Source organism: Acidipila rosea (assembly GCF_004339725.1).
Taxonomy (GTDB): Bacteria; Acidobacteriota; Terriglobia; order Terriglobales; family Acidobacteriaceae; genus Acidipila; species Acidipila rosea.
The window spans coordinates 1-57,671 of the sequence record NZ_SMGK01000009.1 but is presented as its reverse complement, the minus strand read 5'-3'; the positions used below and the strand labels follow the sequence as shown (position 1 = coordinate 57,671).

General features: G+C 55.7%; 48 protein-coding genes and 1 pseudogene (1 of these 49 running past the window's edge). 16 read left to right on the top strand and 33 right to left on the bottom strand.

Features of this window, described 5'->3' with window-relative positions:
* Positions 1-47, bottom strand: the 5' end (the start) of a protein-coding gene (locus C7378_RS17530; protein WP_131999577.1) for an ArdC-like ssDNA-binding domain-containing protein. Its footprint begins 856 nt before the window's first position; the window shows 47 of its 903 coding nt (coding positions 1-47); the start codon lies at positions 45-47; its stop codon lies off the left edge, out of view.
* A gap of 388 nt (positions 48-435) precedes the next feature.
* On the bottom strand, positions 436-654 hold the full coding sequence (locus C7378_RS17525) for a hypothetical protein (protein ID WP_131999575.1): 219 nt from the start codon (positions 652-654) through the stop codon (positions 436-438).
* A gap of 786 nt (positions 655-1,440) precedes the next feature.
* Here C7378_RS17525 and dinB point away from each other — a divergent pair.
* Positions 1,441-2,601, top strand: coding sequence for a DNA polymerase IV (dinB, locus tag C7378_RS17520; protein WP_341539165.1), 1,161 nt, complete (start codon positions 1,441-1,443; stop codon positions 2,599-2,601).
* Between the two features lie 105 nt (positions 2,602-2,706).
* Here dinB and C7378_RS17515 read toward each other — a convergent pair whose 3' ends face one another.
* The gene (locus tag C7378_RS17515) at positions 2,707-4,344 is read right to left on the bottom strand and encodes a tetratricopeptide repeat protein (RefSeq protein WP_165876877.1); all 1,638 of its coding nucleotides are present in this window, start codon (positions 4,342-4,344) and stop codon (positions 2,707-2,709) included.
* A 236-nt stretch (positions 4,345-4,580) separates the two neighbouring features.
* On the bottom strand, positions 4,581-5,297 hold the full coding sequence (locus tag C7378_RS17510) for a hypothetical protein (RefSeq protein WP_131999571.1): 717 nt from the start codon (positions 5,295-5,297) through the stop codon (positions 4,581-4,583).
* A 190-nt stretch (positions 5,298-5,487) separates the two neighbouring features.
* On the opposite strand from C7378_RS17510, the gene C7378_RS17505 reads away from it, so the two are divergent.
* The 8 genes from C7378_RS17505 to C7378_RS17470 all read left to right on the top strand — a co-directional run bounded on the left by C7378_RS17505 (position 5,488) and on the right by C7378_RS17470 (position 17,422).
* On the top strand, positions 5,488-6,510 hold the full coding sequence (locus C7378_RS17505; RefSeq protein ID WP_131999569.1) for a hypothetical protein: 1,023 nt from the start codon (positions 5,488-5,490) through the stop codon (positions 6,508-6,510).
* A 333-nt stretch (positions 6,511-6,843) separates the two neighbouring features.
* The gene (locus tag C7378_RS17500) at positions 6,844-8,847 is read left to right on the top strand and encodes a hypothetical protein (protein WP_131999567.1); all 2,004 of its coding nucleotides are present in this window, start codon (positions 6,844-6,846) and stop codon (positions 8,845-8,847) included.
* Between the two features lie 467 nt (positions 8,848-9,314).
* Positions 9,315-10,322: a P-loop NTPase family protein gene (locus C7378_RS17495; RefSeq protein WP_131999565.1), complete on the top strand. Its 1,008-nt coding sequence runs from the start codon at positions 9,315-9,317 to the stop codon at positions 10,320-10,322.
* A complete protein-coding gene (locus C7378_RS17490; RefSeq protein ID WP_243648345.1) occupies positions 10,286-11,830 on the top strand; it encodes a Y-family DNA polymerase in 1,545 nt (514 codons plus the stop codon). Before C7378_RS17495 ends, C7378_RS17490 begins: the two co-directional genes overlap by 37 nt.
* A complete protein-coding gene (locus tag C7378_RS17485) occupies positions 11,823-15,038 on the top strand; it encodes a DNA polymerase III subunit alpha (RefSeq protein WP_131999563.1) in 3,216 nt (1,071 codons plus the stop codon). Before C7378_RS17490 ends, C7378_RS17485 begins: the two co-directional genes overlap by 8 nt.
* Positions 15,025-15,315 carry a hypothetical protein gene (locus C7378_RS17480; protein ID WP_131999561.1) on the top strand — a complete coding sequence of 97 codons (291 nt, stop codon included), beginning with the start codon at positions 15,025-15,027 and terminating at the stop codon, positions 15,313-15,315. Before C7378_RS17485 ends, C7378_RS17480 begins: the two co-directional genes overlap by 14 nt.
* Before the next feature lie 237 nt (positions 15,316-15,552).
* Positions 15,553-16,935 carry an AAA family ATPase gene (locus C7378_RS17475; protein ID WP_165876876.1) on the top strand — a complete coding sequence of 461 codons (1,383 nt, stop codon included), beginning with the start codon at positions 15,553-15,555 and terminating at the stop codon, positions 16,933-16,935.
* A 4-nt stretch (positions 16,936-16,939) separates the two neighbouring features.
* Positions 16,940-17,422 (top strand): hypothetical protein, encoded by a 483-nt coding sequence (locus tag C7378_RS17470; protein WP_131999557.1) that lies wholly within the window; start codon positions 16,940-16,942, stop codon positions 17,420-17,422.
* Between the two features lie 7 nt (positions 17,423-17,429).
* Here C7378_RS17470 and mobF read toward each other — a convergent pair whose 3' ends face one another.
* The 19 genes and pseudogenes from mobF to C7378_RS18105 form a co-directional block, all read right to left on the bottom strand.
* Positions 17,430-20,180 carry a MobF family relaxase gene (gene mobF / locus C7378_RS17465; RefSeq protein ID WP_131999555.1) on the bottom strand — a complete coding sequence of 917 codons (2,751 nt, stop codon included), beginning with the start codon at positions 20,178-20,180 and terminating at the stop codon, positions 17,430-17,432.
* A 9-nt stretch (positions 20,181-20,189) separates the two neighbouring features.
* Positions 20,190-22,190, bottom strand: coding sequence for a type IV secretion system DNA-binding domain-containing protein (locus C7378_RS17460; protein ID WP_131999553.1), 2,001 nt, complete (start codon positions 22,188-22,190; stop codon positions 20,190-20,192).
* A gap of 4 nt (positions 22,191-22,194) precedes the next feature.
* Positions 22,195-22,572: a hypothetical protein gene (locus C7378_RS17455; RefSeq protein WP_131999551.1), complete on the bottom strand. Its 378-nt coding sequence runs from the start codon at positions 22,570-22,572 to the stop codon at positions 22,195-22,197.
* Between the two features lie 189 nt (positions 22,573-22,761).
* Positions 22,762-23,088: a hypothetical protein gene (locus C7378_RS17450; protein WP_131999549.1), complete on the bottom strand. Its 327-nt coding sequence runs from the start codon at positions 23,086-23,088 to the stop codon at positions 22,762-22,764.
* Between the two features lie 24 nt (positions 23,089-23,112).
* Complete coding sequence (locus tag C7378_RS17445; protein WP_131999547.1) at positions 23,113-24,063, bottom strand: RepB family DNA primase; 951 nt, start codon at positions 24,061-24,063, stop codon at positions 23,113-23,115.
* Between the two features lie 88 nt (positions 24,064-24,151).
* Positions 24,152-24,520 carry a single-stranded DNA-binding protein gene (locus C7378_RS17440; protein ID WP_131999545.1) on the bottom strand — a complete coding sequence of 123 codons (369 nt, stop codon included), beginning with the start codon at positions 24,518-24,520 and terminating at the stop codon, positions 24,152-24,154.
* A gap of 483 nt (positions 24,521-25,003) precedes the next feature.
* A complete protein-coding gene (locus C7378_RS17435) occupies positions 25,004-25,978 on the bottom strand; it encodes a TadA family conjugal transfer-associated ATPase (protein ID WP_131999543.1) in 975 nt (324 codons plus the stop codon).
* Positions 25,975-26,784, bottom strand: coding sequence for a VirB8/TrbF family protein (locus tag C7378_RS17430; protein ID WP_131999541.1), 810 nt, complete (start codon positions 26,782-26,784; stop codon positions 25,975-25,977). Before C7378_RS17430 ends, C7378_RS17435 begins: the two co-directional genes overlap by 4 nt.
* 162 nt (positions 26,785-26,946) lie before the next feature.
* On the bottom strand, positions 26,947-27,864 hold the full coding sequence (locus C7378_RS17425; protein WP_131999539.1) for a type IV secretion system protein: 918 nt from the start codon (positions 27,862-27,864) through the stop codon (positions 26,947-26,949).
* Positions 27,865-27,887: 23 nt separating this feature from the next.
* Complete coding sequence (locus C7378_RS17420; RefSeq protein ID WP_131999537.1) at positions 27,888-28,157, bottom strand: hypothetical protein; 270 nt, start codon at positions 28,155-28,157, stop codon at positions 27,888-27,890.
* 11 nt (positions 28,158-28,168) lie between these two features.
* Complete coding sequence (locus tag C7378_RS17415) at positions 28,169-28,957, bottom strand: hypothetical protein (RefSeq protein WP_131999535.1); 789 nt, start codon at positions 28,955-28,957, stop codon at positions 28,169-28,171.
* A 236-nt stretch (positions 28,958-29,193) separates the two neighbouring features.
* On the bottom strand, positions 29,194-29,427 hold the full coding sequence (locus C7378_RS17410; protein WP_131999533.1) for a hypothetical protein: 234 nt from the start codon (positions 29,425-29,427) through the stop codon (positions 29,194-29,196).
* Positions 29,428-29,442: 15 nt separating this feature from the next.
* The gene (locus C7378_RS17405) at positions 29,443-30,711 is read right to left on the bottom strand and encodes a TrbI/VirB10 family protein (RefSeq protein ID WP_131999531.1); all 1,269 of its coding nucleotides are present in this window, start codon (positions 30,709-30,711) and stop codon (positions 29,443-29,445) included.
* 2 nt (positions 30,712-30,713) lie between these two features.
* Complete coding sequence (locus C7378_RS17400) at positions 30,714-31,559, bottom strand: TrbG/VirB9 family P-type conjugative transfer protein (protein ID WP_131999529.1); 846 nt, start codon at positions 31,557-31,559, stop codon at positions 30,714-30,716.
* Between the two features lie 19 nt (positions 31,560-31,578).
* Positions 31,579-33,948 (bottom strand): VirB4 family type IV secretion system protein, encoded by a 2,370-nt coding sequence (locus C7378_RS17395; protein WP_131999527.1) that lies wholly within the window; start codon positions 33,946-33,948, stop codon positions 31,579-31,581.
* Complete coding sequence (locus C7378_RS17390) at positions 33,929-34,192, bottom strand: VirB3 family type IV secretion system protein (protein WP_131999525.1); 264 nt, start codon at positions 34,190-34,192, stop codon at positions 33,929-33,931. The genes C7378_RS17395 and C7378_RS17390 overlap by 20 nt, the downstream gene beginning before the upstream one ends.
* A gap of 15 nt (positions 34,193-34,207) precedes the next feature.
* Positions 34,208-34,498 (bottom strand): hypothetical protein, encoded by a 291-nt coding sequence (locus C7378_RS17385; RefSeq protein WP_243648347.1) that lies wholly within the window; start codon positions 34,496-34,498, stop codon positions 34,208-34,210.
* A gap of 734 nt (positions 34,499-35,232) precedes the next feature.
* Positions 35,233-35,517 carry a hypothetical protein gene (locus C7378_RS17380; RefSeq protein ID WP_131999521.1) on the bottom strand — a complete coding sequence of 95 codons (285 nt, stop codon included), beginning with the start codon at positions 35,515-35,517 and terminating at the stop codon, positions 35,233-35,235.
* A 5-nt stretch (positions 35,518-35,522) separates the two neighbouring features.
* Positions 35,523-36,524 (bottom strand): annotated as a pseudogene (locus tag C7378_RS18105) (DUF3644 domain-containing protein).
* A 176-nt stretch (positions 36,525-36,700) separates the two neighbouring features.
* On the opposite strand from C7378_RS18105, the gene C7378_RS17365 reads away from it, so the two are divergent.
* Together C7378_RS17365 and C7378_RS17360 are read left to right on the top strand one after the other, a co-directional pair.
* Positions 36,701-38,053: an ATP-binding protein gene (locus C7378_RS17365; protein WP_131999515.1), complete on the top strand. Its 1,353-nt coding sequence runs from the start codon at positions 36,701-36,703 to the stop codon at positions 38,051-38,053.
* A gap of 16 nt (positions 38,054-38,069) precedes the next feature.
* Complete coding sequence (locus C7378_RS17360) at positions 38,070-39,035, top strand: O-methyltransferase (protein WP_131999513.1); 966 nt, start codon at positions 38,070-38,072, stop codon at positions 39,033-39,035.
* A gap of 8 nt (positions 39,036-39,043) precedes the next feature.
* Here C7378_RS17360 and C7378_RS17355 read toward each other — a convergent pair whose 3' ends face one another.
* The 5 genes from C7378_RS17355 to C7378_RS18260 all read right to left on the bottom strand — a co-directional run bounded on the left by C7378_RS17355 (position 39,044) and on the right by C7378_RS18260 (position 43,406).
* Positions 39,044-39,838, bottom strand: a complete 795-nt coding sequence (locus tag C7378_RS17355; protein ID WP_131999511.1) for an endonuclease — start codon at positions 39,836-39,838, stop codon at positions 39,044-39,046.
* Entirely contained in the window at positions 39,835-41,139 is a 1,305-nt protein-coding gene (locus C7378_RS17350) for a DNA cytosine methyltransferase (RefSeq protein WP_131999509.1), read from the bottom strand. The genes C7378_RS17355 and C7378_RS17350 overlap by 4 nt, the downstream gene beginning before the upstream one ends.
* On the bottom strand, positions 41,111-41,572 hold the full coding sequence (locus tag C7378_RS17345) for a very short patch repair endonuclease (RefSeq protein ID WP_131999507.1): 462 nt from the start codon (positions 41,570-41,572) through the stop codon (positions 41,111-41,113). Before C7378_RS17345 ends, C7378_RS17350 begins: the two co-directional genes overlap by 29 nt.
* Positions 41,573-41,988: 416 nt before the next feature.
* The gene (locus tag C7378_RS17335) at positions 41,989-43,170 is read right to left on the bottom strand and encodes a tyrosine-type recombinase/integrase (RefSeq protein WP_131999503.1); all 1,182 of its coding nucleotides are present in this window, start codon (positions 43,168-43,170) and stop codon (positions 41,989-41,991) included.
* Positions 43,167-43,406, bottom strand: coding sequence for a helix-turn-helix domain-containing protein (locus C7378_RS18260; protein ID WP_131999501.1), 240 nt, complete (start codon positions 43,404-43,406; stop codon positions 43,167-43,169). Before C7378_RS18260 ends, C7378_RS17335 begins: the two co-directional genes overlap by 4 nt.
* Before the next feature lie 695 nt (positions 43,407-44,101).
* Here C7378_RS18260 and C7378_RS17325 point away from each other — a divergent pair.
* The 3 genes from C7378_RS17325 (at position 44,102) to C7378_RS17315 (ending at position 48,392) form a co-directional block, all read left to right on the top strand.
* Entirely contained in the window at positions 44,102-45,154 is a 1,053-nt protein-coding gene (locus tag C7378_RS17325; protein WP_131999499.1) for a PIN domain-containing protein, read from the top strand.
* 110 nt (positions 45,155-45,264) lie between these two features.
* The gene (locus C7378_RS17320) at positions 45,265-47,085 is read left to right on the top strand and encodes a tetratricopeptide repeat protein (RefSeq protein WP_131999497.1); all 1,821 of its coding nucleotides are present in this window, start codon (positions 45,265-45,267) and stop codon (positions 47,083-47,085) included.
* On the top strand, positions 47,082-48,392 hold the full coding sequence (locus C7378_RS17315) for a DUF5677 domain-containing protein (RefSeq protein ID WP_131999495.1): 1,311 nt from the start codon (positions 47,082-47,084) through the stop codon (positions 48,390-48,392). Before C7378_RS17320 ends, C7378_RS17315 begins: the two co-directional genes overlap by 4 nt.
* 17 nt (positions 48,393-48,409) lie before the next feature.
* Here C7378_RS17315 and C7378_RS17310 read toward each other — a convergent pair whose 3' ends face one another.
* From C7378_RS17310 to C7378_RS17290, 5 genes are all read right to left on the bottom strand, one after another.
* The gene (locus C7378_RS17310) at positions 48,410-49,411 is read right to left on the bottom strand and encodes a restriction endonuclease (protein WP_131999493.1); all 1,002 of its coding nucleotides are present in this window, start codon (positions 49,409-49,411) and stop codon (positions 48,410-48,412) included.
* Between the two features lie 44 nt (positions 49,412-49,455).
* Positions 49,456-51,975 carry a DEAD/DEAH box helicase family protein gene (locus C7378_RS17305; protein ID WP_131999491.1) on the bottom strand — a complete coding sequence of 840 codons (2,520 nt, stop codon included), beginning with the start codon at positions 51,973-51,975 and terminating at the stop codon, positions 49,456-49,458.
* A 248-nt stretch (positions 51,976-52,223) separates the two neighbouring features.
* The gene (locus C7378_RS17300) at positions 52,224-54,119 is read right to left on the bottom strand and encodes a coiled-coil domain-containing protein (protein ID WP_131999489.1); all 1,896 of its coding nucleotides are present in this window, start codon (positions 54,117-54,119) and stop codon (positions 52,224-52,226) included.
* A complete protein-coding gene (locus C7378_RS17295) occupies positions 54,119-54,610 on the bottom strand; it encodes an ABC-three component system middle component 2 (RefSeq protein WP_131999487.1) in 492 nt (163 codons plus the stop codon). Before C7378_RS17295 ends, C7378_RS17300 begins: the two co-directional genes overlap by 1 nt.
* Positions 54,603-55,700 (bottom strand): ABC-three component system protein, encoded by a 1,098-nt coding sequence (locus tag C7378_RS17290; RefSeq protein WP_131999485.1) that lies wholly within the window; start codon positions 55,698-55,700, stop codon positions 54,603-54,605. Before C7378_RS17290 ends, C7378_RS17295 begins: the two co-directional genes overlap by 8 nt.
* Before the next feature lie 607 nt (positions 55,701-56,307).
* Between C7378_RS17290 and C7378_RS17285 the strand changes: the two genes are divergently transcribed.
* Both C7378_RS17285 and C7378_RS17280 read left to right on the top strand, forming a co-directional pair.
* Complete coding sequence (locus tag C7378_RS17285; RefSeq protein WP_243648343.1) at positions 56,308-57,336, top strand: ArdC family protein; 1,029 nt, start codon at positions 56,308-56,310, stop codon at positions 57,334-57,336.
* A 95-nt stretch (positions 57,337-57,431) separates the two neighbouring features.
* Positions 57,432-57,629 carry a hypothetical protein gene (locus C7378_RS17280; RefSeq protein WP_131999483.1) on the top strand — a complete coding sequence of 66 codons (198 nt, stop codon included), beginning with the start codon at positions 57,432-57,434 and terminating at the stop codon, positions 57,627-57,629.
* Positions 57,630-57,671 lie beyond the last annotated feature (42 nt).

The window sequence follows — 57,671 nt, the reverse complement described above, 5'->3', positions numbered from 1 at the left end:
TTAGGCTGCTGCTGGTCGGTGCTGCGGGTGGTGGCTGCGCTGCTCATGGTGTTCTCTCCTTGGCTGTTGCCGTTGCTTTTCATGCCATGCGTGGCATGTACCTACATGCCGAACGCCTCCTGGCGAAGGCGGGGCGGCAAGGCGCAAGGGGAGGGGTATCTCCCACTCTTGGAGCGGAAGCGAAGCTGGAGAGGAAAGAGCGAAGCGTAGCGGAGGTCTGCACAAGCGCAGCGCGGAAGACTGCGGGAAACCCCTTGCGCCGCGCCAGGGCAGAGCCCTCAGCGAGGCTTGGTTTCCTTATGCGTGCGCATCAAGCGCACAGGGATTTTCAGGGTGGGCGTTGCGGGCGGGAACGGCCCGCTGCGGTGGGAAGCGAAGAATGCGGAGCAGTCGCAGCGCGGGAGGAGACCCCCTCCCGCAACTCAGTGCGACGTTTTAGCGAGATACAGGGGACGTGGAGTAGTCCTTAAGAAGGCGAGGATGCCCACCTTCATTGCGCATCACTTTGGCTTCCAGCGCACTCGCTATCTTTAAGCACGAAGAGAACACAGTGCCATCGGTGAACTCGATAGAGATTTCCGGGCCGTCGATGGAGTCTTCGTAGAGTTTGAAGCTGCTGACGATCTTTCCAACAAATTCCTGACATTCGACCATGCAAGATCCTTTCCTCGTACACACGCGGATTAGGGCTTCGACAAGAAGGAACGGGCGATACGCCGCCGTGAAACGCGCACGTTGGAATATGAGTGCGAACTTATGCTGACGAGGCTCCGGCAATCATAGCGGAGGAGGCCGCTCTGAGAATAGCGGACAGTTCGGCTGCCGATATGAGGCAGGCATGATGCTGGAAATGGCGGCGTAACCATATCTATCCCCTCAATCGGATTCAGGGAAAAACATTTGCGGTGCGCCCCCGCAAACAGCCCTATAAACCCGTGATCGGGGAGGTGGAAAGCCGAACAAAGCACGGCTCCTGCGACCTTTAGCTTTGGGGCCTGGACATACGTCACAGGTTCCCCGACCGCAAAGTCGTAGGGTCTTCCGCACGCCATAGGCGTGCGACTAGCTTTGTTTGGGGTTTCCACACCCCAGGGCGGTGCGTGACCGCCCCACTCGAATCATTCAGGAATGAGCCAAAAATTGCAACATCTCCTGTGGCTCTCGACACTCTCGTTTGAGGGCAGCTAGGCGAACATAAAGAGAACGTGAAAAGATATTTCTGAGGCTAGGGAGCGATGGGCAAACGAGGCAGAGACGAAGTAATCGGACACTTATTTGAAGTCGTTGAAGACTTGCCCTGCCCTGAAGGAATCGTTTTATTGCGTGCGTTCGCTGAGCGCCGCCCATCGGATTTCGCGTTTCTCAAATCGAGCGACCTGGCTGATTCGAAAAGCTCGGCCTTTACCGGCATCACAGAGTGGGACGCTTTCACAGACCACTATGTCTGCTGTGGACTCTGCCATGCTTGATCCCAAGGTCTCAGTCGCGGCGGCCATTGCCGAGATCGGCAGTCGCAAGATCGTTCACGTCGATATGGATGCCTTCTACGCTTCCGTTGAACAACGCGACGATGCAAGTCTTCGTGGGCGTCCCGTGGTTGTGGCATGGAAAGGAAGACGCTCGGTCGTCTGCGCGGCCTCCTATGAGGCGCGGCGTTTTGGAGTGAGGTCCGCGATGCCTGCGGTGAGCGCAGAGCGGTTGTGCCCGGAAGCTGTCTTTATCCCACCTGACTTCGTGCGCTACAAGGCCGCATCGCAGGCAGTGCGGGAGATTTTTCAGCGGCATACCGACGCTATCGAACCGTTGTCTCTGGATGAAGCCTATCTCGATGTCACACAGAACAAGACAGGGATACCGACTGCGACCCTGGTTGCGAAGACGATCCGGCAACAGATATGTGACGAGTTGCAACTCACGGCCTCAGCAGGCGTGGCTCCCAACAAATTTCTGGCGAAGATTGCCTCGGATTGGCGCAAGCCAAACGGCCAGTTCGTGATTCAGCCTCATGAGGTGCAAACGTTCCTGCTAGCGCTTCCAGTCGGACGCATTCCCGGCGTCGGCAGAGTGACCGAGGCCCGCATGGCGAAGGCCGGAATCAAACTCGTCGGCGATATCTACACGATGGAACTTACAGCCTTGGAACAAGAGTTCGGAAGCTATGCGCAGCGACTCTACGAACTGGCGCGCGGGATCGACCACAATCCCGTGGTTTCCAATCGGATGCGGAAACAAATCTCTGCCGAGGACACATTCCCGGACGACATTTCCCTGGCGGAATGCGAAGCGCACATTCGGCGATTAGCCGAGAAGGTTTGGAACGCCTCGAAAGAGAATGCGCGCGAAGCCAAGACGGTCGTCCTCAAGTTGAAGACGAAGGAGTTCCAATCTCTGACGCGGTGCCTGACTTCGCGCGATCCAGTTCCTAGCTTTGAGGTTTTCCTGAACATCGCGCTGGCCTTACGAGAGAGAGTCGATCTCTCACCAAAACAGCTCTATCGTCTAGTCGGCATCGGGCTCAGCAATTTTCGACTGGAGGAAGGGACACCGCAAGACCGAAGCATGGCCGAAGCGCCGTTATTGATCGCCGAAGAGACCAGCTAAACGCGACAAAAAATGTTTACTGACGATATGCCGACATAACGGGACCAATCAATCCGGACATCCTTCGCTGAACGAACGCTTCAACGTGCAGAAGCCACGGCGAAGTTAGTTGGACGAGCAAACACCGTTCAAGAGCTTTTCACCAATGGTGTCAGGCACAACTCCACGCCATGATTCGGGATCGGATATTGGACTACCGCGTAGGTCATCCTGTGCGTTATACCTCGCTTCGGAAAGGGTACGCATTTCCCGCGAAGCGCAGTTAAATTCGAAGGAAATTACTTGATAGCCGCTCTTTTCGGAGCGTTTTACCCAGACCCTCTTGAGCGATCCACTAAGAGCGGAGCCTTTCACATCCAGGAAATACGATATTGGAGTGTGTGACTGGTCAAAAGGACGCCAACGTTCAACGGAATCGGCAAAGGCTGGAATCCCACGATAGATGCGCTGAAAGTCGTTTATTCCATCGGCAAAACGACCGCTTTGAATGTAGGCGTCGCCACGTTTTTCGTAAACGTCATTTATCAGAGAGATTTCGTAGTGACCATCGTTGTGCAGCAACTCATCAGCGAAGCCTTGGTACTGGACCTCGGGATGAAACTGATCGTGCATGAGACGCACAACATCAGCATCCGACAAAGGATTCAGCTCGGGATACAGCGCGCGAATCTGGGGAACGCTAAGCAGAATCGTTATGTTCCCAAAGCCGAGTCGTAGGGCGGCAGTGTAGTCGTTGATCGCGCTACGGACATCGCCGACCTTCATATAAGCATCACCTCGTGTCTCATAGATGGTGTGCAGATATGAATCGCCGCTCTTAATCTCAAGCGGTATGGCTGTGGTGAAATCCGAAATTGCCTTGAAGTATGCTCCGCTCTCTATATAAGCATTGCCTCTGTCGGTGAGTGCAGTAGAGTTCTGGGGGGTGATCGAGAGCACACGCGTGAAATCCTTGATCGACAAGGCGTACTGTTTGGTTTCGAGATAGGCTTCCGCTCGGGCCATATAGGCAGGTGCGAAACTGGGGTCGCGTGTCAGAGATGCTGTGAAGAATGCTGCCGCTTCCTTGTGTGTCTCGGTACGAGCGGCATCGGAGGTCCATGCTCTCTTTGTCCAGAATGAGGCTTTGTTCCGGAGTTCTCCAAGTAGATATGGTGGGACTGGAGATTTCAGAGCCTTGGTGTCAGCCAGGTGAAACTGTGTCGCTGCCGTCGCGTAAAGGCTCTCATCTCCAAACGTAGTGAAAAATTCGTAGTAGGCCCCGCGAAGAGCAGGAACGCGCCAGTCATTGGGGAAATGCTCGGCAAGGACACCCAGATTGGCGAGCGTCCAGGCACAAAACCCTCCACTCTCCTCTTCAGGCTTTGTACCAGCGATATTGAAGACCTGGGGGGCGCTGCTCCAGTCCGCAGACGCAGCCGAACTGAGTAGATCTAGCGCAGCGCGATAGTCGCCGTTAGCAAAGGCGATCTTTGCACGAAGACTGGCAGGGTTGTCTACCATCGTCGCACTCATGCCGCTGGGATGCGCGGTCGCTTGCGTCAAATCCGATTCAAGTTGGGGTAAACCTGGCTTCTCGTCGCCACAGGCATACATCGCGCGGATGGCATAGCCCCCTGGATAGTTGGGATGAGATCCGATAAACGCGTCGATAAGATGGCGCTGTGAGTCTGAAAGCTTTTCTCCATGTATACCGTCGAGGAGCTTACCTAGTTCACGATCATCTTCGGTAACGGCTGGCATCGGCTTGGGTGCGCCCTTCAGCTCTGGAGGCAAGGGTGACTGCCCGCTCGATTGCATAGATGACAACACGCAAAACAATAGTGGGATACCGCACGAGACCGCTTTGCGTCGAACCGGAGAGAGACGAAGCATCCGAACCTTTCGAAAGCAGAGATAATTAAGCCAACAGCCATCCAAATCATGTGAGATGACAAAACAAATAGATTCCACGATGGAACTCGCGTTTATCCAATATGCTATTCCAGAGCGCTAATTTCTGATTTCATGAAGACCGCTAGCGTCTTGTAGGCATGTTCGACTAGAAACAAATCCCTTTGAATGTTTGGGCTCTTCCCGCCGTGGAAGAGATTATTTCTAACGCCGTACCAAAACTCGATAGTGTTTTCCCAATCATGCGGCGTGCGAATGATTCCTCCTTGTCCAGAATCATTATCTAGCGGCTTTCGCCCACTACAATTCCACCATTTGTCGATTTCAGGATAATCAAGGTCCATCGAACTGTTGCGGAGAGGGCTCCGCTGCAATTCTCTGATGAGGGCTTCGAACGCCTTCAAAAGATCGGCGTTCGATTGAACGGATTGAACGTATAGACTTTGACGTCTGAAATCCTGCTTGAGATTTTGAATAACACTTCTGTCCCTTGTTTCACCAAAGTAGACATTGTTTTTCAGGTGGGCAATGAAGGCCAGGTACTCGAAAACAAATCTAGAGAAATAATCTCCTTCAACTGCGGCTTTTTCGTGCCAGCCCACAATGAGAGATTTGTAGTTCGTCAATTCGTCCTCTTGGATTTGATAGTAGGCATTGCAGCTCGCGCAATGATATTCGATGACGCCAACGGACCATGCTCCGGCGTCACTGGACATTTCAGCCGCGAGAAAATCAGCGACCTGGCCGTCCGTGGCATCATCGTCAAGATCAGTCATCTCTTCGCGACGGTCAACCTTCACCATGTTTCGCCCGCACTTGTCGCATCTCATCTGTTTGCTTCCTCGTGCATTGACTGACTATATAGCCGGACAGTTGAGAAGTGTCCAAAAAACAGACGGGCGCAATAGTCTGTAATCCGCCAGCGAGATGCAAGCGTCGCCGCCCTTTTTCGCTCGCCCTTCCGAGGCATTCCGTTTCGCAGTAAGATACGTTATGCCGTATAAGCCTCTTCCGACAGATAACGTCCCTGGTCACGAGGCCGTTGAGCTGCGCCTTCAATCTATCGACGCAAACGTGGCGTTGGCCGAAGCCTTTTACGACTTCGACACCCGTAACTATCGCCTAACACTGGTAGGGCCTAATGGCCGTCATGCGGATGCCGTTTTTAACGGCGACTTCCTTGACGACGTCAGGGACAACCCCGATGGGCCGAGAAGCAAGTACAGCATTGAGCTGACCCAAAACTTGCACGCCCCGTTGCTCGAAGCGATTGAGACGAAGGGTCTAATCGCTTATGGCGATGAGCTTCTGAAGTATTTTCTTCTGCAATTTATCTATGCCGAGCAGCGCAGCAATCGCAGCGTCGAAAAATACAACACCATCGGGAAGGGTATACAGGGTGACTTCGAACGCTGGCTGCGGGCAGACCTAACGACCGAAGAAAAGGACAAGCTCATTTGGGCGTGGAGTGAGCTGCTCCGGCTCCGACTGATTGCGCCGACCGGCACCGATCTTGCGATCCCCGACAACTGGGTGAAAGTGACAGAAAAGGGCATCTCGGCTGTCGAAGGAAAGAGCTATGCCGATTATGCTGAAATCGAAATCTTCATTGGGAAAGGCGAGGTGTACACCGGCATGCGCCAGGTGCAGCTTGTCTTCCAGCAGGCGAAGGGTAACATCGTTATCATTGACCCGTGGGTCGATGAATCTATGCTCGATTTTATTGCCGCTCTCGATCCTGTGGTCTCGGTTCAGCTCGCGACACAGAATGTTTCAAAAAGCTTCGGCGCGGCATACGCGAAGTTGGCGCAGCAGCGGGGAAACGTCGAAGCCCGTTCCTCTAACGCGTTTCATGACCGTTTTGTCATTCTTGACGGAGCCGCTTTATATCACTTCGGTTCCTCTCTGAATCATCTCGGGAAAAAGGCTACCGTTGTGAGCAAGAAGAGTGACGATATGCTGGCCCGAACCTTGGGAGAATTCAATAAATACTGGCCAAACGCACAACCACTCTAGTGCCAGCCCAACAATTGTCGACCGAAAATTCAAACTTGTGCCTTTATAAACACGGAGTTGTCGGCAGCTACGAAGAGATCTGACCTGCTCTCTGCTCCCGTGTCAATTGATGCCAAATCGCCCGACGCACGCATCGAGCGGCCCCGAATTACTTCCGACAAGCAAAATCAGTCAACATGTGGGACAACTCCCATTAACAACCGTGTCTCTTGAAGTTAGTAAACTGGGATGCGGTAACTTCTCCCGAGGAGAAGTGTTTACTGGTCGAGGAGCCTAGTGAAATCTCAAATAGCGGCGACTATGAGCGATTCGGTCAATCGGAAGTCCATGAGGATGGACACGGGTGCCCTCTACGACTCTATGAAGAATAGTTTTGATGTTGGGATGCCCCTGCTCATCAGCCATGATCGTCATAGACCGGCCGGATGGACCGTTCCTGCCGCAGTTTACCTAGAACCTGGCCTTACCCGCGTCCTCGCACATGTCATCGAGCCTGAAACAGACCAGGACTATTTGCAGATAAAACAGCGATGGGTCAAGTTCATCGCCTCCACAATCCATGACGTACCCCAAGAGTCCATCACGCGGCTTAAAGAACTCTTAGGAAAAGACGTACTAACGGATTCGGAAATACCCTGGGATTCGGGAGCGCAGGCTCTGCGAGGAGCAGGTCTTGCACAGAGAGCGTTTCCAGAGATTTTTGAGCAAGTAGACAAGGACGGCCTCGTCCCATTCACTACTCTCACGATGATCCGGCCAGGCATATTTCAGATCGGTGAGCTTTGTGTGTTCGCACATCAATTCATGCGGCGCTCGGAGAGCCCTTTCAATCACTTCAACGAAGAGCTCCTGGGAACACTACACCAAATGGCGCAAGACTCCAGCGTGAATGTGAGAGTGAGGCTTGACCTGGACATGGTGGGTTTGGCCGACACGGCTGCTCACACCATGGAGTTGGATTACTGGTACGGGCCAACATTCAATGAAGACCTGTCATCGCTTCAGACTGGAGTAACGGCGCACACAGCGGACGAAAGTCAGCGGTTCTACCATAAAATTTCCCGTACAGAATTCTGGTGGCAACGAAGGACAAAGGAAACTAGCGCGGAGCTCATCCTCGAAGCCGAGGAGTTGCGTGACAGTGAGAGTGGTGCCGACCGAACGAAGCTGCATTGCCGTTACGTCCACAGCGTGATCGATGCCACGACGAACCGGATCGAACATCTTGATGGCTCGATACGCGCCTACACGCCGGAAGAAATGATCTCCCGTCTCGATGTGGATCTCAAACGCGCTGGTCGCCAGACTGAATATACGAAGCTTTGGCGCGTCGATGGAAACATTGAAATAGGACGTTGGAAAAGCGTGATTCATAATCACTTTCGAGATAACGCACTTGTTTCGGAATACTTCGGCAGCCAGAAGTCCAAAACGGACATCCGCGAGGAATTGGAGATAACGGATGTATTCCCGCGGTCCCTCAACTTCGACAAACGAGTTCCTTGGTTGTGCGACGATGCGAGGTCGTTCCGTGTCTTGGTGACACATCAGCCTGGGATGCTCGAACACATTCTGGAGGAACCTGTTGCGTTCCCTTATGTGTGGGCACAAAGCGAAAAATCAGAATATGCTCTTTTCGATTTGAGAGCTGTGGAACTGATGAAGATTTTGGGGCGGGAGGGTCATAGATTGACTTTCGCACCGAATGCACGCTTCATGGCTTTCGACGACAACTATTTGCAGATGCCCGTAGTGATTCACCGCACCCGAGATGCGCTCAAGCACACGACCGAGGCTTACCGCGAACTTGTTTCAAAAGTAAACGAGGTGGACCCTGCCTCCCCGGTGTTAATTAATCTTTCTCTTGCGCTTTCCGAGTACACGCTCTCCGTTTCTATCTTTGGGAGATGCACTGAGGTCTTAGATTGGCTGAACCGAGACCAACCTTTTCCGCCGACGGAATCAGTTGCGGACTGGGTCAGGAATACCGCAGAAGCCATCGCATCATTTGGCGAGGGTGTAGATACTGCTTTGGAGTATGTGCATCCGGAGAGTTTGAATTTATATCCGCGACGGAAGATCGCACTGCTACCCGCAATTGCCGATAAAATTGGCGAGCCCGTGTCGTCCGGTCCGGCTGAGCCACGAACAACAACCGAAGAAATGAATGAAATTGGTTTGGAGACTCGACAGGCCTTTAAGGTGGCTTCGGCGAAATGTTTGAATTGTGGAGGAGATTACCTCACATGCCCTTGCAGCATTCTCTCTGGGAATGTGCCCCCTCCCACTGCTGACCTCAGATTCGCTTTTAACTACTGGGTTGCGGCCAAGCAGTGAATTTACGAGCTGGAACGTAACCGAATCCTGCTTAAGAAGCCGGATCTTCGTAACCGCTAGATCCCCGGCTGTTCAGCTACTGATAACGCCGTTAGCGGAAGCGAGGCAATGTCGAATCGCTTCGACAGAAGCACATTCCCGGAAGACATCCCGTTTGCCTAGGTTTGAAATCGCAGATAGCAAGAGCAATCACAGCCCGGGAGACCGGGCGAGAGCGAATGTACATGAACCTGACGTTGAGTATTGGAATTCGATCGACACTGAAGGTGATATCGGGAGCTGGTCGTCTGGATGGTGTCATGGTGCGAACTTCGCCTCAGGCGGACGAATAATACTTGGCATCCCAGTTTTCGTTAGAAATTCTTCTCCTTCCATTTGTTCAACATAGGTCGTGCTAGCCCCATCCTCGGTGCAGGAGACGCTTGACTGCCCCCTCTATGTATAGGCGAAGATATGGCGAAGATACTATGACTTCGGCCTCCAGTCTTCGGGTTCAGATAGAAAGCGCCCTAGCGCACAAGTTGCCATCGGCTCTGACGCCGCGTGCGCGTGTCGTCCGTCCGACGACTCCCACCGGGATTGATGCGGTGGATGGGTTGCTGGAGGGCGGCCTGCCGGTCGGTGCTCTAACAGAGATCGTCGGGCCGGAAAGTTCCGGGCGAACGTCTCTGGCTCTCTCTTCTATCGCGCAACTCACGGCAGCGGGAAAGGTATGTGCCTGGGTCGATGTGGGCGACATGCTCAAACCGGAGTGCGCAGCGGCTGCGGGCATTGCGTTGCCATATTTGCTTTGGGTGCGCTGCGGCATCTTCCGCGAAAGTGTCCACACGACGCCTGCCCGATTCAAATTGCCGCAAAGTTGTCTGGTGCGTCCTGAGCCGATCAAGGGTCTGCATGGTGGAGGTTGCGGTACGCATCCCCGCCAGGAATCGAAGAGCGTAGCTCGTGCCCTCGAAGGCTTCTTCGGAACGGAGAAACTGAGTAACGATTCCGTTGGTAGCGTGCTTCGACCGTTCGGCAATACGGTACGACCGGCACAAGACGCTCGATCTGCTGCGCAGCTTTCGCCTTGGGCGCGTATTGAACAGGCGTTGAAAGTGACCGACCTGCTGCTGCAAGGTGGCGGCTTCAGTGCCGTGGTGCTCGATATGGCAAGCCTGTCCGCGAAGTACACCAGCCGCATTCCTCTGGCGCATTGGTTCCGCTACCGTGCTGCGGCGGAACACTCACGTTCGAGTGTGCTGTTACTCTCACAGCACGCCTGCGCCAACAGCAGCGCAGGACTGGTGCTTCACCTCGACGGATGCAGTGAATCATCGCAACGGAAAACGGTACTGACCGCAGGCGCACATCGGCTACAGATTCATCGGCAGCGCTTCATGCAGGAAAGCAATGTCATTCCCATGAAGAAGCCGGTAACGAAGGTGACGGCGGCAGAGTGGGAGACACACGCAGCATGGGCGGGACGCCGATGAACGCGCCTGAACTCTACGCCGCGCTCTATGTGAGAGAGTTTCCTGCGCAGGCGCCGTTGCGCCTACGGGCCGCCCTGCGAGAACAACCGTGCGCGATTCTCGACGGCATTCCTCCAAGCGAGTATGTGTGCGCGATGAACACTAAGGCGCGGACTCGCGGTGTGCGGCATGGCATGACGCGCGTGGAAGTAGAGACGATCTCCTCAGTGATACCGCTGGCGCGGACACCGCACGAGGAAGCGCAAGCGCGCACGATCGTACAGGAAGTGGCCGGGGGCTTCACACCGCGTATAGAAGCATGTACTTTTGAGAGTGCCTTTCTGTGCGTCCTCGACATCAGTGGAACGGAGTCGTTGTTCGGACCTCCGCGACAACTTGCACAAGAACTCCTGAAACGAATCCGTTCACTAGGCATGGCGGCCACGATTGCTGTCAGTGGGAACTTCCATGCGGCGTGGTGCATGGCGCGTGGCATGTCCACGAAAGCTGCGATCACTGTCCTTCCGCAAGGAAAAGAACGGGACGCACTCGCGCCGTTACCGCTTGCCATACTCGAACTGAATGACGCGCAGATGTCTACGCTTTCGTCGTGGGGCATCAGCACGCTGGGCAAACTCGCAACGCTCCCTGAAAAGAGTCTGATTGCACGGTTGGGTCAGGATGGAAAACGCCTGCGTCAGTTGGCTGCTGGCGAGCTTCCACATCTGTTTCAGCCGGGGGAGACACCTTTTACGCTGCGCGAAGAGATGGAGCTGGACAGTCCCATTGAACTGCTCGATGGCCTGCTCTTTCTGTTGAATCTCATGCTGGAGCAGATTATCCGCCGCGCCAGTGATCGCATCCTTGCCGTGGCATCGGTCTCTGTTTCTCTCTCGCTTGAAGGTGGAGCGACGCATATGCGCACGGTGTCTCCGCCCACGCCTACCAATGAACGCGCTCTCTGGCTCAAGTTGTTGCAGATGGAACTTGAGCTGCATCCGCCACAAGCCGCCATCCTCCATGTGGCGCTTGAGGCCGAGCCTGGACATATCAGCAAAGTGCAACTTGGTCTGTTCTCTCCGCAGTTGCCGGAACCGGGGCGGCTGGAAGTAACTTTGGCCCGCATCGCCAAGATCGTGGGCGAAGACGCTGTGGGACAAGCGGTACTGCGGGACACGCATCAACCTCGCGGCTTCCGTATGGAGAAGTTCCGCGTTCCCACAACCGCACCTGCGCCGACAGAAGCCGATGTAGTGCGCTTCGCGTTACGCGAGTTGCGACCATCCGAACCCATCACGGTTCAACTTATAGCTGGAGCGCCTTGTTCTCTTCGATTCCGCAATGAGACCTATCGCGTGGAATCGGCCTATGGACCGTGGGTCATTGGGACAGACTGGTGGAATCAGGAGCATTGGGGGCAGGCACAGTGGGATCTCGTTCTCGCAGACGCTAGCGACACCAAGCTGCGTTGCTGCATCATCCGCGACCTCAAGAAACACTGCTGGCAAATGGCAGGGTTCTATGACTGAGTATGTGGAACTCCACAGCGCGAGCGCCTTCAGCTTTCTCGAAGGAGCTTCCCAACCCGAAACTCTGATTGAACGAGCGACTGAGTTGGAGATGCCATCGCTGGCCTTGACGGATCGCAATGGGGTCTACGGGTCGGCACGTTTTCATACGGCGGCGAAGCGTGCCGGTGTGCAGGCCCATGTGGGCGCGGAGATTGTCGTTGCCAGTTTCGGTCCTAGGCTTGCGCCCCCAAAGTGGTTGCCGCATCAATTCGGCATCGAACCGGCGCGGGTCTCTCTGCTTTGCGAATCGCAGACCGGGTATCAAAACCTTTGTCAACTCACGACACGATTCAAGTTGCGGGAGAAAGGCAAAGCGGAAGGCTCTGCATTGCTTCGCGATCTTCAGGAGTTTTCCGAAGGTCTGGTCTGCCTGACTGGAGGCGATGAAGGGCCATTAGCCGCTGCACTCGTCAAAGGTGGTGCGGAGGCGGGCCGGGAAACGCTGGAGAAGCTGGTCTCTGTCTATGGTCCGCGCAATGTGTATGTCGAATTACAGCGGCACCAGGAGCGTGAGGAAGAGTGGCGGAATCAGGTTGCGATTGATCTTGCGCAATCTCTCAAGCTGCCGGTCATCGCAACGAACGGCGTTCGCTACGCCACGGCCTACGAACGTGAGGTGCTGGACCTCTTCACCGCGATTCGTCATCACACCACGCTCGATCATGCGGGACGCCTGCTGGCGGTGAACGGGCAGCGTCATCTTCGCTCCGCGCAGGAGATGGTGAATCTTTTCCGCGATGTGCCGGGAGCAACAAACAACACCGTGGAACTGTCGTCGCGCCTCGAATTCCAGCTCGACAACCTCGGCTATCAGTTTCCCGCGTATCCAGTGCCGCCCGGCGACACGATGGACTCCTTCCTACGCAAACGAGTGGAAGAGGGCGTACTCCGTCGATATGGCCCGAAGCGAAACGCCGATCTGATGGCACGAGCGCGTAAGCAGGTGGAACACGAACTCTCGCTCATAGCGAAGCTGGGCTTTGCAGGTTATTTTTTGATCGTTTGGGATATCGTTCAGTTCTGCAAGCGGAACGGGATTCTCATTCAAGGCCGTGGCAGCGCCGCCAACTCGGCCGTCTGCTACGCGCTCGAAATTACGGTCGTGGACCCGGTCGGCATGGAACTGCTGTTCGAGCGGTTCCTCAACGAGAGCCGAAACGAATGGCCGGACATCGACCTCGATCTGCCCTCGGGAGACAAACGCGAACAAGCGATTCAATACATCTATGAGCGCTATGGTGAACTCGGCGCGGCGATGTGTGCCAACGTCATCACCTATCGCGGGAAGTCCTCTGCGAACGAAGTAGGAAAGACGCTCGGCTTCGACCGCGAAGCTCTGCGGCGGCTGTCCGGGCTGGTGAGTCATTTTGAGTGGCGCGGCCCTACGGACACGATGGCGCACTCGTTCGATAAAGCGGGATTCGACATCTCGAACCCGCGCATTGCCAAATACCTTGAACTCTGTACACGCATTCAAGACCTGCCACGTCACCTCGGACAACACTCCGGGGGCATGGTGATCTGCCAAGGGCAACTGAATCGGGTTGTGCCGTTGGAACGGGCATCCATGCCGGGCCGCACGGTGATTCAGTGGGACAAGGAAGATTGCGCGGACATGCACATGATTAAGGTCGATGTCCTCGGCCTGGGCATGATGGCCGTGCTCAAGGACTGTACCGAACTCATCCCTGAGCATTACGGAGATGAGATCGACCTTGCGCAGCTCCCACAGGACGATCGTGTGTATTGCACGCTGCAACGTGCAGACACCATCGGGATGTTTCAGGTGGAGTCACGCGCGCAGATGGCATCGCTTCCGAAGAACTGCCCTGAAAAGTTTTACGACCTCGTAGTGCAGGTCGCCATTATCCGTCCCGGCCCCATCGTGGGAAAGATGATGCACCCGTATATCCGGCGACGCCAAGGTATCGAGCCGGTGACGTATTTGCATCCGGCGCTCGAAAAGCCATTGAAGCGGACCAAAGGTGTTCCGCTGTTTCAGGAGCAGTTGCTCATGATGGTGATGGCGATTGCGAACTTCAGCGCATCTGATGCCGATGAACTGCGCCGCGCCGTTGGGATGCGTCGGTCCTGGCAACGTATGAAGAATCTGGAGTCGAAGATGCGTTCCGGCATGACGGCGAACGGAATCGCCCCTGAGATACAGGAACAAGTTATTGAGCAGATCGGTGCTTTCGCTCTGTATGGCTTCCCAGAATCTCATGCGGCGAGCTTTGCGATGATCGCGTATCAGTCCGCGTACATCAAGGAACGCTACTTGGCTGCGTTCACGGCTGCGCTCCTGAACAACCAACCGATGGGCTTCTATAGCGCCGCTGTGATTGTGGAAGATGCGCGACGGCATGGCCTGCGCGTGAAAGCCATCGACGTGCAGGTCTCCGACTGGCAGTGCTCGATAGAACATGAGGCCGATTTCAGCAAATCGTTGCGTCTTGGTCTGGGATACGCAAAGGGACTGCGGAAGCATGTTGCCGAAGCATTGGTGAAGGCCCGTACGGAAGGCGGCATCTTCCGCTCGATAGAAGATTTGACCCTGCGTGTGGCGTCCCTGAGTCGTGGGGAGCTGGCGCTCCTTGCCCGCATCGGGGCGCTCAATCAACTGGAGGGAGTTGCACATCGCCGGGATGCACTCTGGCAAGTGGAACGTGCGGGCAAGCTCGAAGGGCCGCTCTTGCGCCAGCAGAGCAATTGGCTAAAAGAAGAGGACGCATCCTTGCCGCTCGACTCCATGAGCGATGAGGAAAGATTGGTTGCGGACTATGCAGGGATGGGACTGACGGTAGGCCATCACCCGATGCACTACCGTCGCAAAGAGCTGCGGTGCCGGGGCTTTCTCACAGCTTCGGACTTGCAACGCAGAAAGACGGGAGACTACGTGCGCACGGCCGGCCTGGCGATTGTAAAGCAGCGACCCGGCACGGCGAATGGAATGGTCTTCATGTCCATCGCGGATGAGACGGGCATCTTCAATGTGATGGTCACGAAAGAGTTCTTTGAGCGGAATCGTGAGACGGTGGTGCTCTGCAAATTCATCAGCCTGGAAGGACCGCTCCAGAATGACGGCGGAGTCGTCCATGTACGTTCCACGCGCATGTCTCCGTTGCCGCAGCGCGGATTGGAGGTAGAGTCGCATGACTTCCACTAATGGGTCGCGCGTGGGCGGTTTTCGGAAGGAAGTGGAACAGGAGCGCTTGGGGCCGACGCTTGCAATCGCTGCCAGTCTGGTTCTAGGAATCAGAACTGCGAAGTGGCCTGCGACTCATAGCGAGGGACTGTCCAATGCTGAGTGGGACAAGGAGATTGAACACAGCGTGCGAATCGCGCGGACGGTGCTTTCACACCTGACGACGAGGCATCCCGAGTTGTTCCGTTCTCGTGAAGTCCCGTGGTATGTAGCGACAGATGGAGATGTTCCGCGCTGAGATTTCGTGGTCCCGTATTTGGAACGTAAACTCTACAGTCCACTCCCAAATGAGGAACCATGACCAGACGTGGTTTTGGCATTCAGGGATGGCGTAGCTCCTGCCGACAGAAACCGTTTGTGGTGCGGTCAGGTATAATTTCGTGGATTTCTAATAGTACCGATTGCATCCATTTTCATGCCCGACACGGCATCGGAACTTGCCTGACCCGCGCCATTGCGCTACTTCGGAGCTACCTTGAGCCTTCACGTCAACTATGAACTTCGCTGGAAGAATTATCGAGCTTTTCGGGATACTGGCTGGATCGTTCTGAAGCCGCTGACGATAATTATCGGCCCCAATAATTCAGGCAAGTCGAGCATCGTGAGCCCGTTGTTGCTGATGGATCAGACCATGTCATCACGTGAGGCGACCGCTCCACTCGTCACCCGTGGCCCCAATATAGACCTTGGATTCTATAAGGACATTGTCCACAACGGCGACCTTTCACAGGAAATGTCCTTCGGATTTCGGTTTCATCCGCATGTTCAAACAAGGAGAAAGCTCGGCAAACTCGGAACATACCCTCCTGGAGCAATAGAATTTTCCGTGTCTTCTGATACGCAATCGGAAGAACCTGTTCTTTCTCGATTTGAGCTCCAAGATGTGCATAATCGACCGCTGTTTTCTCAGACGCTGAGAAAGGACGGGAAATACAGCTTCGCCAGTGATTGGATCAAACTACAGGGACGTGAACTCGACGCAGCACAGACGAGTAAGCCGTTGAATTTCCTTTTTACACCCGCACGGGCAATACGCGGTACACAGGTCAAAGACAATTTAGAGAAGAAAATAGAAGTTAATTTTTCAAAGCCATTTTCTATGTATCTGACCGCGCTCGGGATTATGAACGAAGAATTGCGGTACGTATTGAGCGACCTCGCATATATCGGTCCCTTGCGAGACAGACCTCGTAGGTATTACGAGGTCTCAAATGATATGCCTGCCTCAGTTGGCTCACATGGTGAGCACATGGCGAACCTTCTCCGCAGGCAGATGCCTACGATTCAGACGAAGCTCAATCATTGGGTAAGACAGTTTGACTTTGGTCGCGAGTTGAAATTGAGGAATCTTTCCGATGGCCAACTCTTCTCATTATTCTTCGTTGATTCGACAGGTTCTCGTGTCACTAATATCGCTGATTCAGGCTTTGGTGCCTCACAAGTTCTGCCATTGATCGTTCAAGCTTTAACCGCTCCCACAAGAAGTCTGACGATCGCGGAACAACCGGAAATCCACCTCAATCCTCGCCTGCAATACGCGCTCGCCGATCTATTCGTCGAAATGGCTAACAATGACCAACGCGTGATTGTGGAGACACATAGTGAACATCTCCTTCTGCGGCTTCGGCGGCTGATCGCAAACCAGCAAATTAAACCACAAGACGTTGCACTGTATTTCGTCGAGAAAAAAGATGGTGTCTCAACAATTCAAAACATTCCCCTGGAATCCGATGGCAAGATTCAGCCGGACACATGGCCCAAAGGCTTCTTTGAGGACAGCCTACGTGAGTCGTTAGCACTGGCGTCCGCCCAGTCGCAGAGAGCGAAAACGTTGGCTAAGTCGCCAGTGGTGAGGTGACGCTATGCTAACGGATATTGTGATCGACACAAACATTTTTCTTCATGCGGAAAATCAGCAAGAGCAAAGACAGGCAAGCTGCCAAATGCTGATTGAACTTCTTAACGACGGAGAGTCAAAACTTTGCGTTGATGAGGGGTTTGATCTTGAAGAGTCGAAGAACCGTAGCATCATCGGACGTGAATACATTGCACATTTGCGCGATGGATCGCTGGGATATGCGCTAGTGGGATACCTTGCCCGGACTGGCCGGGTTGCGATGCTGCCTAGAAAAGTTCCACAGGCCGCGAAGCGCCACATATTGCAGCAGATTCCTGATGGTCCCGATAGAACCTTCGTCTTTATAGCTCATAATTCTGACGAGAAAGTTCTTGTTTCGCACGACTTCAATGACATCCCTCCTACAGTTCGGCAGCGAATCAAAAACGCGATAGACGTGTGCATTGTTGATGCCTCTCAGGCGGCCGTCTCAATGAGGGATGCTTAGACAAGGTTCATCGCGGTGTGAGAACCAATCCTTGTCCCATCGCATTGCTTTGTGCATTGCCAAAACTGATCGCCGCACTCTTGCTCACGTCCTGGCTGAGTTTGCCAGCGAGCGAAGCGGCATCATTGGTGTAAATCTGCGCGTCATGCGAGGCGCGGGAGACCGATACATAAGCGAACCTGCTGGACATCAGCTCAGGATGAACTTCAGTGTCCATGTTGACGATCACGCGTTCGGATGTGAGTCCCTGTGAGCTATGTGAAGTGACAGCGTACCCATGATCGAGGTGTCTCATGCTATTCGCGTCGAAGCGCACAATCCTGTCTTTTCCGCCGTCCATGCGAATACTGATCGTGCCGTCCTCGCCGATGTGCTGGATTGTGCCGAGGTCACGATTGGCTACCTGCAAGTCTCTCGACGGAGCCGTAAATTGGATCTTGTCTCCAACCGAAAATTCGCGCTCGATCTCGCGGTAGGCCGCGATGCCGCGCAACCGTGAGGGGTCATAGGTCACTTGCTGGCCGTCCGCCTTTCGCACGGTGACGAGGTTTTCAGGTGCACTCGTCGTCACTACCTGGGCATAGCTTCTGGCCTCGATATCATGCTCCTTGCTGCCACGCACGTAATGGAGAACATCTCCCGGCTGATAGCGAGCGGCCCACTCGCGGTCAGCTCCAGTCATGTCGTTGCGCGGCGCGAGAACTCGCATGGAGTGATCTTTGCTGTCTACGACGCCTAGCGCCTGCAACTCCTGCCTCACGGCCTGATTGATGGCGCGGCGCGAAGCGTTATCCGGCGATACGATAAGCGTATTTTCGGGATGCGTGGCATAGTCTTTGGCGATGGCAGCGACACGTTCCTGCGGGTCAACGATCTCTCTGATACGCCCCTGCCGGGAAAGCATTTCTACACCTACAGCGGTTTCGTTGTTGGACAGATGCTCAACAGCTCTCAGCAATTCAGGGTCTTTCTGGCGCATGATCTGGTCAAGCTGCGCCGTCCTCATGCCCGCTTCCTGCAACTGCTCGAAAGGCTTCCCGGCGTCCACCCCCTGATGCTGGCGCGTATCGCCAATCAACAGAACCTTGTCCTGCGGGCCAATCTTATTCAGAAAATCATGCATCTGCTGCGTCGATGCCAGGGAGGATTCATCGACCATGTAGAGATGCCTTCTCGCGGGATCACCGCCGTCGGCCTGCAGGCCGCCGCCCCCGAGGAAGCGTTGCAATGTGTCCGCCTTAATTCCCGCATCGCGGAGCTGCTTCGCAGCGCGCGATGTCGGCGCGAATCCTTCCACGGCATAGCCATTTTTCTCCGCCCCTTCGCGTATGGCTTCGAGGACCGAGGTCTTGCCTGAGCCTGCTCGTCCCTGCAATCCCTGCACGTGGTCATAGGAAGTAAGAACTTCTTCGATGACCCGCTTCTGTGCGGCGTTGAAATGAGGACGCGAATCTACGAGCGGGATTGCGCTTTCAATCCCCATAATCTGCGGTGCGCGGCTTTGTCCGTCCCGCACCTTCTGCACGATTTCACTCTCCGCGAGGATGGTCGCCGCAGTGGTGAACCTGCGTCCGGCTTTGGAGCCGTCGTCGGGGATTTGTTTGAACTCGCCGGAGGCGATACGTGCCTCGAAGCTGGCGCGCACCTCCGGGTAGGTCATCTCGCCCATGCCACGGCGTAAGGCATCCACGTAGAGGGCGCGTTCATCGACGACGGCCTCACGCTCGAAGCCCTTATCGCGGGCGAAGGTCACGGCTTCGCGCACCTGCTGCTGACGCTCTTTTGCAGGCTGCTGCTGGGCCTGCTCCTGTCTACGCTGCCGCGCCTCGGCCACAACCCTGTCAGCCTGATTTCCGAATTCATCGGCAATCTGTTTGTGTGCGGCCAGGATTTGATCGGGAGATAGAATGACCTTCTTATCGCGTGTGTTGTGTGCCGCAATCTGCGCAGCCTCCGGTCCAGCAAACCCGCTGCGCGAGAGGGCTTCTTCGATCTGCTGGCGGCGCGGGCTGGATGCCTCAAGATAGGCCGGTGTGTAGCCTTTTACGTCAGGTGCTCCACTCTTGCCGGCCTCGATTTCATAGCCAAGTTCGCGCAACTTGTAGGTCAGATGAGATTGGTAGACAGCGGTAGCGAACTGCTGGCTCTCAAAGAGCGAGTGCGGCTGCAAGGCTCGCATCTTTCCGTTGTCGCGTTCGGTCATATTGAAGATAACGACGTGCGTGTGGAGCTGCGGCGCAGCGTAACCATCGACCGGACGTGCGGTGTCATGCTCGAACTTCGCCGCTGCAAACTTTCCGGTCGTCTCGGCAGGATTGTTGCCGCCGATGCGGGCCTGCGTGTACTTTTCCAACTCACTCAAGGCGATGTTGACGGCCTCGCGGTGTGCTTCGCGCACCCGGTCATCGCCACCGACAAGGGCGGTCAGAGAGATGGATTTCGGCGCGGAAAACGTAGCGTCCCACCCGGCGCGGTGTTCGACCGGCGAAACCATCTCTCCCTGGGCGTTACGGTACTCGTGGACGACGCGATGGGAGACCAACTGCTTACCGGTCTCAGGGTGTTGCCCCTCCGATAGACGGGCAAACTCTTCCGCGCCTACGGCTCCCGATAAACCGAACTCAGAGGCCAGCTTTCCATGCCACTCACCCTGAATGGTGTCGCCCTGCTTCCAATAGTTCTGCTCAGCGGCGGTGAACTCCTTAGCGTGGTAAGTCTGCGCCTGTCCTGCCGAGAGCGGTTTCGAGATGTTCAACATGACGGCTCCTTATCCCTTGAACGTGAGAGCCTGTTGCTCGCTGGTATCGTCCTGCACGCTGGTTTCCTGCTGCATCTCGTGCGCTGCGGCGGGCTCGTTGGGTTGTGGCTGCGGTTCGGCAGAAGCGGCGGAAGGCTGCGGCTCCTGTGCCAATTCCGCCGTACCGGGTTCCGTCTTCGGTATATACGGGAGCTTGTCATCCGGGCGTTCGCGCAGCTCGAAAGGCTTGGCGACCTCCGGCATATCGAAGTATGGAAAGGAAAAGTACGTGACCTTGTTTTGGTATTTCATGAAGGCATGAAGGTCCGGCAGGCCGGAGACTTCCGACTCCAGCACCAGCGGCTCAACTTGCCGCTCGATGGTGAAATTGTGACCGGCGCGCGTCCCATCGAAGTGCGTCTCGCGCAGCCGTTCAATCTCTACTTTTCCGATGAACTTCGACACCCACTCCCCGGCGTTTGGCTCCTTGGTGGTAAGCCAAACGCTCGTCGCAGGCTGCGACAGCATTACCTCGGCCAGATGGCCGTACAGGTACTCAAGCTGTGCCTTGCCCTGGAAGCCGAGCAGGACGGGATTCTGGCCCTTTCTCCCTTCGGTAATCGCCGTATGAAGCTGCGGCAACTTCTGTAAGCTCGCCAGCTCATCAATCACGAACCAGACGCGCTTCTGGTCTTTCGTTGGCTCATTCAAGAGCCGCAAGACCAGCCAGTCAATCCATAAGCTCTGCAAGGGCCGAAGCGCTTCTCGCTCTGCCGGAAGAGACGTAATGAAGATCCAGCCCTTTCTCTTTTCAGCCCATTCCGTTGCCGTCCATGTGCCATTGCCTTCCTCCTTCCTGGGAAGCAGGCGCAGACTATCGGCAACCAACCCAAGCGAACCGAGCACACCGGCACGCTGTTGTTGCGCGCGCGGGTCGATCAGGTGCGCGTGCTCCGTGCCTTTCAGTCGGCGGTCGATCTCGTCCGGGTTCGACATCCACTGCACCAGCTCCTCCGGCGTCGGCCTGTAAGCCATCAGAAACGCAAAGATTTTCTGCGGCGACTCGATGAAAAACTCTCCCTTACGATCCTGCGGCGGCTGAAAGAGAGACGCCGCCAATGCCTTTGCTTCGGAGCGGCTGCGCAGCTCTTCGGCTGGCCCCCAATAGGGGCAGCGTGCGTCGAGTGGATTGAGGATGACATCCCCACGGCCACGGTCATAGAACCGCTTCACGAACTCGCGGGCCGGGTCATACACGATGGCCGAATCTCCCCGACCTTGCACCTGCCGGAGCACCTGGAACAGCAGGGCGGACTTGCCTGAGCCTGTGTCTCCGATGATCTGCATGTGCTGCGCTTCGGCCTTCGCCGGAATGCGAATCATCTCCTTCATGTCGTCGGTTTTGAAGCCGATTCCGTCGCCCTTGACGGCATGATTGAATTCCTTCGGCGTGAGCCGTTCCGGGCCTTTCAGCCGCCGTCCATACTTGAGCGCCTTCTGCCGCTTCACATCCTTGGTGACGGCGAACGGCGTCAGAGCGAGGAAGAGGCCCGCGCCGCAAAGCAGCGGGATTTTCAGCATGTCCGACAGGTCACTTTTATAGATAGCTACCTTGAGGTAGTCAAACAGCCGGGCATCCACATATTCCCGTACTGGGCCACGAAAGAGCAGATCGTCTCCGTGCTGGATGGCAGATGGGGAGAGGGCCAGCGGAATGATTCTGCCACCCGGTTCGATGGTCTTTCCATGCACTACGTCATCAGTCATGGCAGGGCTTGGCTTTATACCGCGTCCCGTCAGAAAGAGCATCCGGTACTGGCTGCGATGCGTCCGGCTGAGTGATCCGAGGAAGGAGGTACGCACATAGACCGGCATATAAAACCGCTGCAACGGCGTACCGACAAACCGAAGTCGAGCATAGACAAACATGATCGTCAGAACGATGGCGGCGAAGATCGCGCTATGGGTATAGATGGGCCGGTGTTGCGGCCAGATGATCGTCTCTTTGCGACCCCACATTGTCTTTGCCATTGCCTTATCTCCTTTCTTCGGCCAGGAGTTTCCCGGCCAGCTCATGCTTCGCCGTGCCAATCTGATCCAGTAACTTGTCGAATGCTTCTGGTGTCATCGTTTGCCCGATAGCAACCGAGCGCAGCGCATTCACAAGCAGCAAACGGACGCCTACAATCTCCGGCAGCATGATCTTTTCTGACCCGCCTTCTGCTCGTGAGGCAACAGCGTCCAATGCTAGGTCGCGCAGCCATTCGCCAGTCGTCTTGGCTTCCGCCCTTGCGGCGTCCTCTACTGTGCGGTATTCCGTGGCGGTAACTTTGGTCGTGAGAGTCTGATTGCGGCTCTCACGACCACGAATCTTGCCGCGCTTTGTAGTCATCTGTGCATCGAGAATCGCCATGCCGCAGTGCTCCAATTCTCGAAAATCGCAGGGAGCTAACTAGCTCCCCGATTTTCGTAAGTCCTGTGCTTTGCCACGGAACCCATTAGCTCCCGCAGGGAGCTAAACAGCTCCCCATTAGGGGTGGAGTGTCGAAATACACCCGGTGCGCAGCACCGCTCTGGCACTGCCACGGATGTAGGTGGAGGATCATGCCTTCGATCCCGCCACAACTGCCGGTGTTTGGGACGCCGAAGATGCTGCGGAAACCGGCTTCTTCACAGCCGGTTCCGCTGCCTCATTTGCAGCAGCTCTGCGCACGCGCAAGGTCGGTGTAACCCGCTGTGCTTCGGGAGTGCGAAGGAACTCCTGAAACTCACGGTCTTTCGAGAACACATAAGCAAGCGCCTGCTCCACGACATCGTTCGCAGAAGCGTGAATAAAAGTGGCGTACTGATCGACCTGAGTAGCGGTCGTATCTGTCAACCGAATCGAGGCGCTGAGGTGGCGGGTTTGGGTGACTTCTAGCAGGGGCATTGTGTTCTCCTTTGGGGTTGAAAATCAGGCTGTCTTTGGTTGGGCAATCATGCGCTGCGCCGTCGCCGCAATCTCCCGCGCACGAGTGGAACAAAGCGCTGCGGGAAGCTCGGAACAACGGCGGGATTCAAGCATGGCGATTATGTCGTCGATGGCGATGCCTTCGATGAGCCAAAGGCGAGCCGAAGCCACATCGACGGTGCGCAGCGCGTAGTAAAAAGGATTGGGCTTGTCGGCGCGGCGCGACGCCAGCTCCCGAGTCAGCTTCACGGCATCTTTGCCGTGGGCAAGCTCATGGGAAACCCATGCCCAATCGCTCTCCGAATGGCTGTGCTTTCCCATCTGCATCCGGGCCGTGATGGCATGGTCGAAGGCCATAGCATCCACCGCACCCGCGTCCAGCTCGAAGTCACCGGGAGTCCAGATGGAATCATCGGGATATTCGACCGTGACTCTGTACGCGGGATCGTATTTCCGATTCAGGAAACCGGGCACACGAAGGACACGGTTGCAATCGGTGCAAGCGGGATCGCCTCCGAAGGCGATGGCGAGCAGCTTGAGCATCTGCTCTTGACTCGCAAAGTCGAACCCTTCGACGCGCCAAAGCACCTGATACTTGCCCTGCGACGTAGAGAGAATCGAGGTCGGCGGCGGTACAAACTCCGATGCCCGGAGCGCAGCGAGCCGGGCGTCTCCATCCGTGTCGATATCTATATACAGATGCCGGACGGAAGCGATGCTTTCCTTGGTGCGTTTGCGGCTGCCGGGGTGAAGTGGATTGACAGCGACATAAACGTTGTTGCGGCCATGCTGGTTCTCGTAAGAGAGCCAAGCCATATACCGGGTCTCTAAAGCCTGCTCCAAACGCACGACTCGTTGCATGGGAGTAGCGCCATTCTCTCCCCGCAACAGGACGGCTATCGTCTCTTCCGGGGCAAAGCAACGTCTGAGGAAGCGGGCAGCGATTTGACTCATAGCGGACCTCTTTGCGAGTGCGATCATGCGGGCTAAAGCAGTGAAAGAAGCCCGGTGATGTGCCGGGCTTCTACAGATGAGGGATGGCTTACTCAGCCATCGCCTCATCGGGGATATCTTCGTGCTCCAGTTCGTCCGACTCGATCCGCTGCGTGCGGTCGAGTTTGAGGAAGGAGTTGACGACAATCGAGTCGCGCTTGCCGCCCTTGTACTCCGTGTGTCGGATCGCTCCCCGCACCTCGATGTGCGCACCCTTTTCGAGCTTGGCGGCGGCCTCTGCACGCGGGCCGAAGACGATGCAGCGGTGCCATTCGGTGAGCGTCGTGTACTTGCCGTCCTTGTTCTTGAAGCGAGTCGAAGTTGCCAGGGAGAACGTGGTGAAAGTGCGGTCGTTCTTGGTGTGGGTTTGGGCGTTGTCGCCGAGGTTGCCGATGAGGATTGCGAGGTTCGTTTCCATGATGGTGTCTCCGTTTTGAATTCCCGAACTTGCTCGGGTCACTAACAAGCGAAGTGGGCCTATGCTCCCAAGCGCCAAGGAGTGCTTTATTGGGCGCAGGCCGGAAGAAGTTTGAGCGGCGTTCTGTGCCGCCGTTTTCAAACTTGTTCTGGAGGGCACCGGGAAAGCAGAACGACGCCGTGCCGCAGGGCGCAATAGGGGTATTCCCCGAAGCAGTGACCGAGCATGAGACGGGATTGTATTGGGGAGACACATTGGGAGAACCCGTTCCCATCGAGCATCCGGCCCATGCCATACCACAAGACCGTAGCTTTCACACGACCGGCAACGAACGCTCACAACAGGGCGCTGAAGGCTACCGTTACCGCGCATGTTTTGGCCCCAAGAGCCAAGCTGAAATGACTCGTCCATCGTGGGGCAATTTGTCACCGATGGGCCTGGCAAGATGACTCGAAAACTCATGCTCGAACTCCTCTCCGTAGCTCACGCTGCCTGAGCCGGAGCACGATAGATGTCTTCCGTAAGAAAGCATTGTTCGACATGGCTGTAGCCGTTGACGGCAATCACCTCGCGCACCCGGCGTCGGCCCGTATGATCGCGCTCGCAATACAGAACAAAGTCGATGGCTTCCGCCGTCTCCGAACGCATGAATGCGTGGTTCAGATTGGGCCTGGCACTCAGGGCCAGATTGGAGAGCCGATTCAGAGCGTCAAGCGCCGACTTTGCATGAATGGTAGAGAGGGTGCCGCCATGCCCTGTATTCATGGCTTGCAGGAGGTCATAGCCGCACTCATTGCGTATCTCACCCATGATGATCCGGTCAGGACGATGGCGAAGCGCAGCGGCCAAAAGCTCGCTCGGCGTGATCGCAACCTGACCGGGAATCTCCTCGACTGCTTCCCAACGAACCGCGTTGGGATGGGATACTTTTAGCTCGGCAGGTTGCTCGATGATGAGCAAGCGTTCGTACTCTGGAATGTGATCTAGGAAAGCTTTCATCAGAGTTGTCTTCCCACTACCGGTTCCACCGCTGATAATCCCGTTCTTTCTGTCCCCGATCAGGCGCACGACAGTATCCCGAACGTGCGACGGCATACTGCCCGACGAAATCAGCTCATCGGAGCTATACCAGCGATTGAACTTGCGGATGGTAAGGGTTGGGCCGTTGATCGAAGATGGAGGACCGACAACCGCAACCCGCGAGCCGTCCGGCAAGCGTGTATTAAGAATGGGGTTCTGTGTCGTGAGGTCTTGCCCGAGGATGCGGGCAACACGCTCTATCGCTGCCTGGAGCCTGTCGTTTGTGTATGGAGCTGTGAGCGGGATATGCTGCACAACCCCACCACGATCTGCGTAGACGCCCGTTGTGCCATTAATCATCAGGTCTGAGATGGACGGGTCTAGCAGAAGCTCGCGCAACTCCGGCGGAAAGAACGGAAGGATCAGTTCGTAGCTCACCGCGACACTCTCGACGATGACGGCGGCGCAGTCACAGGATTTGGCTCGGCTGTTCCGGCAACAATCGGAGTAACGGAGACACGGTTTTCGTGGAATTCGGTGATGGTCAGTCCGAGCGGATTGATGAACTCATATTGCGGGTAAATCTTCGCCTGGTCGCTGACCTGCTTGGGATTCAGATAGTAGGTGAGGCTGAGCATCCAATGCTCGGTCCTGGGCTCCCGCGAGTGGCTTGGGGAGTAGAGCTTGTCTATAGCGACTAGCGCCGTACCACGGGCGATTGCGGCACCTTGTACTGTCTCCTGGGACATGGACGTGATGGTGACATTCTTCACGTCCACATCGCTCTGCTCGATCTGGCCCGCCACCACCTGCGAGACGAGATGGTTTTGATTGTCTTCGAGCATCAACTGCGAAGCGAGCGCTTGCCCCATGAAGTAGTAGTTCAGCGAGTATTTCTTCCCGATGGCGTCGCGGTTGATGGTGAAGCGATAGTTTGCCCAGTCCATCAAATACGTGCGTACCTCACCCTCGCGTGGACTGTAGTTCAGGTCACTGTATTGGATTGCCTGGGCGCGGCCCATCTCATCAATGCGGACGTAGCGATTGGTGACGGGACGGCGAGCCAATGAGAGATTCAGCCACATGGAACCGAGTAACAGGACAGTTCCACAGCCGAGGAGGAGTCGGTATGCCTTCCGTTCTTCATAGTGAGAGGCATAGACCTCATTGCCAATTTGATCCGTGAGCAAGGCTTGCTCCGGCGAGAGTATCGATTGCTCATTGACTACTGTGTGCGTGGACATGGGGAGAAGGACTCCTTTGGTTGACCGTATGAAAGACTGCGAAAGCGTAGATCAGTCCGGCAATAATGGAACCGAGTAGTAGAAGCAACAACAATGCCCGAATAATCCGTGATGCTCCGGTAGCTCGTGCGAATAGAAACCCTAATAAGAAATTCCACATACTCATCCTCCCGATTTGATCGCCAGGGCGGCCGCTCCGCCAGCGAGTTGCGCTGCCGCTCCGGTAAGTCCCGCCGCGCCGCCGAAGATCGCTTGGGTCATGCTCGGAATAAAGAGCATGTTCACGATGAACGCGACAAACACCATGATGCACGGAATGAGATTGGCAAGCCACATCTCCATTGAGTAATTTCCATTGAATGTCTGTTGGATGAACGCATTCATAAAACCACCCCAAACGAAAATGAACGCGGCTGCTACGGCCCGAATCATGGCGAAGCTGATAAGCACATCAAGGAAGTGAAAGAACTTCGCTCGAAACGTCTTAGTCATCAGCAAAGGAACGAAGATAGGACCAAACAGAGCGGTCACACCGTAAAGGATGAAAGCGCTGCAATTGATGACGAATAGGATGGCCGACGCTATGCCTAACAAGGCCTGCACAACGAAGTAGCAAAGGATCTGCACCGGGGCCATGAGTGACGGCATCGCGGTACTGTCGCCAGCGGTCTTGAAAAGCTGGAGCAGATTATCGAGCGAGTTCTGATCGAAGGCGGCAACCATCGCCTGTGCTATGTAGGAAAAGAAGTGATTGATGCCGAAGCTAGCGCCGGGGAATGGGTTCACCCAATAACTTTCGAGGAGGCAGCAAAGGATGAGCCTGAGCAGGAAGTTGACTAGATCGCCTGCGTGAACCGGCTGAGCATGGAAGCGCAGTGTCATGCTCGTGGTGTTCCAGTTGATGACCATGCTGATGAGGGTGAAGAGTGCGATGCAGCTAAGCTCCGTAAGCCCAAGCTGGGTCAACGCGCCACCGTTCTGCGTGGTGAGATTGGTCAGATTGTTCGTGAACTGATACAGCCAATCAACGCCAGAGCTTGCGCTCGGTAGTGCCTGAGCCAACAACAGTACGGAAACCATATCGCTACTCTCCTTTCATCCCGCTAGGGGATGTACTTCTGCCAGGTCTTACCTTCGTGGGCAGCGGCAGAATTATGTCTCTTCTTGTTCGCTTCAACGCGCTTTCGGAACGCTTCGTCTTCAGCCTTGCGCTCCTCGGCCTCCTTCTGTTGTTGCTGAAGGATGGCCGCTGCTTTGGCGGCGGCAGTGGCGGCTTTCGCTGCCTCCTGCCGCTGGTAGGTCAACGCGCCGCCTATCGCGGTCAGCGCCGCGAGAATGGCGAGCAGGATTTTCGTGTTGATCCCTTTCAGCATCGTGTCTCCAACTATGGAAGGTAGGTCTGCCAGGTGCTCGATTCGTTGGCGGCGCTGGTGTCGTTGGCGGACCGCTGCTGCTGAACGAAGACGGCGGTGTTGAGGTCTTCGACGTGAGCGTTACGGCGTTCCATGTTGGCAACCGTCATCTGGGAGGCGAGGCAAGTCTGGAGCGTGCCCTGGGATTGCATCTCGCTCAACCTCTGCGCCTCGGATGCGTTGAGGAGATTAAGCTGTTGGACTTCGCTATTGGTGCTGTCGGTGTTGTCAAACTGCTGCGAGAGCAGCGAGCTATTCGCCGTACCGTTTTCGCTTCGGGAAGCACGGTATTGGCCCACAGCCGTGAGGCAGTCGGGCGATACAGAATCAGCGGTCTCGATCATGGCGAGTTGCGAGGTACGCGAGCTACCGAGCGATTGGCTGGCAAGATAAGTGGGCGCGCTGCCGTTCATGGTGACGGTCGCGGCCTTCCATGCAGTGCTCGACGCGGAGGGTGAATTGGTATTGAGCGCAATGCTCATACCCGCCGTCTCGCCAAACATATTGGCCACGTTCACGTTCTCCAAAGCATGGAGGGTCGTCTGCCACTGCTGTTTTGCGGAGAAATGCGTGATGTTGTTTTTCAGCATGTTGTACTGCGATTCAAGCGTGGTGAGCTGGGATACGAGACTGGCGTAGCTGGTTGGGTCGAAGACGATATCGCCGATGCCGAACAGGGCGAAGCTGGGCCTCGCCGTTAGTAGCACCGCTGCGCCCGCCCCAAGGAGCCACTTGCGGCGGTTAGTCAGTGTGATCTTCATAGAGCCTCCTATGGTTGGGTTGAATTACATGCACTGCGGGCAGGTCGGGTCCAACCTGTCCAGGGGAAACTCGTGGATATGTGTTGCGCATGAAATCGCATCGGTGGACTGTAGGTACACCCATGCGAGAGCATTCCGTCCTGTCTCTGTTCCAAGGAGCAGGAGAGCAAGCGGGATCGCGGCAATGATCCCAGACACCTGATAGCTCCGATGGAGAGGCGTTACCTGCATGGCCGTCACTCCTCCTCCGCAAGCTGCCGCGCTACCTGCGGGATGATCGCCACCCACTCCGCGCCGCTGCGCTCGATGGCCTCGGCGATGGTGTACTGGATCTCGTCAAGCCAATCGGCACGGTTGAGTACAAGCGCGACGGCGAGCTTTTCGCCGGTGGACTGCACGCCCCAGGCGTCGTGTCCTCCACGCTTGGCATCGTGCGACTTGCGGAGGAGACGTTCATAACGGTCGTTCATCGCAACGCTCCTTTCCTACAACGTGGGATCGACGCGATGCTCCGCGTATGCCGGGATGACCAGGTCGGTGCCGATGTACACACGCGCACGCGAGCCTTCCTTGAGCGTGATGATGGGGAGCCGATTGAGGAAGTGATTCAAGACCTGCTCGCCTTCGGTAGCGGACTGCTCAGAGATGCCATTGCGAATCTGAGTCGATGGTTCAAGAACGCTGCCGTTGTTGCCGATCTGCGCTAGGCCGCCTAAGCCGCCGATCGCTGCGGCGGCAGCGAAGGCTTGTAGGTAGCCGTGGTCCACCTTCGTCGCCAGCCCGGTTGTTCCGATCTGGTCGAGCCCGATGTACTTGGCAAACTCCAGGGAAAACCCATCAGGGCAGATGGCGCGATGGAAGGTGACGAACATCTTGCGCTGCTGCGCGTTGCCGACACTCTGCACATCACCTAGCAATCGCGTGCCTTGGGGCAAGAGAAGCTGTTGGTGGTCATGGGAGTAAAGGTCTGTCGTCAGCGAAACCATAATGGGGCCGCTGAACCCGCCGTCGATGTGATTGGTGACGACACCCTCAAGGACGGTGCCCTCGAAGATGCGATACAAGCGGCCATCGTAGGTATCGAAGTTGTACCCGGCCAGCGCATTGCTTTTACTGTCGGCCTTAGCCTCTACAGAGGCAGGCTTAGTCGGTGCCGCGCCGCCGGCTGCGGTAGCAGCCGTCCCTTGCGCGGCCTCCGTTGTCCCCGCTGCGGCAGCAGCGGGAGTCGTGCGCTCGAAGTCAATCGCAACGGTGTCACTGTTGATTGCGTCTTGCTGTTGTTTCTCTTTCGCGAGCTGCTTCTGCTTGGCCTCTGCCTGCGCCTGTGACATCTCGGACGTGTGCTTGGGAGCGTTTGGATTGTCGCCGTAGATCGCCGACCGTTGCGCGGCGGTCATCGGCGGCGCGCCTGCGGCCTCCGGGCCGGGCGCACCCTCCGTTTGTTGGAGCTGCTGGAGGGCGGCGTTAAGTTCCTGCTGATGTTGCCGCGCCTCGGCGTCGCGCTGCGCCTGCAACTGCTGCTGCGATTCAAAGCTGTTGACCTGCTGGGCGTTCGGCGCTGCGGGGCGCATGGGCATCGCGCTGGCCGGGACGTTCTTCTTGCTGCCGCTCAACAGGCTGGAGAGATTGGCGATGCCGATAAGCCCGATGATGACGACCAGGGCGATAACGACCGGCATACTCTTCCGTACCGGGGGCTTTGCCTCGGGTTGTTCCGGTACGGTGGCGGGGACGTTCTGATTGGGCTCCGGCATGGCTACCTCACTTCCTCGGTGCGGTGAAACTCGACCTTTTGCTTACCGATGGCGAGATAGCCGTTCTCCAACTGCTTCGGAACGGTGTAAAGGCCATTCGCAAAATCAAAGTTGATAAGCGAAGGTTTCTTGTCCTTCACTTCATACAAAGCGGGAGTCTCCTGAAACTGCCCACGCAGGTAGGTGAACTTGTCATCGTGCCAGATCGCCTGCAAGCCAAGCTCTTTGCCCTTCGATTTGTCCCACGTGAAGTCAAAATGCAATGAGCCGGGATACTGGCTGCGGTACGCCTCTTCCTGCGTTTTTTCCGCTTTCAGCGTTGCGGCCTGGGCCGCCTGCGCTGCGACGGCTTCTTGCTTCACTTTGTCCAGCTCGGCAGCGGGAACGAAGACAGGCATCTCAATCAATCTGTCCTTTGCGGCTCTATCGCCGGGAGCGATGAAGATTTTGGAGTCGAAGTGGGGATCGTCGTCGCCGGAGACTTCCCGCAACTGGAGGGTGTATTCATTGCCGTGATCGGAGACGATATGCACGTCCGTTGTACTGTTAGCCAACTTCGGCTTGACGCTGATGAAGCGACTGGCGACATGACCGCCATCGAACACCCAATCCACGGTATCCCCGGCAAAGACGTTGGCAACCTTCTCCTGATCGGGAAGCAGGATGAGCGTCGATTGCAGTAAACCAGCACGAACCACAGGCGGCGTGTCCGCCTCGGACACGGTGATGGTGCGCGGCGCGTTCGGCTGAAGGTGCTTCTGCTCGGGTGTCGTTGGGCCGGACGCAGAAGCAATGCTTGCGGTCAACGTTAGGCCAGCGGTAACGATGATAAGGATGGGTGATTTCATTGCTCTGGTCCTTTCGGGGTTATGCGGATTCGCCCTGGGCGAAGCGTGTGATGCCCTCGGTGAGTCCGTATTTGGCGATGAGTTTTGACCGGCGTACCCGGTCTTTGGGTTTGGTGGAGAACGTCGCATAGCTGCGGCTGTCGAGATTGAGCGCGACAACCTTCGTCAGACCGTCACGGCGCATGTATAGACCTTCGCGGTCCTGCAAGCTCTCGAAGAGAGCGAGCTGTTGTTCCGTCATCTTGAACAACTCCGCATAACGCTTTCGATTGAACGTGGCATCCTTCAGGAACAGGAACGATGTGCAGGAGTTCACGATGCTGTCAGCATTGGCTCCGAGGTCGTCGGCGGACTGGCCGATCATGGTTACGCCGCCAAGGTTCTTACGCACGGTCTTGATCGAAGCCAGCGCACCATCCAACAACTGCTTGTTCTTCATCGAAGAGAAGATTTCTTCGATGAGGATGTGCTTGGGCACGCCAAGATTGGCGGGGTTGTAAAGCACGTCGTTGATGCGCCGGAGAAGCCATACCATCAGCGGCTCGATCAGGTCGGCGTACTGGTCATTGTTCACACCCTGGAAGTCGAAGCATTGCAGGCGGGAGAGCGAGAGGCTGTCTTCAACGTTGTCGAAGACGGCGTTATAAATGCCTTTGCCAACCCACTTCGACATATAGCGGTCGAGCTTCTTCGGCAGGAACAAGTTCGACAGACGCCGGTTCTCCGGGTCGAGCAGGTACATATCCTGCACGGCCTTGTGGATGACATCGTCGTCTTCGGGCTCCAGCTCCGCGCCGCCGTTGGTGAGCAGGAGCTTCACGAAGGAATACAGGAACTTGATGTTGCTCTCGGTCGGCTCCAAGGCGAAGGGATTGACGCGGGGGCCGTCTTTTCCCACGCGGTCAACCCGTCCGCCGTATAATTCGACAACGCTCTCATAGCTGCCGCCGATGTCGAAAATGTAGGTAAATCCGCCGTATTTCTGCTCCAGAGCGATGATCTGGTTCCCATGAACCGACTTCCCGGTGCCAGTTGGGCCGATGATGAGCATGACCCTGACGCCATCCACATACACGTCCTGAAAGAACGGCGTCCGGGTGCGGGTCTCGAAGATATTCAGGTACTCCGAATCCAAGTCCTCTGAGCGTGGGTGGCCGATATGGGGCGCGAACACAGAAGACAGCCGCGCATGATGATCCTCTGCAAGCCACAGCGGGAAGACGTTGAACTTGTGATTGCCGGGGAACATGGCATAGAAAGCCGACAGGTTGCCAAGCGTCTCCTCCATCACCTGAGCGCGTGCATCGACGAAGATCCGATGCACAGCAGGGATGGTGTCGCGTAGCTGTTCGGCGCTGCGGGCGGCGAGCAGTAAGCGCAACGAGTATTCGCCTTGCGCCTTCTTATCCAGTTCGCGGATAACCTGGCTCAAGTCATCAACATTGCTGTTGGCGGCCTTCGCACCCGCCCCGGTTTCAAGGGACGCGGTATCGCGCCCGCTCATCACACGGGTCAGTACACCGACCTTGAAAAACGAGATGAACTTTTCCTGAGCGTCGATCTCGCTGCGGGCCGCGGTTGTGGACTTCACGCGCCAGGTCGAGCACAGGACGCTATCGCAGTCGAGCGTCAGCAGGCTGGAGAACTGGCACGGTCTCGATGCTTCAGGCGTGGTCTTCAGGGAGAACATCTGCACATGGCGTTTGCCGACTTGCAGGTAGTCGCTGTGCCACGCAACCGGGTTCTTCACGATCTGGCGGTCTACGCCGGTATCGCTTCGAAGCTGGTCATCGCTTGCCCAATCTTCAAGGTTGAACAGGTAGCTGAAGAACTGGAAGACATCGTTCTTCGGAAGCAGCCGCAATCCGAGAGCACCGCCAAGATGGCTTTCAAGTATGGTTGCCGTCTTCTGAAGTTCGGCCAACATGCGCGACGTGTCGGCGGCGTTCTCCTGCGGCTCGCGCTCAAACGCTTTCGCCTTCGACGGCTCAAGCGTGAGGCACCAATGAAGATCAATGCGACGGAAGGCTGCCGTCTTCTCTAGGAAAGCAAGCCGGTCGTCCACGAATACCTGCGTGGCGGGATTCGTATATCTGTTCTGACGGGGCAATTCAAACCCCGACATCACGCGTGCGTACTGATACAGGCAGGAGCCTTCAGGCAGTCCCCGAAGTGCGCCCTCAATCGCCCTCATCCGTGAATCAAGCTCCTGATCGGTCAAACTCTCCTCGTCGATGCCGGTGAGGGAGAACAGGCATCCATAGCCGCCGCCCTTGAGTGCAAAGACATTCGGGCCGATGAAGCGCGAGATGGGCACAATCGAGCACGCGGCTCCGGCCTTTGCGAACCACGGCGTATGTTTGATCTGTTCACTGTTTGCGCGGGTCATAGTAGGACTTCTGGTTGAGGCTGAGGCCCCAGAGTTGAAACATCTTTGGGTGTTTGCGGACGATCAGCCATGCGCCAATCGCAAGCGTGGGGAAGGCAATCATTGCCAGAAGACGAAACCCAACGAGGAAAACCGTTACGCAGACGAATACGATCGCCATCCATGCTGTAAGATCGAGACCAAGCTTGGCTCTCGGTCGATTCAGCGCTTGATTGATCGGTAACGGCTCTCCCCGCTTGGTCATAATCGATGTCACCTCCTACATCGATTGCCCGGTTAAAGAGCCGATCCAACCAGCTCCCCAGCCGAGAACTCCGGCACCGAACAAAGCGCCGAAGAGTCCTGGGATCGCGTCTTGAAACCGTCCCGACATCATGCGAATTCCGGCGAAAATCAGACCGCCGAAACAAATAACAGCACCCGCATAAATACAGAACGTCTTAAAAGTTCCCATCAGCGTTTGCGCCCCAGAGAAGTCCATCGTTCCCTGGGCGTGGGCAACGCCACTTCCGACTCCCGCAAACAGGAGTGCGGTGAGCGTCGGTGCCATCACATGAAGGGCATGGCGGAAAGTTTGCTTGGAGAGTGGGTTTACCCGCCGTTTGGCGGGGAGATTGGACGACCGATTGAGAGGCTTTCCCAACCGGATTGAGCGGCGGATTCTGAGCATCTTTGCACCTCCGCTGACTCGGTGTCAGCTAGGCGCAAAGCTAAGAGCGTCGCAGGGAAACGTCCAATGACTTTTTGAGCGAGCGTCATTCCTTTTTGGAATGATGCCTCCGGTCAATTCTCTTAGATTTGTGGTCTGAATGATCTAGCTAGGTCGCCGGTTCCCGGTCGCTCGAAATGTGGCGGGGATCTATTGCGTGGATACCGGCCAAACGGACGAAATCAGGGCCGTTGAACGTTGGAATCTCGCTGATGCCGTGCGCATACATAGCTGCGGCAAGTCGTGCGTCATGGACTTGTACGCCAGAGACATTGTGTTGGACGACGATCCTTCGCCACTCGCGGTAGACGGCTTCCGTGTCAGCGAGGAAAGTGAAGCTGCGCTCGATGGGCGTTTCTCTCTGTCTCTTCTACCGTGAGACCGAAACCGTTCCGCCCTTTAGGGTGCGTGAAGCATTCCAGAACTCGATCATGTTCTGCAACGTGTGGGCTGGGGCATGCCTTTCTGTGTGAGGACACGAATTGCGCCGCGTACCAACGAAAGTTCTGGGTGATTGTCTTTTGCGAGGCGGAGCAGGATTTTGCTGTCGTCCAGGTAGAGGAACGACCTCGCCATCAATCATGATTCTGATAGAGGCTTTCACGAGAGAACACCTCTTTCGGCAAAACAGGAATCTTGTCGGAGTATCGCGTCAACTCGTCCAGTGAAGCCTCGAACTCTTCCAAACTGAGTTTGTGCGCCGCCGACCCTCCTGCCGTCGCAGTCTGTTCGGCGATCAGATTCTCGACATAGCTCTGTGGCGTCAGTCCGCGCGACTGAACCTGAGCGGCGAGTTCGTCCGGGATGTTGACCGTCACCTGCATGTACCAAGGGTAGCAAAGGGACCAGACGATGAGCACGCCGATTACCTGTGCACTGGAACGGTTGCGACTCGCGGCCGCAACCGAGCTTCATTAGCTTCACAGAACCGTCGTACCTCTTCGATCCAACTTGGATACCAGAGCCAAGTTGTTTCGGCAACGAATACACCGAACTTGCCGGGTTCGCGCTTTGCATTGAGCTCTTTCCACAATTCTGTATGTTCATGCATGGTGAAGCCTCGAAAACCCTCATCCCTCATCATCGCGACAATCTGTCCGGGACGATACTTCACCTTTTCAGTTTCTTTGACGTACACGCGGTTCATCTCGTCTGAGGTAGACCCAGCAGGCACGAACTCGACAAGTTTGTCGGCTGTAGCTTTGCCATTTGCAAGTTTTCGAATGAACGCGACTCTGAATGAGAACCGCGGGTCATTGAATTCGGCGTCGGTCATGTCTTTCTCAAAGTCTGTTATGTATGTCCGAATGTTAGGCGGAAGGTCCGTCTGAAGAAGTAGCTCTTTGGCTCCATCCTCGTCAAAAGTTGAGAGCTGGATGCTGAATGCCTGCTCTTTTTCGAGCGAGTGTGCATCTCCAAAGTGCTTCTTTATCGTTTCATTGAAGTTAAGTGCAGCGGACATGAACTTGGCGCTCAACTGATCGTCGATTCGCGAGGTTCCCTGATGCTCAATCTCGTGGCGGATGCCGATCAGGAAAAACGAGATTTTGTTTGACTATATGGTTGATGGGAGACTCTCTACAGCCAAGGCACTCCTCCAGGCTCCAGAGCCGCACAGCGCCGCGCGGTGTGGTGGCATACTTCTTGCGGCCCGACATGCGTTCAAGCTGCCTGTAGTCGATTTTGTGTTTCGGAAATAGGCATGGAGCAGGTAAGTCCAAGCGATGACTGTCGTGACGATGAACAACTCCGATTTAAACTCGATCTGTGGATTGTTATAAATCTGGACGGCCGTGAGCATTGCCTCACGGGCCTTTTTCACCAATTCGTGCGATACAGACCAGACGCGTCGAATACGCTTTGCCATGTTGGATTGAGTCTACTAGCGGCGAACATCAGTTATTCAAAATAGCGAGATAAAGATGATTGGGCACGAATTCCGGCCTCCCGCGAAGACGGCCCGATAGCCTAACGCTCTCTAAATTCTCTCCCTTTGGTATAAAGGTTGGGAAACGAAGCTGAAGAGATCGCACTTTCCAAACCATGCCAATCGCCGAAACCGCAGAGAGGTTGATAGACGCCGAGCCGACGAAGCAGTTTTTCGTCGACATGATCACCCGTGACATTCAGCTCGAACAAGCTGTCCTTGATTTAGTCGACAACAGCGTAGACGGCGCACAGCGTTACCGAGGGACGGACCCAAAGCCGCTTGACGGCTTCGAGGTGACAATCACGGTCGACGCGAACAGGTTCAAAATTTTCGACAATTGCGGTGGCTTCGATAAGGAAACCGCCCGGGATTACGCGTTTCGCTTCGGGCGTCCGGCTGAAAAGCCCATGCCACCTCACTCTATCGGCCAGTTTGGAGTGGGAATGAAGCGAGCGTTGTTCAAGTTTGGGCGGCATTTCATGGTCCAATCGTCGACGGAAGACGAGGAGTGGGCCGTAGATGTAGATGTAATTGAATGGGAAGGCTATAAGGCATGGACGTTCCCTTGGGCCGAATTTCCTGAGACTCCACAGGTATCCAAGGACGAGCCAGGCACACTAATTGTGGTGGACAAACTGCGCCCAGAGGTGAGCGCTCGTTTCGGTACTGAGTATTTCGTGAATGCCATCATTGGACTGATCAAATCAAAGCATCGCCAGTTCATCGCGGATGGCCTCTCGATCTCCGTCAATGGTCACCACATCAGTGCTACTAGTCTCAATTTGCTCATCACCGGAAGCCTCCGTCCCGGTGTCGACAAGCTTTCCTTCAACGGCGCAACCGGAACGCTCGTGAATGCACGAATCGTCGTTGGCATCGGGGAGTCAATCCCTCGCGACGCCGGATGGTACGTCGTATGCAACGGGCGCGTAATCTTGGAAGCCGATCGTCGGGCAGTGACAGGATGGGGATTGGTCGAATCGGAGGCATCTAAAACCAGTATTCCAACTTTTCATAATCAGTATGCCCGGTTCCGGGGGGTGGTCTGGTTCGACTCAGCAGATTCTGGACGCGTGCCTTGGAATACCACTAAGACCGATGTTGATCAGGAAAGCCCCATTTGGCAAAAGACTTTCCTGCGCATGGTCGAGATGATGCGACCGGTCATCGACTTCATGAACGAACTGGATCGCGAGGTGGAAGAGCAGACTAAAGAGAGTAGTACACTGCTGGGGCATCTCTCTCACGCATCGCGTGTCAACACTGAAACATTGCAGACGAAGACGCCGTTTACCTTTCCGCGGCGTGGCGACATTGCGCCTGCTGGCCCAACGATGGTAAAAATCCAGTTTTCGCGGCCATTACCCGACATCGACTTCCTGGCCAATGCATTTGGCCTTTCATCGGCCAAAGCGGTTGGCGAAAGGTGTTTCGATCTCGCTCTGCGAAAGCAACGCGACAATTGAGCAAATCAGAAGATCTATGAGCGCGAGCTTCCGAAAAATCGACTATTCATTACGTCCAGCTAAGCATGCGGAGCGCAAGATGTTGAGCGAGATCTTTCGCCGCCTGCGGCCGTTTCAACCAGTTGAGGATTACACCTACGTAGGGCTGGGTTCCATTTGGTTTACGGATTTTTCCCTATTTCATCGCGCCCTAGGAGTTAAGGATATGCGGTCGATCGAGCGAGAGAAAAACGCCAAGGCTCGCGTCGAAGCCAACAAGCCATTCTCAACAATCACAGTTGCATATGACGAGGCATCAGTCGTCTTGCCGGAGCTTGATTGGTCGAAGAGGTCGTTCGTTTGGCTGGATTACGACGATCCGCTCGCTCCAGATATGTTGCTAGACAGCCAAATCGTCGCGTCTCATGCAGCATCTGGAACTGTCTTAGCAGTATCGGTTCAATGCCAGCAAGCAAGAGAAGTTGGGGACGCACAAAAGGAAACCAACGGTCCAACCGCATTGGAACGTTTCCGCGATCAGTTTGGTCGCGAATCCATACCTCAAGGCGTCTGTGAAGATGACCTCTACGGATGGCCATTGGGGAACCTCAGTCGTCGCATGATCGAGGCAAAAATCCAAGCGGCGTTGGCAGTCAGAAACATCGATCAGGATGTCTTTAGCGCGGTAAGCTTTATTCCAATTTGCTCTATTGAGTACAAAGACGGCGCATGTATGACGACCGTCGTCGGAATCTTCGTTGAAGGGCGAGAGCTCGGCACTGCCCAGTCATGCGGATTTGAAACTCTAGACTTTCTGACCACCGACGGAAAGCCTATACGAATCCAGGTTCCAGTTCTTACGATACGGGAGATACGGCACATCGAGCGTCAGTTGCCACAAACCGACAAGCCTATCGATTACGGATCGATCCCACCTTCCGATGCTGACCATTTTGCCGAGTTTTATCGCTATTTACCGAACTTTGCGACGCTGGATCAGTAGGCTGGCGATTACTCCGTCAGCCGATACCGCTGCAAATCCGCCGGTCGGATATTGACGGCTTCGGTGAGTTGGTAATGGCACTCTCGAACGATGGATACCTCGTCGCCATCGAAAGTAAGCTCGAAAAGCGCAATCACATTATCCGGCATGAACTGAGCAGAGACCGTCCTGGGGATGCAGTTGGCATACCTGGCTTCGTCCTTGCAAAACATAGTGTCTTGAATCGTCTGTATGACGCCAAGAACATCTTTGCCGCCCTTCGCCTGCACCGGAACAATGTATTGGACACCACGGGCGTCGACTCCCACGTACAACTCATCGATTTCTATCTGACCGTAGTTGTCGATGGTCGTCCGAAGATGGTTCTGCAGCGAATAAGCGACGATGCCGAGAAAAGTGTCGATCAGCCTGTTGTAACGAATCTTTGCGAGAAGGGCTTGCTCGTCCGTCAAAGCATATTGAGCGATAATCTCAGGTGTAGCATCCGGGATTTTCCGTACGAGCAATCCGTTTGTCGGATAGATATACGCGAGCCGATTTAGCCGGAAACGGTATCGAGCTGGACCGGCTCCTAAGATGAGCCAATTGAGCCCCTGCGGCTGCGTATCGAGAATTTCCTTTGGAAGCCTATTTCGATACCGGAAGCTATAAACAACGTCGCCTGGATTTTTTGGCACTTTGATGTCGAGCGCGGAGGCAGCGGCGATGATCTCTTCGCGATCAAACTGGAATTCCTGGCCGCCCTTATAGTTTGCCTGAAAGATGTAATTGATTATCTGGCTGTAGACGTTGAGTGGCTTCATGCGTAAATGGCACTGATCGCGTTGCGATCCTCTTCCGTCGAAATTCTAATACGCCTGCCTGGTACGTAGTCGTCGGCCCCGAGATGCTCCACCGCATCATTCATCTTCATGGTAAGCAGCTTTTCGTCTCCCAGCTCAAGCACACGCTCTGGATGCCTCGGAGAAATGTTCAGGGCACTAATCACTTCCGCAGCAACTGCGCGACCGAGTAGGGGTGGGACAGAGTTGCCGATCTCTCGGAAACCATGCCATTTCGTCGAATGCAGGCGAAACCAATCTGGATAAGAATGCAATCTCGCGGCCTCGCGTACGGTGATCACGCGGGGGTGATATGGGTGGATGGGGCGCGGTGAAGTGAATGCGCCGCGATCACTTCCAGTGCCAGCGCGAAGTGTGTTGCACAAGCCTTCAGGGTGCAGTTTCAAAAACCTACTTACCACCTCGACCTTTCCGTGTGCCGTGGCCTCGAAGCGGCTTTGAGAAAGGTGAGTGTGGACTGTTCTCATGCTAGAGGTAAGCCGACGAGTTGACCATTTCCGCGGGTGCGAGAAGTCGCCGGAATCTTGTATCTGTCCCCGTAATATCCCCGCATATCGCGATGCCTTACCGAAGCGAACCGGAAATACAGCATCGTTGTCTATTAGCTCGGGATAATCGTCGGCATTTGGGAGGTCCCCAATCGCGTCCCATACGGTCGTGCGATCTTCCGAGGCTTCCGGGTACTGCGGCAGACGCAGCCCCTTCTTTGCGCCCATCAGAAACAGCCTACGCCTGTCCTGCGGCACCCCAAAGTCGGCTGCATTTAGAACCTTGTAGGGCAGAACGACATCATATCCTGCTCCATCGAACGCATCGATTAGCTCCTGAAGCAGCTTACGGTGGTCACCAACAGTTAGACCTTTAACGTTCTCGAACACAAAGTAGTTAGCGTCTAGTTCTACGACGAGTCGGAGGAATTCCAAAAGGAGACCGTTACGGGGATCATCGAGTGCCCGCTTGCCGATTAGCGAGAATCCTTGGCAGGGCGCTCCGCCGAACACCACGTCTATCTGAGACGAACCCAGCCCCGCCTTCTCACGAATCGCCAAGCCGGTAATCTTCGATGCATCGGCGCAGATAGCTTTGCAGTTGGGAAAGTTAAATTCATGAACCGCGCAATGAATCGGATCGATCTCGAGCGAAGCCACGACATCGAAACCCGCTTGTTCGAAGCCAAGGGTCAGTCCGCCCGCGCCCGCAAAGAGATCCACGGCCTTAGGGCGGCGCGAACTCTTACGCGTGTTGTGGAGAGAGGAAATCATTGAGGCGCTCCGTTAGTTTGTGCAGGTCCTTCAGTTCGCATTGCCAAACGGTGAGAACCGACCAACCCATTTGCTGTAGCTCGTCCTGCGTTCGCTTATCTCTATCAATGTTCGCGCCAAATTTCGACTCCCAAAATTCTTTTCGACTCTTCGGGGTACTCGCATATCTACAGCCCTCATGTCTGTGCCAGAAGCAGCCGTGGACGAAGATAATCTTCTTTCGTCCAGCAAACACGAGGTCCGGTTTTCCAGGAAGGTTTGTTGCGTGGAGCCTATACCGGTATCCCAGAGCGTGAACAAGCTTGCGGACCCGCACCTCTGGCCGGGTGTTCTTGGAGTGGACTGCTGCCATGATGAGCGAACGCTTATCGGCGGTGACGTGATCGACCACGTCACTGTGAACTCCCAAATAGAGGCGTCTCGTCAGCAACATACTTCTCTGCGGCGTCTCGAATCACCCAAGCTAGCGATACTTTCTTCCGCTTGGCGATCAATTCCAGCGACGAATAGATATGAGATGGGAACGTAACCGACGTTCTGGTCGGAGCATCTTCCTTAAGAGCCGCAGTCATGCCATACCTCGCATGCACCACTTTACACCAACACGGTGCTGCACCGCTGCGCGAAGTGGGAAGGTATTGTTGGCGAGGCCGAAAGCACGAATACTGCACGCATCGATGGCATTGAGTCGACCTTAATTCACTCCCGACTGACTCCCAAATCCCTGTCCAGTGGGTACTTTTCCGTACTTCCGGGTAGCCATTCGTCCTGTAAAGTCTTGTATTTACGCGAGTTCCCGGTCACTCATAACCCAAAGGTCGTAGGTTCAAATCCTACCCCCGCAACCACTTAAAAGATTTGAGGGCGCAATTGGGGCGCATCCGCCCCAGCCACTAAGAGTTCCTCGATCAGTCTCGCATTTGCGGGACGGGTCAAGTCGAGCATGTTGTTCTGTCCATACTTCATCGTCATACCAATCGAGCTGTGCCGCATGAGCTTCTGCTGCACCTCCGGCGCAATCCCGGAGCTTCCCAGCCGCGCCCGGTAGGTGTGCCGGAAGTTGTGCCATCCCAGGTTCGGGATGCCAGCCTTCCTCCCTGCCGGAGCCAGATGGTCCTGCCGGAGCGAGTCGGCATGATACGGTCGGCCCGTGTCGATGTTGCCGAACAGCCAGCCGTTCACGCTCTCTTCCCGCGCCTTCCATGCCTGAAGCTCCTGAATTAGCATCTCGTGCAACGGAAGGACGGAGGCCGAGGCCAGAGTTTTCGTCTCATCCTCGTACTTCCCCACGACCGACCGTTCAATCGTGAGCGTCGCCTGCGCCAAGTCGATGTCCGCCCATTGCAATCCCAAAATCTCGCTGATACGCATACCCGTGTTCATGGCCAGTACAGCCATGAGCCGGACATGCGGAGCCAGGTGAGAGAGGATCACGTAATACTGCTGTGGCGTCAACAGATAGATAACCCGAACCCGCCTGCTCGTTCCCTTCAGTTCGATCAGGCTCATGGGATTACGCTGGCAATCCAGATAGCGCCAGCGCATGGCGTATTCGAAGAGCCGGTGCATCACCGCACGGGTATGCAACTTGCTCTTGGGAGCAAGATCGCGCGGCTTTTCATCCTTCTTCTTCGGCTTGGTCTGCAATCCCTTGATCCACTGCTCGACCGCCATTGGATCTTTCGCCATATCGACCACGCGGACATTCTCCCACTCGGGAAGAACGCGCGCATTCAACATGGACCGCAGAGGTCCTGCCGTGGACTGACGTTCTGGAATTGCCTCTTGCAAGTAACGCCTCACGAGTTGGCCGAAGGTTGCGACTTCGATTGAGTTATTGATCTCAGCAGTGAACTTGGAAGCCGCCCGCTGCGCCTCTGCCCTGGTACGAAGTTGGTGCGTTGTGCCCAGGGTTCGGGACTTGTCTACATCTCCCTCCCTCCAGCGAAGAACCCAGGTATCAGGCCCCTTGCTGCGGGCTTTACGAACGATCCAGCCATGCTGGAAAGTCTGCCGCTGCGTACTAATCATTTGCCGCTTCCTCCTTGTGTGAGCGGCGCGGATGATGCCTTCAAGGATACCTCTGCCTGCATCCTGTCTGCCAGCTCGGAGATGAGAAACCTCCAGCGTTTACGCACTCCGTTCGTGATGAAGTGCGCCGGGATCTTTCCCTCGCGGGCAAGGCGTTTCACCGTGATTGGAGAACACCGCAGGAATGCGGCGGCCTCCTGGGCCGTAACAAATGCTTCACGTTCGGATAGGTTCATCGCACACCTCAGCGTTAGGCCGCGCTACGGGTTGCTGGCAATCCGTAACGGCTAACAACCCCAAATTAGGCGTCGAACCGCTCTCAGACCATTGCAGAATCCGAGGGGGATGTGCAGATTCTGCACATCCCCCTCGACCCTAGCTGTATACCTCATGCTTGCTCCCGGTTTGCCCATGACTCGCCTGCAATCTGCCGATTGGAGCCTCTGGTGCATATCGAGGACTCACTGAGTGACTCGGCGATTTCCCATCAATCCAGAATCCTTCACAGCGAAATAACGCGTCTGGTTACCAATCCAACTTCGCGACCGACGTCTGCCGTGACAGCAAGGAAGGATTTCGTAACTTATTGAAATCAGGAGCCCCGGATGGCTACTTTGGAACCCTGAGACACCCTTGGAACCGGTTATTGCACCCTTATCGCACCCACGTCCTCTGTCCACCAAACCTCTGTCCAGACCTCTGCCTTAAGGCAAAGGTCGCGGGTTTGTTAAGCCCTCAAAATGGATCCCGCCGTTTTGGATGAAGGTGAGATCCGCCTCGAAACCGCAAGTGGAGGGCACTCTCTCGCTTCGTGACGTTTGCCTAAATCTGGGTGGATTGAACCGCGCAGAAGCGTTGGTACTCACCGGAGGGGGATGTGTATAGATATGCTTGGTATCTGTAGTAGCAAATCTGACCTAACGAGGCACATGTGCCCAAACGCAGCCCGCAAACATTCCATGTCCTCATTGATACCTGCGTCTGGCTAGACGCCGCTAAGGACTATCAGCAGCAGGCCATTCTGGCCGCTCTGGAGGAATTGATCCGCCATGGCGACATCGCGCTTATTCTGCCGCGCATCGTCGTGGATGAATTCAACCGAAATAAGGCCAGGATCATCGAGGAGAGCAGCCGCAGCCTTTCCAGCACGTTGAAGCGCGTGAAAGACGTTGTGGAGAAGTTCGGCGACCCACGCCAGAAGCGCAACGTCCTGCGTCAGCTCAACGAGGTGGACCACCGGCTGCCTACCCTGGGGGAGGCGGCGGTGGGAGCAATCGGCCGTATTGAAAAACTCTTTGCCGGGACGTCCATTATTGAAACTTCGGATGCGGTGAAGCTGCGCGCAGCGCAGCGTGCCATCGACAAACGGGCTCCGTTCCACCGGCAGCGCAACGGGATAGACGACGCCATTCTGATTGAGATATACGCGAACTCCGTTGCCGCAAAGGCTCCGGCAGGGACGCGCTACGCTTTCGTGACACACAATACTAAGGATTTCAGCCATCCCAATGCGAGTAACAAGCTGCCACACCCGGACATGGGGCCGTATTTTTCGCGGGTAAGGTCTTTGTACTTCATCACGCTTGGGGAGGCGCTGCGGCGCATCAGGCCCGCACAGTTTGCTGACTTGATGATTGAGCAGGAATGGGTGGAAGAACCACGGCGGCTGACAGAGATAGTTGATTCCATTGGAGAGTTGATAGACAAAGTCTGGTACAACCGACACCAGGTCCGACGAGAGATGATCGAGGATGGCCGGACCAAGCTTGTCGAAAAAGAAACCTTTCCTGTCAAAGACCATGCGAAGAGGCCCATTCAACGCGACATATGGGAGGGCGCTCTAAAGAGCGCCGCCAAGGTAGAAAAAAAGTACGGGCTGGACAATCTCGGTCCGTGGGATGACTTTGAGTGGGGCATGATCAACGGCAAGCTTTCGGCGCTGCGCTGGGTGTTGGGAGACGAATGGGACATGCTCGATACCTGATCCGAGATGTCGGGACGGGCGGGGCACCCTTCGAGGCCCTGAGCATTCGTTAGGCCATAGGTAAGTGAGAAAATGGCTAGTCCCAAAACTGCTGTCACGACTGGAACCCAATGGCTCGTTCGTCCAGGTTTGTCCTTCTCGCCTTGCTTCTCGCGGTAGCCGCCGTTCTCATATACCGATACCGGCAGCACTCCCAGCACCTTCAAAACGGTGTCGCGGACACACACCCTAAGCCGATTCTTATTCCTGGCGTGACAGAGCCGGAAGAAATGCGGGTAGAGCCTTTCCCGAAGTCTGCGCCCACCGCGCCGGAGCGGATGCTGGGCGATGCGATGAAGGAGATTCGGGGGAATAGCGACCCGAACGCCCTGCTCCCTGCGCTCGACAGCATCCTCGCCAAATATCCGGACTATGGAGACGGCTACGTGATGCGCCTGGCTTCGCTATGCAACGGGAAGAACCATGCGGCTATCCTGTCGGACATCAACAACGCACTCAAATACAACACGACTTCCGAGGATGCCACGGACACGAAGGCGTCCATGCTTTCCATGAAAGCGAAGCTCGAACATGATGGCGGTGATGACACGGCCGCTATGCGTGACTTGGATACAGCCATCCATGCGAACCTCGCGGACGCTGCGCGATTTACCAATAGCGGCGCGACTGCCCCGGGAAAAACGGCATCGGCCTGTACGTGGACCGAGATAGACATGGACCAGCTCAAACAGCGGTTTCCCAATGATTACCGCTCTTATCTGTTTGCCGGACTCTATTACGGATTCTTCAGCACTTGGAATGACGCGTCATTAAAGCCTGCGATGGACAACTTCGCTAAAGCGGCAGAACTGAACCCTACGTCCGCGCTGCCTTATTTCTACAAAGCGCATGTAATGCAGCAGGCGACGTTTTTAAAGTCGATGAACTGGTCTGATGCGCAACGCGCGGAGTTGAACAAGCATTTGCTCGATGAGCTGAGCAAGGCACTGGCGTTGGACCCCAATCTCCTCCCTGCAATCACCGACCGGGCGGAAGTGTATTTCAGTCTTAAGCAGTTTCAGCAGGCCATCCCCGACTATGACAAGGCCATTGCGCTCGATCCGAAGGACTACGGTGCCTACAATGACCGGGGACTATCAAACATGGAGCTGGGAAAGACCTATGACGCGATTTCCGATTTTAGCGACGCGATCCGGCTCAAGCCCCGCGAGCTGCAGAAATCAGACAGCTACGAGAATCGCGCCGATGCCTACCTGAAAACCGAGCAATGGGCGCTTGCGATCCGCGACTTGACCACGGCTATTTCGCTACAGACCGGCGGCGTCTCGTTTCTGATGAACATCAATCAATTCCGCGCGATCTACCCGGAATACAAACCTGCCTCCGATGAGGCCGTTGCGCTCAAGCTCAACCAGACCTTCTTCCCGAACCTCAAATACGAAGACTTTTCCAAGAGTTTCCTGCATGACAACGTGGAGAAAGGATTCTTCAGCTCCTCCACGCTTCCCGATCTGTACGTCAAACGCTCCGACGCTTATCTGAAGGAAGGTGACTGGCATAGCGCTGCAGTCGATTTCCGTCGCGCGGCAAATGGCTTTAAGCGCCTTGCCACGGCGGATCGCTGGCGCTCGATAGGCACACAGCAAAATTCGAAGCTCTATATCGACATGCAGACGTTCGATGATTCGGCGATTACATCCATGAAGCTGTGGACCAAGCAAACAGAGGGCACGACTGATGACAGCGGTCCGTATTCGTTGGACCAGTATGAATTCAATTGCACGACGCGGCAGTTGCGCACAGTATCTTTCGCGCGCTATAGCGCTACCGGCAATCTCCTGGCAAGCCGCGGGGATGAAAAATGGGAAAGCTCGATCCCCGATACGCTGGGAGAAACGCTCCTTAATGACATGTGCAGGTCGCAAAAATGACACAGACCGTCGAGCCCAAATGCTTCGGAAGCGGAGAAACCCTTCAACGCACCCTCAATGAGGCCGTGGGCAATCTTCCGGTGTTGTTTCTTGAGCACCGGATTGCAGAGAAGCTCAAGTTGCAGGACGTTAAGGCACCGAAGGGACTTGCCCGGCAGATTGCCAAGCATATCTTGAGTGGCAGCTCCGAACCATTTGCAACTCCCCGAGCAGCGCGCGGCAAACGCGTTGACATCACGATTAACGATTCTGATCTTGAGGAGGTTATTCGCGGTCTTGAGCGTTTTTACGACGAGCAGCTCCCCGCGCTGCTGCCTTTGATGGCAGGCAAGATTGCCAAGAACGTTTTGAAGAACCTGAAATCGCAGTGGCCGAGTGAGAACAGCTTGCAGGAAACCGACATTCTGGAATTTCGCAAACGTATAGACGGCAGGTGGGGTAAGCCGCTCGGCCAACTCCGCATGTTACTCACCATGTCACGCGAATGGTGCCAGGAAATCAATGTCCGCGAGAGCCGCCACGGAAAGCACAAGAACGGCCGCTCCCGAAGGCTCCTGATACGGTTGCTTGTCCGTGCTTGCCAGGTGACAGATGAGATTCTGTGCCTGCTGGAAAACGGGTTTGCCGACGGCGCTATGGCACGGTGGAGAACACTTCACGAAATTGCGGTCGTGGCGGCCGTGATCCTTCAATACGGCGATGAGATCGCAGAACGTTACATCGATCATCAGACAGTGGAATCCAAACGCTCGATGGACAAATATATCGCGTGTTCACAGCAGCTTGGCTACAAGCCGATGACGCCTCGCATGCAAGCGAGGATTACAAAGGCGCACGAGAAAGTCATCACCAAATACGGTAAGACTTTCCACTCCGATTATGGTTGGGCTGCCTACCACCTGAAGAAAGAGAAGCCGAACTTTACCCACTTGGAGGAAGCCGCCGGTCGGGCTGAAATGCGCGCCCACTATCAGATGGGCAACGACAATGTGCATGCCGGAATAAAGAGCATGTATGTCCGGCTCGGACTGATCGGAGACTATGAAGGGCTGCTCGCGGGGCGCAGCAACGCCGGACTAACCGAACCAGGTCAGAATGCCGCACACACGCTCACACAGCTCGCCGTGCTCGTCTGTTTCGTGGAGCCGGTTTTTGATGATTACGTGATTGCGGACATGCTCATGGCGCTGAGAGACGAGATTCCGCGATCCTTCGCCAAGGCTGAGGCGCAGCTAAAGAAGGACGACAGAGCAATCCGGGGAGCACCGAAGCCACTTAAACATGCCACACAGAAGACTGATGGCTAGCTTTCTTCGCTTGCACGTTAGAGATTTACGGCCTTCTCCCAACACTCCAGCAGTGTCCTCGTAAAATCGTCAGAACGCACTGCAGAACGAATATCTTCGCCAGTGATCGGAACAACGAGTATATCTTCACGGCTTCCGCGTAGCATCTCTTTCGTGATCGTCTCGGTGAACCCATTCCAGGAAATCAGGAAGCCGAGCGTGCACCGCTGGCTGCGATTTTCCAGTTTAGAGTGAAACACGACGAATTCGTTCTTCCCGCATTTGCCTGTCCAATTTTTGCACTCTGCAAGTATGAGAGCACCTTCCCGCCGCAGGCGCGGCTCCGTGCTGTCGTTCACTACTGAAATGTCGATCTCCTCAGTTTCAGTCCGGACACGGCCCGTCACGACAAAGCCGGGAACGGACGAAAACAACCTACTACAGAGCTCTTCAAGTGTTCGACCTTTGTCATCCGCCGAGCGCGCTGTCTCCACGGCATCAACCAGTGCATCTAGCGTCTCAGAGCCCCAGCCGGAGAGTCGTGCAGCGATTTCAGCGATGCGCTGCCCGACCTCATCAGCCGCATGTTCTGCCGCTTCCTCGACTTCTGCCGCGATCTTGCGGATAGCTTCATAGGCTTTTCCCAGGTTCGTTTCGACCGTGTTGATCCGGAAGCGGAGTGCCACATACGCGCCGTCATCGTCGTCGTGGGTGATATCGACATCGCCGCGAACACGGTGCCGTGTTTCAACCGCTCGCCTGACCAGGTCGAGATATTGCTCTAACCCCAGCGGAGCATACCAATATTTACGCGTCCACGTATGATCTGCTTCGCCGTAGATAACCTCCCCATCCCGGCCAAGCGTACCGCTCCAATCGAGATGCAGCCTTCCGTCTTTTTGGCTTCCGACTTGAAGGGTGGCGCCGTCCGGTAGATCGTTAAGGGTCAGCTTCGGCAGTACGGATGCAGGCAACTCAGCCGGTCCATCGTCTTCCTCATGCCGAGCAGTCAATTTTTCGCGTGCTTCCTGCACGTCCATGCGCAATCCTTTCAGCCGATAGCTCTCCCGCTATCCGCGAGTCACTACTTCAGATTCTTCAACTTCTTGCTGTAATCCATCGTTACCGCTGATACCGAAAGACCGTGGGTGTCGATCAACTGCTGGATGTGGCGATCCGACAGGTCTCTAAAATCCCGATTCTCGAAGCCTTTGAAAAACTCCCGCACCGCTTTGACGAACTTCTTGAGTTCGCTTTCCCGCATCGCCTCGACATCATGCGTAAAGGACGCGGCGCTTTCGACCACATGGGTCGGGTGAATAATAATCCGCTTCACCTTCACGCCGGGATAATGCTTGGCGAACCAGGCGCTTGACCTGTTCATCTGCTCTGCCTCGCGCTTATTGATATGGGCACGCTTTATCCCCACCTCACTCTTGCATTCCCACACGATGTACTGGTCGTCAGCAAGAGCCCACAGGTTGTCCGGCCCTTCCTTCCACTCCTTGTCCGGTCGTTCTCCTGCAAAGCCGATCGCGCGGCTTAAGTCATCGAGCGCCTGCTCGAATTTATCCGCCTTGGTCCCGAATACGAGGCGGCTCAGAATATCGGAAAGCGCCACTTCTAGCTGCGCATAGCCATCAAACTCGGTAAGCCACTTCTTAATGCGTTCGACTCTTCCCTGGCTGACAATCGTCAGCTTTGCGACTGTCACGCCCGAAGCTGGCTTCAGCAGCAAACGGTTTTTCTTGTGTGCGGCGATCTGAAGGCGTTGAGATTCTTGGCGATTAGCTTTGTAGTGGTACCGCGCCATTTCCTGCAGATACCAAGCGGTGTCTTCACGGTCTGTAGAGCCCTTATCAATCAGCTTCTGCAAAGCATCCCCAGCGGCGGTGTAGTCCCCTGAGTTATACGCCTGCTCGGCAGCGAGCTCCGCAGCATAGGCACGCAGAATGCGTTCATTGGCACCGGCAGGGCGCACCTTTTCCATCTGCTCCCCATAAAATGCCTTCCAGTCCGCGTCGCGGCCAAGGCACTGGCGGACCAGACCGTTCAGAGCATCAGCCGGAGACTCGCCCTCCTCAATCTCTTGCTGCGCCATTTCTGCTATTTCCATCCCGATCTCGATCTGCGTAGACATCTGCGGCGAGAGGAATTTGCGCGATTCCTTGTCTCTAACCAGTCGAGTAATATCCGATCCCGTGATAATCACTACCGAGTAATCTTTTTCTCCGCGAACGCTGCGTCCCATACCTTGCTCGATAGTGCGGATGGTTCTCATTAACGTGGCGTCGCTGTCTGGGCGGCAATGCTCCTGGTACAGATCGATAAGACTTTCTGAAAATGGGCGTCCGTCAAACACAAGAACACGGCACATATCGTCAGGAAGGTCTATGCCGTCGTACCGGTTGACGAGCACTACGGTCTTCTCATACTCGCCTTCGCGCAGCTCTTCCAGCACATTGGAGACCGTATCTCGGTTGGCTACGATGGCACCGTAAGCTTCCCAATCCTTCGTCCTTGCGAAGCTGGAAGCCAGAGCAACATAGCCGTAGCGCCGCTTCGTATTGGGCTCGGCGTAGTGATGCACCACTTCCGTCCTGTCCAAGTCTTCATGAATCAGAGATGGCAAGAGCACCATCTTTTCGCCGGACCAACGCTCCTTTGAATAGGTCAAGGGTTTCACGATTGTCTCAGGAGTAAGCTGCAGCCCCTTGACCAAGAAAGCGTCATCGGTAACGGTGGCCGACATGAAAATCCGGTGCGGAGCGTCCCAATAACTACCGAAGGCTTTGAGGGGTGGAATATACGGCTCGATTTCGAGCGCAACTCCGGAAAAGACACACTGGCACTGACCGAGGATGTCCCTGATCAGCGGCCACGCAAAACGTATGGATTGGGAGTCGGCATTGGCTGAAAGAATATTTGCGACCTCGGTCTCGTGCTGAATCCACGCCCAATAGGGCACGGGGAGAAGCGCGTCCCGCTTGTCATTCCCCATGTCGGCGTAGGTGCCAACACCCTGCTGCTCCAGATCGGACGCAAAGAGCGTTTTGAGCGCCGCGTAGGCTTGCTCTGTACTCGTAATGCGTACCTTACAGGCATCCCTGATGGAATCTGCGCATGCGTGAGCATCATCCATGAGGAGGGAGCCCACTTTGATCGCTTTGCGATTGAGCCCGAACTTGGTCAGTCCGTTGAATAGCTTCTGTACCGAAGTCACCAGGATCTTTTCGCTATTGAGGAAGGCGTCCGGCAGTTCCGGGTCTGCCTTGCAGGTCGCAATACCAAATTGTTTCGCCTGTTCGCAGGTTTGATCAATGAGGAAGTTGTCGGGGCAGAGATAAACGACTGGCCCGTCACCGGAATTCAACCGGGACTGCAGCATTAGCAAGCCGACGAGGGTTTTCCCCTGGCCGGTGTGTAGCTTGACGATGACATCCCGCTCTTTACGGTGCGTGGCGAACCAGTCGTTGAGCACTGAAAGCTGGGACGGCCGCAAAGGCCCCTTATCGTGCGCGCGATCCAGCGTGTCATATAGCTTAACCGGATCAACCTCTTTACCAGCCTTCTTTCCAGCCAATCTCTTTTTGAAATCAACCATGCATTACCTCGTACCTTTCTACCTACAGGGTACAGACCGGCACCGTTTCGCGTGGGTCTTCCTATTTTCACGAGTGGCCTATTCGCCGTAGCGCTAGCACGCCGGTCCTCGGATGTGCGGTCTTCCGTCAGTTTCCTCTCGTCTGCCGAAAAGACGGTACGCAATGCCTCGTGTCAGGATCTTCCCATCCACGCGGAGCCTATATCGGGTAGAAACGCAATCCGCGCGCGCAGGCGCCAACTCCGCGATTACTTGGCTGGTGGCCTCTTCACAGATGGGAATAGTCCATAGCGGCCAAGCTTTTCGTTCGCAGTAAAGTGGATGCCTTTGTCTGCATCCTCCGGCGGCGGGTCGGTATTGTCGATCACGAAAATCTGCTGCTCGCCTGAAAACTTTTCTAAGTGCTCGTAAAAGCGAGGCTTCAGATCCGTCGCAGTGATGTCCTCGTCATCGGGCATCGGTTCTTTGTATGCGATAAGCGGAGAATCCAGGATGACGAAGCCGGGATGAGGCATGCTACGCGAGCGGCAATATTCGAATAAGGCCAGAACGAAGGCAGAGTAGGTGATAGCGCAGAGGCCAGCGCCGCGGCTGCCGCGCGGACGGCCGCCGATCACGACATCCTTTGTCCTCTCGTCAAAGTAAACGTCGGTGGCACCGGGGAAGTCCCACTGCTGAAGGATGTCTCCAACGGTCATGGAGTAATCGCGAAGAACCGATTGCGAAATGTATTGAGCAACTGCTGATGACGGTTCTTCGACAGCGATGGCCTCCGGCTTCGTGGGTTTTGTCGGCTCGTCAATCCTGCGTTGTAGAGACTTGATACGTTTCTGCAAAACAATCGCCTGTTCAACCCTGGCACGCCGCTCGATTAGCTTCGTATGTTCATCACGCGCCGAAGAGAAGTCAGGAGAGAGAGCACTATCGATCTCCTGCTGATAGTTCTTCAAGTCCGCACGCAGAGTCGAGACATCATCAACGATAATCTTGTTCTCACTGGTGAGCGATGCGACAGTTTCATGCAACTCAGTCTGCAAGAGCTTGATCTTCGCGATTTCGGCTGCTGCCGCCCGCGTCACAGCATCGACGTTGCCATCGCATGCTGCTTCATGATGCTGGCCTTCGGGCAGTGCGCCGCAGAGCGGGCACTGCATGGGGTCGCGAAGTACAAAAAACTGGCCGGACTGCTGGATCGCGGCAAGCCGTTTCAAGTCGTTTGTGTATTGCTGATCTAGAAGGCGAAAACGGTCGAGCAATTCCACGATCTCGTTGTTACGCGCGACCATACGGGAGTAGCTTTCGTACACTTCCCTGCGCTGCTTCGTCGTCGTGTTGATCTTGCCTTCCATCGTGCGGATCGACGCCTGCAATTTGTCGATCGCGTCGTTGATATCGTGTTCCTCTTGCTCCAGCCCTTCGGGATTGCCGGTCAGCTGTAACAGCTCATCTTCGTAGTCGCTAATGAGCTGTGAGACGGTGTCGGCGTTGAGTGGCTTGCGCTCGATCTGCGGCTTCAGTTCGGCTGGGGCCGCCGTCTCTGGCGTTACGGACGAGTCATCCAATCCGGTCAGGAGAAGACGGAATACGCCATACTCCCGTGTCGCCTCAAGCCATTGCCCTGTGAGAATGGGGCTCTTGTTACTGGTGATTCGTGGATACGCGATTACGCATAGATGTGCGAGCGCGCGGAAACCGAGCGACTTGAGAGTGCCTTTTTCCTTGCTGTAGAGGATCTGCTTTTTATCGAGACCAATCTGCTGAAGCAGCCAATGCGACAGGTTGTCGTAATTCTTCGTCGTGTGCGCTGCGGAAAGCTTTTTAGCAAGCTTCTCGTCGGCAGGGACTTCGTCGAGCAATCCATCGAAAAGCTTGAACGCGCCCTTGTTGACGCTGCGATGCACGGTGTAATCCTTGCCGTGCACCGTAATGCCGAGCAGGATTGTGTCGAAGCCGTTGCGCTCGGGAATATCGCGTAGATCATCGCCAGCGCCGAGCATGAAGTCGATGGCTTCGACGAGGAACGTCTTTCCGGTATCGCTCGATCCGTAGAGGACATTGAACCCTGATTTAAACGGAAAATGGACGGGGTCTTTCCCCGGTCCGAGGAAGCGGATAAAGCGAAGCTGGAGCGGGTTGAACGCCATCAGAATAGCCTCGGCTGTTCTGGAATCTGGAATTCACGCGACCATTGGTCATATACCCTGGTCAGCAAGAGTCGAATGTCCTGATCGGTCATCTCGTGGAAGCGATCCACTACCCAAGTCGCTCGATCTTTCAACTCGGTGAGATAGTCGGCATCGAGGGCGTCGAGAAATGGGCCAGCATCATCTTCGGCCTGGTAAAAAAATCCATTCGCCGTTGCGTGCCGGGTCACGAGACCGCGGCTAATCATCAGCATCAGCCCGCGCTCGATCAATTCGCGGCGGACGAGAAGCTCTCCCGAGCGAAGCGGTAAGGCTGGGTGAACGCTGGGCGGTCCATCCACATCGCCTGTATGAACCATGATGTAGTCGTATTCCAACAGCCTTTGTAGATCGATCTGCGCCGGGTATGACTCGGCGAGCAGAATGAGCGCGCGAATCCCCGTTTCGATAGGGCTATTGAAGGTCCGGACTGCTCCTATGGTCTCAGCCATTCTTCTTCACCCAAACGAAGAGATCGTCATTTGCCAGATGATGGCAGATTCCGTGCTTGTCCTGTGTTTGCACACGGATACAGAGCGCATTGCAGTTCGGGTTTATATTGCCTGCCTGCTGGAGTGTGGCTCCCATCCGGCCGTAGCCGTTGGCATAGTCCATCTCGTATGTGTTAACGGCGCCGTGGTAAATTTCGTCCCGGATTTGATCAAACGCGCCGGGATCGACGCTGTCACGCGGGAAATTTCGGAGCGACTCGGCATAGTAGAACACTTCACGCGACCGGTTGAAGTGCTTCTCCAACTCGGGGTACGGAGCGAGTTGGCCCGGACTGTTGAGCTGTAAAGTCAACTTCTCTGAATAGACCTCGAAGAGCTGTTCGACGTACCGGCTCTCTTTCTGTTGTACTTCATCAGGCGGTGCATTGACCGGAGTCCGTTCTGGGAAGGATGCGGTTCCGAAGCGTCGAGTGTGGAAGATCGTGCTCGTGTGGCCACTGACGAGCTGCACGACGGTCTTGTATTTGAAAGCCGAGAAGTCGAATTTCTTCAGGTGGTCGAGCAGAGCCCCCTCCAACGGAACCGCTTCGGTATCGGTTATGCCAGTCTTGCAGTGGGCGTCCCAATTCTTGATCAGTTCCTCGCGCAACCTCTTTGGATTGGTGAGCAAGCGCTGGAGCTTCAACCCAACGCCTTTCGATGCGGCGAAATAGTAGTTGACCGGCGGCGGGAATTCGCCCTTGAACGTGTAGTAGATCATCTTGCCGAACTCGACCCATACGTGGTTCGGCTGAAGCTTCAGGGCATAGCGCTTGCACTGAAAGTTATCCCACGGTCCCTGATACTTCTTATCCGTGGTGAATGCCACGATGTCACGCCCCATGTCGCCGGGGCCCGACCAGCGCTCAACCTCTTTGTAGGCTTTGAGTGAGGTGCCCCATTCTTCGGTAAACTCTTCCCATTGCGCCGGCTCCAGCAGTTCAATCAGCTTCGCAACAGGAAAGTTCATCCCGGAGCCAATCTGGGTTGGCTTGTCGGCGACGCCGGGGTTCAGCTTCCGTAATTTGCCAGCAGTTTTTTGCGTGTCCACAAGGCATCAGGCATCGGCGGTGATTGAGCGCCGTCTTCGGTAAGTCAAACAAAAGTCAGCAACGATGTTTGCATCATAATTGATGCACCCGAAGCATATCAGATGGAACGCGAGCGACACGGAGCATATGCCAGACGCCAGACTGGAAACTGGCTTGTCTCTGCCCGATCGCGCGGCAAATTCGGGTTTCAACTGACGACAACAGGTCGAGTCACTCATTCAGCCGTAGTAGGGATTTCTTTCTGCGTTCCGGTTGGGTTGTTGGCAACCCGGAGATAATCCAGAAACTGGTTCTTGGAAACACACCCCGACCCGTCGCCGATCAGAACTAAAACTCACAACAAGAGCAAGGAGGCGCTAACGCGCGTCTTGGTCCCACTTCGCGCCGCTCCGGTGGACGGCCCAGAGAGCGGGTCTTTTCCGTCCGTTCGGGCAAGCGCTGGCTGCGCGCCAAACGATCGTGCGTGTTTGTCACTTGCCACGCCCACCACTCCGGCCTCCCACCATCGCTCAGCTCGTTCTCCCCTGTCTGCCAGTGGATCGTTTTTTGTCTCGCTGCGCTGTGAGAAACAAAAAACGCCCACCGGGCAGACAGAGGGTAAAAACAATGGAATATCAAAGCAACATCAACCACAACAGCAACAGCGCATTCACCGTCAACGATGGCGCAACCAGCAGCATCGCCAACAACCCGGCTCCCGGCAGTGAAAACCGGAAGCCTGCAACCGCACAGCAGCTTGTCCGTGAGAACGTGCAATTTCTCATCGGGCAGTTGGAAGCGGGACACAGCGAAGCACTCACCGCATATCTCGACGCGATGGTGCAATTCCACAACTATTCTTTCGGCAATGTCCTCGCCATCGCCAGACAGAAGCCGCAGGCCACGAACGTTGCGGGGATGTGGGCATGGAACCAGCTTGGCCGCAGGGTGAAGCGTGGCGAGAAAGGCATCGCCATTCTTGCGCCGATGATTGCGAAGACCCGAAGGAACGAAGCCAAACCCGAAGGCGACGCGAACACCAACAGCAGACCCGCTTTGCTCGGCTTTCGCACGGTGTATGTGTGGGATGAGACGCAGACCGAAGGCGCACCGTTGCCGGAGTTGGAGAAGGTGACGGGCGAGGCTGGCGCGTATCTCGACCGTCTGCGCGAGTACGTCATCGCACAGGGCATCACCCTTGAGTTCGACGAGAAGATCGCGCCCGCGCTCGGCATGGCTGGCGGCACAACCATCCGCATCCTGCCCGGACAAACACAACCAGAGGAGTTCTCCACGCTGGTACATGAACTGGCGCACCTGATGTTGAAGCACGGGGAACGGCGCACGGCCACAACCAAGACCGTGCGTGAGACGGAGGCAGAGGCGATTGCCTTTGTAGTCGGGAAATCGGTTGGACTCACGACTTCAACCGCCAGCGCGGACTACATCGGCTTGTATCACGGCAACGCGGCACTTCTTACAGAGAGCCTTGAGCTTGTGCAGCAGACCGCCGCCGTCATTCTTGCGGCACTGAAAGCGGAAGAGTTTCTTTCGAAGGAAGCGCCGGAGGCAGCAGAGCAAACAACGGAAGCGCAGCCCGAAGCAAAGCGGGCGCGGCGTTCCCGCACTCAGACAGCCACCACGGAAGCGGCCTAACAAGCCGTTTCCACCACCACCGCCCATGAGTGCGGACAGGTGAGGTGTATCTGTCCGCATGACCCCCATGCTTCATTCACTACAGGAGAATCGTCATGTCGAAAACTGTTGCCATTACCAGCGAATATCGCAACCTGCCACTCACGCAGTTGCAGGAATCACCCACCAACCCGCGCCGCCGTTTCGATGAGCACAACTTGCAGGAACTGGCCGATTATGTGCCCGGGCACATAATCGGCATTATGTTCCGCTGGCCATTATGTGGCGGATGCAACGAGAAGCCGCATGGCTGAGGGCGGTGGGCGTTCTGGAGGGCACATAACGGAGGAGTCATG

Excerpts from the sequence above, each read along its gene's own strand:
- C7378_RS17525 (WP_131999575.1), bottom strand. The coding sequence starts at position 654 with ATGGTCGAATGTCAGGAATTTGTTGGAAAGATCGTCAGCAGCTTCAAA.
- dinB (WP_341539165.1), top strand. The coding sequence starts at position 1,441 with ATGTCTGCTGTGGACTCTGCCATGCTTGATCCCAAGGTCTCAGTCGCG.
- C7378_RS17515 (WP_165876877.1), bottom strand. The coding sequence starts at position 4,344 with ATGCCAGCCGTTACCGAAGATGATCGTGAACTAGGTAAGCTCCTCGAC.
- C7378_RS17510 (WP_131999571.1), bottom strand. The coding sequence starts at position 5,297 with ATGGTGAAGGTTGACCGTCGCGAAGAGATGACTGATCTTGACGATGAT.
- C7378_RS17505 (WP_131999569.1), top strand. The coding sequence starts at position 5,488 with ATGCCGTATAAGCCTCTTCCGACAGATAACGTCCCTGGTCACGAGGCC.
- C7378_RS17500 (WP_131999567.1), top strand. The coding sequence starts at position 6,844 with ATGGACACGGGTGCCCTCTACGACTCTATGAAGAATAGTTTTGATGTT.
- C7378_RS17495 (WP_131999565.1), top strand. The coding sequence starts at position 9,315 with ATGACTTCGGCCTCCAGTCTTCGGGTTCAGATAGAAAGCGCCCTAGCG.
- C7378_RS17485 (WP_131999563.1), top strand. The coding sequence starts at position 11,823 with ATGACTGAGTATGTGGAACTCCACAGCGCGAGCGCCTTCAGCTTTCTC.
- C7378_RS17480 (WP_131999561.1), top strand. The coding sequence starts at position 15,025 with ATGACTTCCACTAATGGGTCGCGCGTGGGCGGTTTTCGGAAGGAAGTG.
- C7378_RS17470 (WP_131999557.1), top strand. The coding sequence starts at position 16,940 with ATGCTAACGGATATTGTGATCGACACAAACATTTTTCTTCATGCGGAA.
- mobF (WP_131999555.1), bottom strand. The coding sequence starts at position 20,180 with ATGTTGAACATCTCGAAACCGCTCTCGGCAGGACAGGCGCAGACTTAC.
- C7378_RS17460 (WP_131999553.1), bottom strand. The coding sequence starts at position 22,190 with ATGGCAAAGACAATGTGGGGTCGCAAAGAGACGATCATCTGGCCGCAA.
- C7378_RS17455 (WP_131999551.1), bottom strand. The coding sequence starts at position 22,572 with ATGGCGATTCTCGATGCACAGATGACTACAAAGCGCGGCAAGATTCGT.
- C7378_RS17450 (WP_131999549.1), bottom strand. The coding sequence starts at position 23,088 with ATGCCCCTGCTAGAAGTCACCCAAACCCGCCACCTCAGCGCCTCGATT.
- C7378_RS17445 (WP_131999547.1), bottom strand. The coding sequence starts at position 24,063 with ATGAGTCAAATCGCTGCCCGCTTCCTCAGACGTTGCTTTGCCCCGGAA.
- C7378_RS17440 (WP_131999545.1), bottom strand. The coding sequence starts at position 24,520 with ATGGAAACGAACCTCGCAATCCTCATCGGCAACCTCGGCGACAACGCC.
- C7378_RS17430 (WP_131999541.1), bottom strand. The coding sequence starts at position 26,784 with ATGTCCACGCACACAGTAGTCAATGAGCAATCGATACTCTCGCCGGAG.
- C7378_RS17425 (WP_131999539.1), bottom strand. The coding sequence starts at position 27,864 with ATGGTTTCCGTACTGTTGTTGGCTCAGGCACTACCGAGCGCAAGCTCT.
- C7378_RS17420 (WP_131999537.1), bottom strand. The coding sequence starts at position 28,157 with ATGCTGAAAGGGATCAACACGAAAATCCTGCTCGCCATTCTCGCGGCG.
- C7378_RS17415 (WP_131999535.1), bottom strand. The coding sequence starts at position 28,957 with ATGAAGATCACACTGACTAACCGCCGCAAGTGGCTCCTTGGGGCGGGC.
- C7378_RS17410 (WP_131999533.1), bottom strand. The coding sequence starts at position 29,427 with ATGAACGACCGTTATGAACGTCTCCTCCGCAAGTCGCACGATGCCAAG.
- C7378_RS17405 (WP_131999531.1), bottom strand. The coding sequence starts at position 30,711 with ATGCCGGAGCCCAATCAGAACGTCCCCGCCACCGTACCGGAACAACCC.
- C7378_RS17400 (WP_131999529.1), bottom strand. The coding sequence starts at position 31,559 with ATGAAATCACCCATCCTTATCATCGTTACCGCTGGCCTAACGTTGACC.
- C7378_RS17395 (WP_131999527.1), bottom strand. The coding sequence starts at position 33,948 with ATGACCCGCGCAAACAGTGAACAGATCAAACATACGCCGTGGTTCGCA.
- C7378_RS17390 (WP_131999525.1), bottom strand. The coding sequence starts at position 34,192 with ATGACCAAGCGGGGAGAGCCGTTACCGATCAATCAAGCGCTGAATCGA.
- C7378_RS17385 (WP_243648347.1), bottom strand. The coding sequence starts at position 34,498 with ATGGCACCGACGCTCACCGCACTCCTGTTTGCGGGAGTCGGAAGTGGC.
- C7378_RS17365 (WP_131999515.1), top strand. The coding sequence starts at position 36,701 with ATGCCAATCGCCGAAACCGCAGAGAGGTTGATAGACGCCGAGCCGACG.
- C7378_RS17360 (WP_131999513.1), top strand. The coding sequence starts at position 38,070 with ATGAGCGCGAGCTTCCGAAAAATCGACTATTCATTACGTCCAGCTAAG.
- C7378_RS17355 (WP_131999511.1), bottom strand. The coding sequence starts at position 39,838 with ATGAAGCCACTCAACGTCTACAGCCAGATAATCAATTACATCTTTCAG.
- C7378_RS17350 (WP_131999509.1), bottom strand. The coding sequence starts at position 41,139 with ATGATTTCCTCTCTCCACAACACGCGTAAGAGTTCGCGCCGCCCTAAG.
- C7378_RS17345 (WP_131999507.1), bottom strand. The coding sequence starts at position 41,572 with ATGTTGCTGACGAGACGCCTCTATTTGGGAGTTCACAGTGACGTGGTC.
- C7378_RS17335 (WP_131999503.1), bottom strand. The coding sequence starts at position 43,170 with ATGATTAGTACGCAGCGGCAGACTTTCCAGCATGGCTGGATCGTTCGT.
- C7378_RS18260 (WP_131999501.1), bottom strand. The coding sequence starts at position 43,406 with ATGAACCTATCCGAACGTGAAGCATTTGTTACGGCCCAGGAGGCCGCC.
- C7378_RS17320 (WP_131999497.1), top strand. The coding sequence starts at position 45,265 with ATGGCTCGTTCGTCCAGGTTTGTCCTTCTCGCCTTGCTTCTCGCGGTA.
- C7378_RS17315 (WP_131999495.1), top strand. The coding sequence starts at position 47,082 with ATGACACAGACCGTCGAGCCCAAATGCTTCGGAAGCGGAGAAACCCTT.
- C7378_RS17310 (WP_131999493.1), bottom strand. The coding sequence starts at position 49,411 with ATGGACGTGCAGGAAGCACGCGAAAAATTGACTGCTCGGCATGAGGAA.
- C7378_RS17305 (WP_131999491.1), bottom strand. The coding sequence starts at position 51,975 with ATGGTTGATTTCAAAAAGAGATTGGCTGGAAAGAAGGCTGGTAAAGAG.
- C7378_RS17300 (WP_131999489.1), bottom strand. The coding sequence starts at position 54,119 with ATGGCGTTCAACCCGCTCCAGCTTCGCTTTATCCGCTTCCTCGGACCG.
- C7378_RS17295 (WP_131999487.1), bottom strand. The coding sequence starts at position 54,610 with ATGGCTGAGACCATAGGAGCAGTCCGGACCTTCAATAGCCCTATCGAA.
- C7378_RS17285 (WP_243648343.1), top strand. The coding sequence starts at position 56,308 with ATGGAATATCAAAGCAACATCAACCACAACAGCAACAGCGCATTCACC.
- C7378_RS17280 (WP_131999483.1), top strand. The coding sequence starts at position 57,432 with ATGTCGAAAACTGTTGCCATTACCAGCGAATATCGCAACCTGCCACTC.